This window comes from Paenibacillus sp. FSL R5-0378, assembly GCF_038009285.1.
Lineage (GTDB): Bacteria > Bacillota > Bacilli > Paenibacillales > Paenibacillaceae > Paenibacillus_AQ > Paenibacillus_AQ favisporus.
Genome location: NZ_JBBPAY010000001.1, coordinates 4451424 through 4509094, shown reverse-complemented (window position 1 = coordinate 4509094; position 57671 = coordinate 4451424). Strand labels below are relative to the sequence as shown.

The window sequence follows — 57671 nt, the reverse complement described above, 5'->3', positions numbered from 1 at the left end:
TGGAAGATAGGTCGTACTTGTGCACTTCAGGATGGTGAATCACCGCAATATACATGGTCGGCGCCCCGGGAAACACCGTCGGCTTCCGCCGGTCAATGATCTTCAGCACCTGATTGATTTCAAAACGTGGAACCAAGATGAGCGTTCCGGCATTATAAACTGCCTGATTAAGCAGCACCGTAAGCCCGAATACATGGAAAAAAGGCAGCGCAGCCAAGTATTTTTCCTGGCCGATCCGTGCCCGGTAAAACCACAGCTGTGATTGAATCGTATTGGCTACCAGGTTCATATGCGTCAGCATGACGCCTTTGGCGAACCCGGTCGTTCCTCCGGTATACTGGATGAGCGCCAGGTCCTGTTCAGCATCGATGTCTACCTTGACCGGGTCGCTGCTTGATTGTTTCATGAGGCGGGTAAAGGATACGATCCGATCGTCATAGGTGACGGAGACATGAGTTCCGTCTTTTTTGGCGGCAATAGGGTATAGGATGTTTTTCGGAAAAGGCAAATAGTCTTTGACCGACGTGACGATCAGCTTGCTGAGCGGCCTGTGGGTCATCGCCTGTTCCACGCGCTGCACCAGCGCATCCAACGTCACGATGATGCGGACGTCAGCGTCGGATAACTGATGCTGAATTTCCCGCGGCACGTACAGCGGGTTCGTCATGACTACCACGCCGCCCGCAAGGAGCGCACCGTAATACGCGATGACCTCCTGCGGGCAGTTAGGCAGCATGATGGCGATCCGGTCCCCTTTGCGGACACCCAGCCGGAGCAGGGCGTTCGCAAACCGGTTTACCGAAACCAGCAGGGATCGGAATGTCATTTTCTTCCCCATGAAATCCAGAGCAATATGCTCTGGATATCGGGAAGCGGAATCCACAAGAAATTGCGCAACGTTCTGCTTGGGATACTCGTAACTGTGCGGGACCTCACTAGGATACTGATTTAACCAAGGTTTACTCGACATCCAGGCCACCCCATCTCACGAATTGTTACAGCACGTATTTTTCCGCGGCAATGACCTTTTCAGCGATTTCACGCTTCAATCCAAGCGTATTGACAGGCGACTTTCTCGTCAGCTTTTTCAGAACGGACAGCTGCGTCCGGAGCGTGTCGCCCGATTCCATCGCAGCGAGCACTTCCTTCGCCCACGTTTCGATTTTATTGAATTCGTCATGAACGAATACGGTCGTCATCAGGATCGGCAGGCGAGCCTTGTCTTCGCCGGAGCGGTCGATGATTTTTTGCGTACGCAGCAGCGCACTTTCCATCGCATAGACGGAAATCATCATATCGGACAGATGGCTCAGAATCTCCTGTTCGTCCTCGAGCTTCAATTGATATTTCTGTACGGCCTGGGCGCCGGCCATCAGGAAAATTTTCTTTGCCATCTTGATCAGATGGGCTTCCTGATCAAGCGTTACCTCGAAGGTTTGCGGAGGAATCGGCTCCAGAAGCTCGGCCTGCAGCGCCACGGCCTTTTGCATCAGCGGCAGCTGGCCCTTCATGGCCCGTTTCACCAAAGTGCCCGGAATGAGCAGACGGTTGATTTCGTTTGTGCCTTCGAATATGCGGTTGATCCGCGAATCCCGATAATTCCGCTCCACCCGGTACTCTTGAATAAAGCCGTATCCGCCATGGATTTGCACGCCTTCGTCGACGACGAAATCCAGCGTTTCGGAACCGAACACCTTGTTAATCGAGCATTCGAGCTGATATTCGGCAATGGCTTTGGCCGATTGATAGCCCACTTCCGGACTGGTGTGATCCACTTCGGCAAGGCCAACATCGAACAGACCTGCCGTGCGGTAAACCATGCTCTCGAGCGCGTACGTTTTCGTATTCATATCCGCCAGCTTCTTGCCGATCAGCGGGAAGGTGGAGATTTTCCGGCCAAACTGCGCGCGCTCGTTCGCGTACTTGGCAGCCAGTTCAATCGTATCCTTGGAGGCGCCTACACAACCGGCGGCCAGCTTGAAGCGTCCGATGTTCAGGATGTTGAAGGCGATCAAATGCCCCTTGCCTACTTCCCATAACAGATTCTCTACAGGCACTTTCACATCCTCCAGGATTAGCGGACAGGTGGACGATCCTTTTATTCCCATTTTTTTCTCTTCCGGTCCAATGCTGACGCCTTCCATCGTGCGCTCCACGATAAAAGTGCTGAAGTCCTTGCCGTCCACTTTGGCGTACACGATGAATAGGTCAGCGAAACCGGCATTCGTGATAAACTGCTTGCTGCCGTTCAATACATAATATTCACCGTCCTCGGATAAGGTGGCTGTCGTTTTCGCCCCCAGCGCATCTGAACCGGAGGAAGGCTCCGTTAAGCAGTAGGCGGCGATCTTCTCGCCGGTTGCCAGAGCAGGCAGGTATTTCTGCTTTTGCTCCTCAGTGCCGAAATAGACGATCGGCAGCGTGCCGATGCCGACATGGGCCCCGATCGACAAAGCGAATGCGGATGCCTTGGTCAGCCGCTCGCTGATCAGCGTCGAACTGACCTTATCCAGACCAAGCCCGCCATAGGCCTCCGGCACGTCGGCGCCGAGCAGTCCGAGTTCCCCGGCTTTACGCATCTTCTCCACCGTAAGCTCATAATTCAGTTTTTCAATCGCTTCGTCATGGGGCACCACTTCACCGGCTACAAAATCCTCCGTCGTCTCGGCGATCATTCGGTGTTCTTCCGTAAAATCTTCCGGGGTCACAATGCTGTGAAAGTCCGTGTCTTCAATGATATAACTGCCGCCGATCACCTTATTCATCGTTGTGCTCATCGTTCCCGTCTCCTTTGCGATATGAATTTTTAAGTTAAAAACCAAATCACTGTAGAACGTTTTCAGCTTACGGATGAACCTCAAACACGCCCGCGGCACCCATGCCGCCGCCGATGCACATGGACACCACACCGTAACCGCCGCCGCGCCGCTTCAGCTCGCTGATCAGGGTCGTCGTCAGCTTCGTGCCTGTGCAGCCCAGCGGATGCCCAAGCGCAATCGCGCCGCCGTTGACGTTCACTTTCTCCTCATCGATGCCAAGCTCCCGGATAATGTGGACGCACTGGGAGGCGAACGCCTCGTTGATTTCGAATAAATCCACGTCTTCCAGCGTAATTCCGGCCATCTGCAGCGCCTTCGGAATCGCCTTGACCGGACCGACGCCCATAATTTCGGGCTCGACGCCGCTGAGCGCGAAGGAACGGAACGTGGCAAGCGGCTGCAAGCCAAGCGCCTCGGCTTTTTCCCGGCTCATGACAACGACCGCCGCAGCCCCGTCGCTGACCTGGGACGCATTCCCCGCCGTGACTGATCCGTTCAGCTTGAACGCCGGTTTCAGCTTGCCCAGCACCTCCACTGTCGTGTCGCTCCGCACGCCTTCGTCCACCCGGAATTCGAAGGTTTTCGTCTGCACTTTGCCTTTCTCATCCACGCTTTTCAGTTCGGCCTGAACCGGCACGATTTCGTCCTGGAACTTGCCTTCCGCAAGCGCCTGCGCCGCCCTGGCGTGCGATCTCGCAGCGAACCGGTCCTGATCTTCCCGGCTGATGCCGAACCGATCGGCTACCTCTTCCGCCGTATGTCCCATGGCGATGTAGACCTCCGGCATCTGCTCAACAATCTTCGGATTCGGCGACATCTTGAAACCGGTCATCGGCACATGACTCATGCTCTCCACGCCCCCGGCGATCAGGATATCGGCATGCCCCAGCATGACTCGTTCCGCCGCGAAGGCGATTGACTGAAGGCCGGAGGAGCAAAACCGGTTGATCGTCAGCGCCGGCACCGTTACCGGGAATCCGGCGTACAGCGACATGATCCGGGCGAAATTAAGCCCCTGCTCGCCTTCCGGCATGGCGCAGCCGATGATGATGTCCTCCACGTCTTCTTTTTTAAGGCCCGGCGCGCGTTCAACGACGGCTTCCAGCACCGTTTTCCCGAGATCGTCGGCCCGTGTCTGTGCCAGGCTGCCTTTCTTGGCACGGCCGACTGCGGTACGCGCCATCGATACAATGACTGCTTCTTTCATGGAATATCCCCTCCCGTGGATGTTAGTTGCGGAGCGCCTTACCTTTGGTTAACATGTGGTGCATGCGCTGCTGCGTCTTCGTTTCGCCGCACAGGCTCAAGAAAGCCTCGCGCTCGAGGTCCAGCATATACTCCTCACTGACAAGGGTCCCTGCCGGGACATCACCGCCGGCGAGTACATGGGCCAGTTTTCGGGCGATCAGGTAATCGTGGTCGCTGATATAACCGCTTTGTTTCATGCCAAGCGCACCAAGCTGAAGCACGGCCTTACCCTCCGCCCCGACGACCCGGATCTTCTCCTGCGGGATCGGCTCATAGCCGCTGCGATCCAGACCGAGAACTGCCTGCTTCGCCTGATAAATCTGAACATCCTGACTCACCGCAACACGGTCGCTTGGCCGCAGGTACCCGAGACGCTTGGCATCGTGGCCGCTCGTCGATACCGTCGCCGTCCCCACGGTTTGGAAAATGTGGTTGATGTGCGGCTGCAGATCCGCATCCGGAAGACCGGCCGTTTGGCTTGCCCGCAGCGCCAGTTCCTTGCACCCTCCACCGGCGGGAATCAGGCCGACGCCGACTTCGACAAGACCGTAATACGTCTCCGGCGCTGCGATGACCAGGTCGGCCGGCATGCAGGATTCGACCCCGCCGCCGAGGCACATGCGGTGCGGCGCGGCCACGACCGGCTTTTCAAACCGCTTCAGCGCGTACATTGTGTACTGGAATTTCCGGATGATTTCGTTGATTTCGTCCCATTCTTCGTCCTGTGCTTCCATGAGGAGCAGCATAATGTTGGCTCCCACACAGAAATTGCGTGCCTGGTTCGCAATCACGAGTCCTCTGAAATTGCTGCGCACCTCGTCAATGCTCTGCGTAATCATGGAGAGAATGTCCTCGCCGATCGCATTGTTGGGCGAATGAAATTCCAGGCAGGCGACGCCGTCTCCAATGTCGATCAGGCTGGCGCCGCTGTTTCCTTTCACCACCTTGTTTTGCTCTTTCAGGCTGCGCAGATTGATGACTTCTTCCGGCTGTTCTACCTCACGGTATGCGCCAGACGCCACATGAATCGAATACAGCCGGCCCTCCTCCTGCTTGTAAAAGGACTTGTGTCCCGCAGCGACCCACTCTTTAACCCAGGCGGGAACGGTCAAGCCTTCGGCTTCCATCCGCTCCACGGACCGGGCCAAGCCGATGGCGTCCCAGGTCTCAAACGGCCCGAGTTCCCAGGAGAAGCCCCATTTCATCGCATCGTCGATTTCCTTGACCGAATCGGCGATCTCGCCCACCTTTTCGGCCGAATAGACAAGCACCTGCTTGAGAATGTTCCAGGCCAGTTCCGAGTAGCGGTCCTTCGTCCCGAGGAGCGCCTTTGTTTTCGCTCCGGCTCCCTTGGCCATTTTCGCGGCCTCCAACGATGCCGATTTGGGCTTCATCTGCGGCACGTATTCCAGCGTTTTCAGGTCAAGGGATAAAATCTCGCTCCCGGCCGGCGTTTTCTTCTTCAAATAGAAGCCCTGCCCGCTCTTCTCCCCGAGCCAGCCGCGTGCCACCATGCCCGTCAGCACGTCCGGCGAAGTGAAAACCGCTTGTTCGCGCTCATTCTCGACGTTCATCCGGACGTTATCCGCGACATGAACGAACGTGTCGAGCCCCACCAGATCCAGCGTGCGGAAGGTAGCGCTCTTCGGGCGCCCCATCGCCGGTCCGGTCACCGCATCGACCTCTTCCACCGTGAAGCCCTTCTCCACCATTTCCTGCAGAGTCACAAGCAGGCCGTAAGTACCGATCCGGTTCGCAATAAAGTTAGGCGTATCCTTGGCGATGACGACGCCCTTGCCGAGCACCCTTTCGCAAAAATCCTTCATACGCGCCACGAGCTCCGGCTCCGTGTCCCGTCCGGGAATAATTTCAAGCAGCTTCATGTAACGGGGCGGATTAAAGAAATGTGTGCCCAGGAAGTGTTTTCTGAACGCTTCGCCGCATTCGGCCGCCATCTCGTTGATCGAGATGCCCGACGTGTTCGAGCTGACCACCGTACCGGGTTTCCAATGCTCCTCTACACGTTTCAGGAGCTGCTGCTTCACTTCCAGATTCTCGACCACCACTTCGATGACCCAGTCGACGCCTGAAATTTGCGGCAGATGATCTTCGAGGTTACCCGGCGTAATGCGGGAAGCAAACGCAGGATCATACAGCGGAGCCGGCTTGATCTTGCTGAGCTTCTCAATGGCTGAAGTTGCAAGACGACTGCGTACCGCCGGATGTTCCAGCGTCAACCCCTTCTTCGTCTCTTCCTCTGTCAGCTGAGTCGGAATGACGTCCAGCAGTAAGCACGGGATCCCGACATTGGCCAGATGTGCAGCAATGCCGGAACCCATAATTCCTGAGCCGATGACGGCTGCCTTGCGAATGGATTTGTTCATTGTGTGCTTGCCTCCATTTCAAATCCTTTATTGTGAGCAGCGGAATCCCCGAACACGGACAGCTCCAAAATTTCGGCGATATCCTTTGCCTTCACACGCTCTTCCACTTCCTTCATCTTCGTCCCGTCCTCCATCATGGTCAGGCAGTAAGGACAGGCGCTGCTGATGATGCTTGGATTCACTTCCAGCGCCTGCTCTGTGCGGGCAAGGTTCACCCGTTTGCCGGACGTCTCCTCCATCCACATCATGCCGCCCCCGGCGCCGCAGCACATCGCATTTTCCCGCGTGCGCTTCATTTCAACGAGCTCCACGCCGGGAATGGCCCGGAGGACGCTGCGCGGTTGGTCATACACGTTGTTATAGCGTCCCAGATAACACGAGTCGTGATAAGTGATCCGCTCCTTCACTTCATACTGGGGTTTCAGCTTCCCTTCGCGGAGGAGCTGATCCAGCAGCTCGGAGTGATGAAGGACCTCCACCCCTTCGAGCCCGAATTCGGGGTATTCGTTTTTGAACGTGTTGAAGGTGTGCGGACAGGCGGTCACGATTTTCTGGACGCCGTATTTTTCGAAAAGCGCAATGTTCTCCATGCACAGCTGCTGAAACAGCATCTCGTTGCCCATCCGGCGGGGCGTATCCCCCGAATTTTTCTCCTCGTTGCCGAGAATGGCGAAATTGACGCCGGATTCGTTCAAGAGGCGGGCAAACGCCTTGGAGATTTTGCGGCTGCGCAGATCGTATGAGCCCATCGATCCGACGAAGAACAAATATTCAAACTGCGGATTGTCCTTGACGGTCGGCACCCGGATGCCTTCCACCTCGCCGGTCCAATTGGCCCGATCGTTGCGGTTCAATCCCCAGGGATTGCTTTGCCGTTCGATATTTTGCAGGGCTCGCTGCCCCTCTGCCGGCATGCTTCCCTCCATCAGCACGAGATGGCGGCGCAAATCGATGATTTTATCGACATGCTCGTTGCCGACCGGGCACTGATCCTCGCAGTTGCGGCAGGTGGTGCAGGACCAGATCTCCTCCTCGGTCATGACGTCGCCGATCAAGTTCATGTCCTGCGGACTTGTGTCCTGATGGGTCCAGGTGGCCTTCTGCCATGCCAGCGTCGGGCGAATATCCGTCACGCCGTCCGCTGATGACCAATCGGGATGGGTTTCGGACACGGCTGCATCCAATGCATGCGCTCCACTCCCGGCAAAAGCATATTCGGGAACATACGGCGACTTACCCGTAACGGCTGTACCCTTTTCCGTCAAGTGATCGCGTAGTTTAGTAATAAGATGCATCGGCGATAGTACCTTGCCGGTATTGGAAGCCGGGCAGACGTTCGTGCAGCGGCCGCATTCCACACAAGCGTAGAAGTCGATCATCTGTTTTTGCGTAAAATCTTCGATCCTGCCGACGCCGAACGACTCGGCTTCTTCATCTTCAAGGTCAAGCTTGCTCAGCTTGCCGACAGGCTCGGAGCGGCCCAGCCAAATATTGACCGGTGCGGTCATGAGGTGAAAATGCTTCGATTGAGGAACATAGACGAGAAAAGATAGCAGAATAAGCAAATGGGCCCACCAAAAGATGTAGAACAATACGGATGCCGCCGTTCCGGACATGCCGGTGAAAATGGCCGCAATCGCTGAGGATATAGGTGCGTAAGCGGATGGCTCGAGGTCGAGCCGGATTCTTTCGAAGGTAAGCGACAGCAGCACAGACAGCATCAGGGAGAAGATAAAGAACACGACAATGCTCGGCTTCCACCCTTTCTTGAGGCGCGCAAGCTTCTCGCCATACCGGCGGTAAGCGGCATATCCCATCGCTACAAGGACCAGAAACACCGTGATCTCCTGAAGCAGACCGAATACGTCGTACGCGGGAAGCGGTAGGTGACCGCCGTCTGTCAGTCCTTTAATAATGAGATCCAGCGCGCCGAACTGAAGGATGATGAAGCCGTAAAAGATCACCACGTGCATAATGCCGCTCTTCCGGTCCTTCAGCAGCTTTTTCTGGCCGAACACCTGTCCCAGGAACTCGCCCCATCTGCCTTCACGCTGCTTCCGGAAATCCACCGGCTTGCCGAGCTTCACGTACAGCAGTCTGTGATACACCGCTTGGCAGAACAAATAAATACCGTACCCGGTCACAGCGAGAAACAGCAGTAAATTGACGATAGGCCACACCATTTGTCATCCGTCCTTTCTTCGTATTCACCTAAGTTTGGTGACGGGTTACATTTCGTAAGCGGTTACAAAGCTTGTTTAAAAATAAAATCTTACTTTGAAAACATTGACAACTGGCACTGTTTCCCATAAGATTAAGAAAAATGAATGAGGATTCATTCAGTTATTTGAATTCTAACACCGGGGTGGCCTGATGACAAGTAGAAAATTGGAAAAATATGAGTTGATTTTGGATGCAGCCTTAAAAGTAATCGCGGAGAACGGCTATCACGGCTCCCAGATTTCGAGGATCGCCAAGGAGGCAGGCGTCGCGGACGGTACGATTTATTTATATTTTAAAAACAAGGAAGATATCCTTATTTCTCTGTTTCAAGCCCGTCTCGGCAATCTGGTCTCCATGTTCAACAGCAGCGTTAAGGAAACGAATACCGCTGATGAAGCCCTCCGCAAAGTTTGCGAAATTCACTTTACCGAGCTCGAAAACAACATCAATCTGGCTTATGTGACACAGATCGAGCTGCGTCAGAGCTCGCTAGAGCTGCGCAAAGCCATCGGGCTTGTCGTCAAGCCCTACATTCAGCTGATCGAGCATATCATTGAACAGGGGATTGCCGAGAAATCGTTTCGCGCAGACCTCGATGTCAAACTGACACGCCTGCTGATTTTTGGGGCGATGGATGAAGTGGTCACCTCCTGGCTTATCTCCGGCCGAAAGTATTCCCTTTCCGCTCAGGTGGATAAGACAGTTGAGTTTTTCTTAAAAGGTTTAAAATAACGCGTTTGAGAGAGGAGCTTGTCCGCATGAATATCTACGTTATGCTGAAGCAAACCTTCGACACGGAGGAACGAATCGTCATTTCGAATGGACAGATTTCCGACGACGGGGTCAAGTACGTCATCAATCCGTACGACGAATATGCGGTAGAAGAAGCGTTGTTGCAGCGGGATGCGCACGGCGGTACCGTAACCGTCGTCTCAGTGGGACCGGAGCGCACGGCCGAGGCGCTGAGAACGGCACTGGCCATGGGCGCCGATGAAGCCGTACTTATTGACGGCGACAGTATTCCCGGCGACGAGTTCAGCATCGCCACAGCACTGGCGGCCTATTTCGGCCAGCAGTCCGTAGACCTCATTCTCGGCGGCAACTTCTCTGTAGATTCCGGCGGGGGTCAGGTCGCTGTAAGAGTAGCCCACCTGCTGGGCCTGCCTCACACTTCCTCGATCACGAAGCTGGACATTGCCGGCGGAAAAGCATCCGTGCAGCGGGACGCCGAAGGCGATACCGAATCGCTGGAGGTCGCACTTCCTGCGGTATTCACCGCGCAGCAGGGGCTTAACGAGCCGCGGTATCCGTCGCTGCCCGGCATTATGAAGGCGAAGAAGAAGCCGTTCCAGCGTCTCGGGCTTGGCGATCTTGGCCTGAGCGAAGCGGATGTGGCCGCCAAGACGAACCGCCTCTCCCTCGCCCTGCCGCCTGAACGCAAGGCCGGGCAAATCCTGAAGGGAGACCTTGCCCAGCAGGCCGCGGATCTGGTCCAGCTGCTGCGTACCGAAGCCAAGCTGATTTGAAGAAATTCATAAAAGGAGGAATCCCGAATGAGTAAAACGTTTGTGGTCGTAGCCGAGGTCCGCGGTGGCAGCCTGCGTCAGGTATCGTTGGAAGCGCTTCAGGCGGCCTCCATTGCCAAAAATGAAGGAGACGCCGTCGCTGCCGTGTTAATCGGGTCGCAAATTACGACCCTCGCAGCAGATCTGGCGGGCTATGTGGATGGCCGGGTCTACGCCGTGGATCATCCCGAGCTGGAAATCTACAACGCTGAGGCTTATTTTGATGCCGTGCAAAGCGTGTTTGAACAGGTGACGCCTGACGTGGTCATCCTTGGCCATACGGCACTGGGCCGGGATCTTGCGCCGAAAATCGCTGCCCATTTGGGTGCCGGACAAATTTCAGACGTGACGGCGATCGAGCAGAACGGCGGCGAAGCGGTCTACACCCGCCCGATCTACGCAGGTAAAGCATTCGAGCAAAAGTCGTTCACCGGCGGCCCACAGGTCGTGACGATCCGCCCGAACAATCTGTCCCCAGCACCAAGCGTATCTTCGCCTGGGGAGATCATCGAGATCGATTACGCCCCTTCCGGCTCCCTCCGCTCGATCGTAAAGGACATCGTCCGCAAGACGTCGGGCAAGGTCGACCTGACCGAAGCGAAAATTATCGTTTCGGGCGGCCGCGGCGTCAAGAGTGCCGAAGGGTTCAAGCCGCTCGAAGAGCTGGCGGATGTGCTGAACGGCGCGGTGGGCGCTTCCCGGGCGGCGTGCGATGCAGGCTACTGCGACTATTCGATGCAGATTGGCCAGACCGGCAAGGTCGTGACGCCGGAGATCTATATCGCCTGCGGCATCAGCGGCGCGATCCAGCATTTGGCGGGGATGAGCCAGTCGCGGGTTATCATCGCGATCAATAAGGATCCCGAAGCGCCGATTTTCAAAGTGGCGGATTACAGTATCGTCGGGGACCTGTTCGAGGTCGTGCCGCTCCTCACCCGCGAGTTTCGCAAGGTGCTGGTTTAACGGCTCGTTGGACATGATGAAGCCCCATATTTAAAAAAACAAAAGCATTCGTCAGCCGGTCCACCACCGGCCTGACGAATGCTTTTTCCTTGTCTTGTCGTGTATGAAGCGGTGTTCAAAGGAACAACGCGGCAGCTCAGACGTTTGCCGAAGCTAAAGCTTCTTTAATCTTCCGGTTCACCCATTCGCGCTTGGCGATCAGCCATTCCTCTTCACGCGGGTAGCGGCTGAACGTGATCGGCTCGGGCAAATCTTCCTCCAACGCCTTCAGCACATTCTCCCTGCCGATTTTCGATTCGAGCAGCTGGAGTGCACGCAAATCCTGCAGCGCTTCGTTCATGACCTCAAGCCGGATCGATTCGACCGGCACGCCGCCAGGTCCCGGATACACGATAAACGGATCGCCTGACGGAAAAGCTTTGCCGGCATCGGTCGTCTCGTATGGGTCAATCTCGCCTTTGGAGTATTGCGAATAATAGAAGTTATAACCCCAATGTAAAAATCCGGCGGCGTCAAATTTGTACAGCTGGTAACCCAGAATCCGGTTGCGGGCCGAAGGGAAGCACATGAAGCGGTTAGCCACCTCTTTATATTGGGAACAGCAATAGTACGTCCAGAGTGGCTGGACGTTATGCTCCAGAAACGGCTCGATATGGTTACTGGCCGGAATAGGCGTTTTCACCAAACCATTTTCGAAGAAATCATAGTCCGACAGGGCGTCGATGATCGGGAATCCTTGCAGCAGACCGCCCAGCAGCTTGCTCGCATAGCCATAAGACTCCAGGTGATCCGCCCCGGGCTCATCGGAAATGTGGAAATAGCTTCGTTCCGACAGGTTATTGGCATGAATCCATTCCGTTAGCGCCGGAACAAACTGCTCCAGGAACAAACGATACGTTTCACCGGTGGCATCGGTCTCCCATCCGAAAATCTTCTGTAGATTTCCGTCTACGGATGCCATAATCTTCGGTGCATGCTTCGCGCCCCATTGCGTGAACAAATGGGAAAATTCAAAATAGCGGATGCCCTTCTCATCGCACAGCTCAACCCATCTTGCGAGCCGGTCAAAGCCGAACGCGTATTGGTCTTCTCCCGTGACGGTCACATCCACAAGCTGTACCGTCGGCCGCTCCCCGCCGACCTCGGTGTCCAGCGGCGGCGTAAAGACGGGCGTCAGAATCATGTTCATGCCATGCTTCACGGCCGTATCCATATATTGACCGATCACCTGCCAGTGCTCTTCGCTGAATACGTCCAGCTTGTAATAGGTCGCCAGGCAGTCGGTATGGAACCATTCGGTATGTATCAGTTTCTGGGGAGGCAGATCCTCAGGAATCAGTTCCAGCTGAAAAGTCTCCACTCCGGCAACTTCCCCATCCCCGGATGCAAAACGGACGGTGATCGGATAGCTGCCCGCCGGCGTCTGACCATTCGGCTGAAGCGTAATCCACACACTTTGCCACTCTCCCGGTACGGCCGGAATCGTTTGTTCTTCATCCAGCGGGTACAGTGGATCCGGAAATAGTCCCGGCTCTGCACGCAGGACATGTTCATCGTGATCCGGATATACAGGAAGTCCGGACGGCACGAGGCCAACGCGGCGTACCGTTACCGGCAGTGCGGCCGGAGCATCTACGATGACCCTGAGATCATTCACCGGGCCTTCCGTCCGGTAAGCGGCTTGAAAAGCATACGTTTCGTTGCTGAGCATCGACCCGCCGGTCACGGGATGTTCGGTTCCCTGTCCATCCGGAAATACTTTGGATAACGAGCTGAGAAGCCTGGTCTGAAATACTTGATTCTGATTCATTGAGCCAATGATCCCTCGCTTTCAAACGGTATGCTGTATCTTTCGCTGTCCGTCCCCGGCATCCTCTTTAAAAAATCCAAAAATAAATATTTTTTTAATCTGCAAACACTTCCCCATCTTCCGGAATGATTACCCTGCTGCTGTATCCCGACTTTTCTATCACATCTCTCAGGTCATCCCTTGTTACAAAGCAGTGATTGATCGCTTCCATGTGAACGGCAGCCACCTGCGTATCCGGTTGATGACGCAGAAGAGCAAGCACGTCATTCTCATCCATAATGATCGGATCCCCCGTCACGAAGCGGGCACCGCCGGCATTAACGATCGTCAGATCCGGCTGGTAGGCATCAAACGCCTCTTCAACATCACGGCACCATATCGTATCGCCTGCAATGTAGACCGTCGGCTCGCCTTCGGCTTGAAGGACAAAGCCGCACACGGGCCCCATTTGTTTCCCGATTTCTCCCGTTCCGTGCTGACCTCCGGTTCGGGTCAAGGTGATTCCCTGAAATGTAACGCTTCTTTCGACCGGCGTCGTGCGGGCAAATCCGGCTGCCCGGATCTCGCCTTCGTCCTCCGGCTGGCAGAATACCGCCGTCTCCTTGCTGATTTGCTTTTGGGCAGGCTCATCCCAGTGATCAGGATGCCGGTGGGTGACCAGCAGCGCATCCGGCTGCACGAGCTTATCCACCTCCACTGGCAGGGGTACCCGCGGGTTGCGCAGTTCGTTGGCGGTATTGATTACCGGCGGGTTGGCCTCCTTCTCGCTGAACATCGGATCGACGAGAAGAGTTACACCGGCATATTCAATAAACAATGTGGCATTGCGGATCAATTGAATTTTCATTTCCATTCACTCCCGGTTTGGTTTATGATTCTGTTATTCACGATATCAGTATAAAACAGGAAAACGTGTTCTTTACATAGCCTGGCGAAACGATATTGGCAGCTATATTTTCACGGTGAAAGGAGTGAAGGGCAAGATGAGCAAACAAGATATCGATGAGATCGACCTTAAAATATTGCAGCTGCTGGTGGAAAATTCTCTCCAGTCCAACAAGGAGATCGGAGAAAAGGTACATCTCACCGGTCAGGCGGTGGGTGCCCGCATCCGGAAGCTCCAGGATCTGGAGGTGATCGAGGGTTATACGCTGCGGTGCAATCCGGGCAAGCTCGGACTCCAGGTCAGTGCTTTTATTACGGTCTTTATGAAATCCGCGGATACGCATGCTTCGTTCCAGCATTACATCCAGCGTACCCAGTCCATCGTGGAGGCACACCGGATCAGCGGTGAAGGCTGCTATCTCCTTCGGGTGCAGGTGCCAACTCCTATGGACCTCAATGACCTTCTGGGCGAGATGGTTCAGTTCGGCAATTATAAGGTCAATTTGTCCATCGGCCAGCTAAAATAGCCTATCAAAAAAAGAGCTCCCCATTCCTGTTCGAGATGGAATAAGAGCTCTTTTTTTGCAGAGTTTATAACCTTTTTTAATTGGCTTGTTACTGGACGACCGGAATCGTCATCTCGAGATCTTTATGATAAGTTTTAAGCGGTTCCCCCTTACTGTCGGAAACGATGGTCCAATCCTTTTTCACAGTCAATGTATAAGGCTTGATCGTAATGGAGGTCGGTGTTTTGTCAAACGGCTTGTAAGCCTCATCTTCATGATATTCAGTACCCGGGCTGCTGTTGAAGTATCCGATCATGTTCTGCTTCACCGGATTTCCATCCTGATCCACGATGTCGTAATACATTTTGCTCGGGCTTAAATCTCCTGTTTGCTCTGATGTCACAGGAACGCTGCCTTTGCTGTCCAGTACGAGTCGTGTCGTTATCGGCGTCAGATCCACCTGCTTGACCGTATAGCTGAAACCGCCGCTGCTTTGCGTTTGGTCCGGATGAAGGACGACGGCTCCTTTCGCCAGGTTTTTGACAGGAACGACGAATTCAAACGGTTCCTGTATGCCGGTGACGTTCAGTTTTACGGACATATCAAACGCTTCGGGCAGGTTTAGTTCGGTCAATCCTTTCGTCAATTCATACATGGCCATGTTTCGAATCAAATGGCCATCTTCCGTTTTGCCTACAGCGTCCGTGAACATACCGAAAAATTTGCTGTGACCTTGGATGTTGACTTCCGGCATGTAGATATACCCTTTTTTCTGCTGTTCCAATGGAACGGTTTGGATCAGGTTCCCCTTCTCATCCTTCGCCCCTGCCGGTGGATAAGGGGAGAGCATCGTATCGTCGTCCACGCCCTGACGTTCAATAGCGAACGCAAGCCGGGTTCCATCAAACATCACCTCTTTAATGCTGAGCGTCACCCCGTCTCTCGTTACACTCAAGTTCGGTGCAGTTGTCAGTCCTGTAGTGCTGGCCTTCTGCAAAGTGCTGTCCGAATTGTATTGGAACACACTGCCGATCCACGGCACGTTTTTTAAGGCATCCGCCATAACTGGGGATACGAAGCCACTTCCCATTACCACGCCTCCAAGCATAGCTGCAGCTGTTACGCTAATCGCCGTCTTTTTCTTCCAGGTTCCTCTTCCGATACGTTCGCTTCTGCTGGATCTACTCATCTCATTCAGCCTCTCCATAATTTGATTGGCGTAGCTTTCTTGCGGCATTTCCTTTTGCTTAACCGTTCTCCGCAAATGCGCCATCAGCTCTTCTTCAGTTAGATCTGACCATTCGTTCATGGGTTACCCCTCCTTTGATCTTCTTTTGCAGAATCAGTTTTTTCCGGACGCGTTCGAACTTTTTACGCAGGGTTGCCGGTTTGCAGTCCATAATCTGTCCGATCTCTTCGAAGCTGTACTGCTCCACTGCCCGCAGAAGCACGAGATGCCTTTCTTCAGGCTTCAAACTCATCAGCAGCTCTTCCACCTCTGGTACGCTGTCCTTTTGGTGCTGATTCTCCAACTGCCGAATCTCTTTCTGGAGAGATAACGTCTTCTTTTGCCGGCTCTTCTTTCTGGCCATATCCATGCAATGGTAGTAAGCAACTTTATATAACCATGAGGAGAAGGAAACCTGGTGCTCATATTTATGGATGGATTGATACACCTTGATGAAAATTTCCTGCAGCGCATCCTCCGCTTCCTCACGGTTCTTCAAAATGTAATAACAATACGTATAAATCTGACGCTCAAACGTACGGATGATGTCGGCAAATGCCTGCTTATCTCCTTGTTTGACGCTTTCTACGACGCTCTCGATAGGTTGTGTCGACTCTTCCCCGGGGTTGAGGTATTTCATGGCATCACCTCCCTTGTTGTCCCATCCTCACCCTGTATAACGTTTGGGATGCTGCCGAATGTGACATCGGTCCGAAATAAAAACGTCCCTTATCGGAAAACATGCTTTCCGTAAGGGACGCGAGAAGGATTTGGATCTTTGACGTACTCCTTAGAACATTCCCCCCAATTAGACGCATCAGGAGCGAAAAAGGTTATGAAGCTTGAACATTTACCAATCACAGTAACTCAAAGTTAAGATCCGGTGAATGAGCAGCGGTTACCGGATCTATTGGTTGCTCCAAATAACCCAATTCCAGAACGGCGACGATCCGCTCCTCTTGGTGAACACCAAAACGATGGGCGGATGCTCGATCATAAATCCAGTCGTTCATCGTCATTCGGACGTGGAGATTGCTCTCCTGCACGAGCAGGTGAAGGTTTTGCACGAGGCAGCATGCGGCCGCGAAATCTTCTTCCCTTTTATGAAGATCGCGCTCTTCTTTAATCACCAGGATCAAATAAGCCGGCGCCTCCTCCTGTAATCCGGCCATGATGTCTGTGCTGCCTGACCCGATAAATATAAAACGCCACGGCTCCCGCAGTCCGTCGTTCGGAGCCCATACGGCCCCATTTAACAGATCCAGGACATGAATTTCAGGAACTGGCCGATTGCTGTAGTTTAACGTATGTCCTGTATTTGTGATACCGGTGATGTTCATGGGTTCGCCTCCTTATCCCGATATGATCGTCCATTTCTTTTCTGCGCGTGTCCTGGCTCTCGCTTTCGGTATTTTGTCAAAATAGCCGAGGTGTAATATTCCCACCAGTTTCTCCGTTGGTTTCATCTGGAAAAGGTGGAATAACTCCCGGCTCTACATCATCGGCTCCGTGTCCCATAGGGTGCCAAGCTGCCGCTGCCAGGCAAGCAGCTGGAAGTTTTGCATGATCCCGCAAACTGCAGCGTAATTCATGTCATTTGTCCTTCTGTCCTCATTCGTGCTGGCAATAACAGCCAAATGACCGGGTATTTCCGTTACTCTTTTTCGGAAAAAATCCCGAATTTTTTCCGGCAGCCATTTGACCAGTTTGTTCTTCACCAAGGGCTCAAGCATGCAGGCAGCAAGACGTTCCCTGGATTCCGCCGTTCCTGCATATACGTACCGGTAACTTGAAGCCTCGCCGGAAGGATAAGGATATAAGCCCTGCGCTTCGCGGAGCAGCTCCCGCACAAGTTCCTGATCCACCTCGGGGGAGGATTTAAACCTGCGGATGCTTCTGCGCTCTTGGATGATTTTCGCCCATTCCATGATTCGACCCCTCCTGTTCATTCAGACTTGAAAACCGCCTATGATGTGATTCTCCACTCCTGACCAACGCATTACAGCCTCGCGAATCACTCGTCGGTTCCAAGTACTGCATCCCGGCTCGTTGTTATGAGTTGATTAAAACCATATGTTTCATTCGAAACAATAAATGTACGTGAAAGGAATGCTCATCGTTCTGCTTTTAGGCTATTCATGGAAAGATGATCATTTCAGAATCGATCGTTCCTTTTAAAGAGATAAATGTATGTTTCGGATAAAAAAATAATTTGATTGTAACAGTTAAAATGCTTCCGATACTCTCAATTATTTATTCATATGAAACAATATTATTGTATAGATTTATCCGGCCTCTGTCAATTCCGTTTCATGCCTGTATCGGTCATCCAGCTTGGGTACGTTGACGTAAGTCGTTTAAAGGCTCTGTTCGACGCGGTTCACACTTACCATGATGTTAGTACCTGTACTAAAAGTGCGTACTTACAGCGTGGCGGGGTATTTTTTATACTCAATACGAAGTCATTATCGAGCAAAGGAGGATCAATCCGATGAAAACCTTAGTGATCGTATCGCATCCAAGCATTGAAACGTCTGTCATTAATAAACGGTGGGTCCAAGAGCTCCATAAATACCCGGAAAAATACACGGTCCATGACTTGTACAAAGCTTATCCTGACCAATCCATTGATGTGGAAAAAGAGCAGCGTTTGGTGGAAACGCATGACCATTTGATGCTGCAGTTTCCAATCCAGTGGTTCAACTGTCCGCCTCTCCTGAAACAATGGCTGGACGAAGTGCTGGCATACGGCTGGGCTTATGGTTCGAACGGTGGCGACAAGCTAAAGAACCGCAAAGTCGCTCTTGGCGTCTCTGCAGGGATCAAAAAAGCGGATTACAGCGAAACAGGCAGGTACCGTTATACACTGGAGCAAATATTGGTTCCGTTTGAAACGACCTTCCGGTACTGCAATGCGGATTATCGTTCGGTTTTTGCATTCTACGGTACGGAGAGCGAGCCAGGTGAAAATGTGCCGGGCGCGGAAGCCGATCAGCCTGTGGACGAACTGGAACAAAGCGCGCGGAACTATTTGAAATTTATCGACTCCCTCTAAACCGGCAAATGGATGTGGCCATTAAAAAAGAAGTATCTCCCTGTACGGGAAATACTTCTTCTAATGAGCCGAATTACGGGATGCCTATCGCTGAACAGCCTCAAATCCAGGAACAAAGTTTTCCTCCCCCCACTCGCACATCAGATTCAGCACAGGGATGAGGGAAAGACCCCGTTCGGACAACGAATATTCGACCTTGGGGGGAACCTGAGGAAATTCCTTGCGTAAGACCAGACCGTCCGCCTCCATCTCTTTTAACATGACGCTAAGTGTTTTAAAGGAAATGGTTCCGATACTCCGCTGGAGTTCATTAAAACGCATCACTTGATGTTCGGACAACCAATACATGATGATCATTTTGTATTTGCCGCCGATTAAGGACAGTGTATATCCAAATCCGGTGTCTTTGAGCTTAACGCCGCCCGGAACACAGGTTTCCCGCACAGGAGCACCTTCCTTTCGCCAAGACGATCTGTCTCCATTATATAGGCTAAGTTCTTCAGCGTAAAAGGATATGCAGGGAATAACGGCGGCTTGCCCGGTAAACGATGCTTACCCATCAAAAGGTGTTGCCTATATATTTCTGCCGTATGCCTCAATCTGCGTCAGGGCCGGAAACGGCGTCTCATCGCCTTTGATCAAGCGCTTGAGCACCAGCCATTGGACCGTGCGGGGAGAGATGTCAAAGTATTGGATGCTGCGGATTTTTGCAGGATGGAGCTGCTCCTCTGACCCGTCGGAAAAAGCAACCGTGACTTCTTTCCACCAGCTGTCATGCGGAAAATCGCCGCGCAATACAAGGCCCAGCCGGTCAAGCTGCACCTTACGACCGAAATCCAGTGTCAGCTCGGCATCCGGCTGCTGGTTAATTCCCCAGGATTGATACGGGTAAGAACCGTGGCTGTAATTGGCATAGACGCCGTCGATGGCGTTGCGGGCAAAGAAGGTCGGGTCATTTCGGGTTTCGACATTCGCATGAGCATGCGGGAAAGCGCCAGAGTCGTGCTTCTGGTCATGAGGGTTTAAGGCCAGATTACGGTACTGGCTGATCTCATTCTCCGTCGCATACCGGGCAGTAACATAATGCTTCGATCCGGCAAAAGCGTTCTCGGGATACGCTCGTTTGTACGCCAGCGGAATCTCGTATTCCCATGTGGTTCCCTTGACATAAATGAAAGACGGATTGAGCGTCTCATCCATCTGAACCACGATATACGAATCCGGCTGTTCCATCGTGACTCTAAACTTGTCGCCCTCGGCGTACTCCACACGCTGGCAGGCCAGATGCGTAAACCCTTCTTCTTCCCGTTCTATCAAATGGACATGCATCGTTTGCGAATCGCTGTACTCCTCCGTCCTCACTTCATCTTGACGATTCAATAACTCGAGCTTGATTGTCGGCATCATCGTTCTCTCCCCATTTCAGAGTATCAAATGAACTTGATTGGATTGATATAAACTAATAAGAACATTATATAACGGTTCATATGAACGCTAAAGAGATTTTTTAAGATTATAGAATTTATAAATTTCAGCGAAGCTGAACCATTCTATAATCGCAAGAAAAACTTCAGCTAAACGCGGTCTGTCTTGTTTGAAGGTACGTCGATAGACGTTTTTCTTATCATCACCTGGTGATCCTTCAGCTTGATTTGGACAAGAAAATAATTGTAAAAGGTACGACAGACCCTGAATCGGCCTAAAATCCGGTCCCCCGTTTATTTGTGCCAAAAGCACCCTAATTCACAGCGTTTTTTGTTATACTAAAATTGCATTAAATCTATATTTAATGCAATTTATCTTTAAATCGATCAGGTGGGTGCCAAGCTGATGAAATATACGGAAGTTTTTGAGCAATATGAACGCGAAACGAAGCTGTTTGTTTCCTATATGAAGGATCGTGAATATTCACAAGAAACGCAGAATGCTTATTTTCATGATCTCAAGCATTTTTTGACGTCGCTGGACGGCAAAGCCGTTTCGGAAGTTTCAGAGATTGATGTGATGTATTTCCTGACCCGTGTGCGTGAGAGCGGCGCCGGCGCCCGGTACCGCAACCGGTGCCAGTCGGCCATCCGCCTCTTTTATAAAGTCATGATTCGATTCAAGTTAACGGACCATAATCCGGCGATGAATATTGAAAAAGCAAAGGTCGAGAAGAAAAAACAACCTGTGTATCTTCAAAAGCAGTTTCTCGATGCATGCCTGGGACTGGTTGAAGGAAGATATATGATTCGGGACGTTTCGATCGTCGCCCTGATGGCCTATGCGGGACTTCGTGTCAGTGAGATCGTGAAGTTAAACATTTCGGACTTCGATCAGGAAGGGAACAACATCGGTGTGCTCGGAAAAGGCGGGAAATGGCGCTACATCCCCCTCCCTGCCGAAATGACCAACTTACTGCAAACATGTCTGAGCGAGCGGATCCCTCCCCGGAATACCAAGGAAACGGCCTTTTTTATTTCCCAATTCCGGCGCCGTATCAGCAAACGAATGGTACAGAGTATCGCGGAAAAAACCTTTCAAGCCCTGTTCGAAAAGTATCCGCATTTATCGGGAAGAACGCTGTCCGCCCATAAGCTGAGACACTCTTTCGCTACGGATTTGCTGCACAACGGAGCCGACCTGCGGACGGTTCAAGAGCTGCTTGGCCATGAGGATATTTCCACGACCCAGATCTACACCCACGTATTGGATGAGGCCAAAGAGCGTGCGATGAATAATATCCGACCGGCCATTCCAGGGGAGTTGTTGAATGGGCAAGCTTAAACGGGCGGCAGAATTTATTTGGGGAACGCAAAAAGCTCCCGAATGACCGACCTGAGATGTGCAGGTCTTTTCATTGGGAGTATGAAGAACATAAGCTAATCTTGAGCCGATGGGGTCATCCGATGCTAATCGTTCAGCTTGGCCCCGCCCAGCAGCTGCCTCTGCATCCACTGGTTCGAGACGAGCGCATCCCCGTCCGCCTTTAGCCGATGATACAGCCGAGAGCGAAGTTCTTGCAGGATGCCGACATGCTCCGCTTCGCTGACGACATTATTCAGCTCGCCGGGATCAGATTGCAGCTGATACAATTCGTCGATATCCGTTGGATTCCAGATGTATTTCCACTGCCTGGTCCGGATCATACGCTGCGTATACAGGCCGAACTGCTGACCGTTGTATGTGGATACAACCGCGTCCCGCCACGGCTCAGTCAGTCCCTTTCCGGCAAGAAGCGGAAGCAGTGATCTCCCCTGCAAATGGCCGGGGTTACATAACTCAAGTCCCAGGATGGACAGAAACGTCGGAGGCAGATCCAGAAAATTATACACGAAATCATCGCAGGTTTGCCCGGGATGCCGAACGCCGGACCAGCGAATGATGAGCGGCACCCGAACGACGTCGTCATATAAAATATAGTGCTTATCCATCATGCCATGCGAGCCGCACATGTCACCGTGGTCTGCGGTAAAGATGACTATGGTATTCTCTGCGGCCCCCGTGCGTTCCAGCACATCCAGTACCTTGCCGATGGCATCGTCAAGCTGACTGATCAATCCGTAGTACCGGGCAACAATGGGCGCCCAGTCATCCCATGTAAAATGCTCCACGCCCCAGCTGAGCTGCTGCTGCCGCTGGATGTACGGCTTGCCCGCCAGTGTATCCCTGAATCCTTCCCATTCCGGCACGCCTGCAGGGTCGTACATGTCGGCAAACGGCGCGGACGGCCTGCACGGCAGGTGCGGTTCTGAGAAATGCAGCGCCATGTGCCAAGGCTTCCCGCTGGATTGAAGGCGTTCTAGTTCCCCGGCTGCACGGTCTGCAAACCAATGCGTCTTTGCGTCCTCCAGCGGAATGGGATTACTCTCGCCGAAGTATCCGTTTGTAAAATGCACGTCCGGGTACTTTTTCTTGGCATATTCGTCGTACTCCGCTTCACCGAGATACGAATGATATCCGTAGGCCGTCGCATCGTAATCGGGATTCACACCCCATTTCCCCATGAAGGCACAGGAATACCCGTTCTCTGCAAGCGTCCTCGCCCAGGTGTAGGCGTCAGGAGGCAGCGCCGCAACAGGAAGCGCCCCGCTGTAGTTCCACAAGGCGCCAAACGTTTCCGGCCGGCTGCCATGAAGCAGGGACTGCCGCGCCGGGCAGCAGACCGGCAGGGCGGAGTACGCATGCGAGAACGCCGCGCCGCCTGCAGCGAGCCGGTCCAAATTCGGCGTGCGGACCGGATGCCTACCACTGTAGCCCACGCAGTCGTACCGAAGCTGGTCCGCGGTGATCAGCAGTACATTGGGACGCTGATTACGCATGTGCACCGCTCCTGAACTCGCTCGGTGAGCAGCCGGCATGCCGCACGAAGAGCCTGCTGAAGAACGACGGATCGTCATAGCCGACGCTGGCGGCCACGGCAATCACCTTCTCGTCCGATTCGGCCAGCATCCGCTTGGCCCGTTCAATCCGGATTTCATGGAGGACGTCGAATACGCTCTTGTGGAATTCTTCCCTCATGATGCGGTTAAGCTGGCGGGTACTGACGTTAAATAAACCGGAAAGGGATTGGAGCGTAATTTTTTTATCGAAGCTGCGCTCCAAATAACCGTAGATCCGGCGGGCTGTCATCACCCGGTCCAGCTGGCGCGGCGAAGCATAGCTTTTACGGCTGTGCATAAGCGCGTAATATCGAGAGAGGAGCACCAGCAGCTCCACCAGCTGAAGCTTGATCACCGTCGTATGCCCCAGGACACGCGCTCCGATTTCCCGGATCATGCTGTCAAGCAGCGTAAGGACGGAAGCCGCTTCCTGTCCGAGCAGGTTTAAATGATGATTGAAGCGGACGTCATGCTTCAGGAAAGGATGCACATAGAAGTAATCCATCGAAGTGGTAATCTCCAGCTCCCTGAGCAGGGCGTCCGAAATGAAGGACGGCATGAACAGACAGTTGATGATTTCCATCTTCTCTCCTTGTTCCACGTCATAGGCATGTATCTCGCCCGGGTTGATAATGAACACGTCCCCTGCCCGGATGTCATAACGCGTTCCTTGAAAGATATGACTCCCTTTTCCCTTCACAACGTAGACGAGCTCGACGAATTCATGCCCATGCTCGGCAAGCGATCCCTGCTCGGTCCGTGTGATCCAGAACGGAAATTCTTCCTTCATGTAGCCCCGGCTATTGAGAATTTCCTGCACACAGCAGCACCTCCTTCTGACCGTTAGCCATTAATGGCAGGACGAAGCTGCCTGATCAAACCGCTCCCGCCGCGGATCCCGCTGCCATTCGTCCCAGCTCATGCCGGAAGCGGACAGAATTTGCTCGATCCGTCTCCGGAACGGCAGCCCTGCCTCGACGAGCTGCCGGATCATCGGATCCTCGCGGCCGCCGAGCTTGCTGCTGACCCATTCGCCGATTTCCTGTTCGAATTGATCGGCGAGCTCCGGAAGCTGATCCGCCAGATTGTCTTTTTCGGCGGGGTCGGCGATCAGATCATACAGTTCCCTTGGCGGACGGGTGAACGGCCCCGAATCGTACGTTCGGATGAACTTGTACCTCGATGTCCGAATGGCTCTGGCTGCCTGCCAGGCGCATTCGCTCAAAAATATTTTCTCCGCCGTTCCTTCGGCTCCTCCTCGAATCGCCGGCCATAAACTTTTGCCGTCCAACCCGATAGGATCAGTTAGCGGAGCAAGGTTAATATGTGAAGGGTGCTCTTGACGGATCGACTCCAGAACGGTCGGCAGCAGATCTACCTGCTGAACCAGCCCATGCACTCTCTTTCCGGATGGAATTCTGCCCGGCCATCGCATGATGAGTGGGACATGGACGGTCGGTTCGTACAATCCGCAGTGGTCCCAGTATATATCGTGCTCCGTCAGGCTTTCCCCATGATCCCCGAATAGAATCAGCAGGGTATCCTCGGCAATTCCCAGTTTCTCCAGATGGTCGTCCAGCTCCTTCAACCGGTCGTCTAAATACCGGATTTCTGCGTCGTAGAGCGCATCATAATAAGCACTGTCCGTTACCGGTCCGACCAAATCGTAGTGGTGGTGTTTAAAAAACGGATATGCCGGGTGATTATACGCCCGCTCCATGCTGCGGTTGGCCGGATCATAGGGATCACGGCCGCTGTCGTAAAATTCGGGAATATAGTCTGCCGGCGGCAAATAAGGCGTGTGAGCATCCCAGTAATGGAGGAACAGAAAAAAATTCTCCTCCCGATGCGCCTCAATCCACGGGAATGCCAGCTCGTTGACCGTCACGCCGTCGATCCAGCGGTTGCCGCCGACGCTGTTCGTATAATAGCGGTAACCTCTGGCGAACCATTCCTTCAATTGATACAAATTGTCTACCGCCGAGGTCGTGAATCCGGCGCTTCGCAGCATTGTCGGCAGCCATGGCACCGACTTCGGCAGGTGAGCAAGCTCGGAACCATGCGATACAACGCCTGTTGTGAGTCCGATTTTGCCCGTGAAGATCCCGGTATGCGCCACTTCCGTCGGAATATCCGCGGCATACGCCCGTTCGAAGAGAACGCCCTGGGCGGCGATCCGGTCCATATGCGGACTTGTCGGCTTGGTGTAACCATACCCGGTTAACCGGGAAGCGCGAAGCGTATCCAGCGAAATCAAAATGATTTTCATCCGTCTTAGTCCTCCTAAGGAGCTGCCTTTTTTAGCGGTGCCCTGCGATTCAGCCAGGATAAAATCTGATCGCTGTTGTGCTGAAGCGAATGGGATGATGTGCAAATCGTGATGTCGGGATCGGAAGGGATATCGTAAGGGTCGGATATTCCGGTGAAATGCTTCACCTCTCCCCGCCTTGCTTTGGCATACAGGCCCTTCACGTCACGCCGCTCGCATTCCTCCAAAGGACATTTAACATACACTTCGACGAAACCCGGAATTTCTTGCCTTGCGTAGTCTCTCATTTCAGCATATGGCGTGATGGCGGATACGAGCACATGGACCCCATTACGGGCAAGGAGCTTAGAGACGTAGGCGATTCTTTTAATGTTCTCAAACCGCTCCTCACGGCTGAACCCGAGGCCTTTGCAAATCGTTTCCCGCAGCTCGTCGCCGTCCAGCAGCTCTGCGCGGACTCCCCGCTGCAGCAGCTCATTCGCCACATAACGGGCCGTCGTCGTTTTGCCGGCGCCCGAAAGGCCGGTAAACCATAACACCGTTCCTTTCTCTTCCTGCCTTATATTCATCCTTAAGTACCTCCTGCTTATGGGCTGGTTGGCACCTCTACGGGTATTCCGCCGGACTGATGCGATCGGATAGCCGCTTCGATGACTTCCTGTGCGGCGAGCGCATCCGAGCCGGAAGCCTCAATGTCTTCCGGGGTAGCTCCTCTCTTGATCTGTTCGATAAAGCGGTTGATCCGGTGCTTGAACGTGTCGTCAAAACCCTGCATCCCGCCGAACAATGGATTGCGCAGCACCGTAAGTTCATCCGATTGATGCGGATAATACGTCATGCTCTCATAGACGTTGTCGATGACGATCCGGCCTGTGGTGCCGGCCGCTTCACAGAACTCGATCGGGTGGCGCATGGAGGCGTCGTAACTGCCGGTTAGATGACCGACTGCTCCTGAATCGAACTCCATGTTGACGGAAACGGTCGACCACGAATTCCGCCCCGGCGCTTTCGTCATGAATGCCTGCACCCGCTTCACGTCGCCGGCGAAGTAGCGCATGACGTCGATGGAATGCGGATGGAGCGCACGCATGTGCAGCCACTCCGTATCCTCCTGCCGGTTCGAAATGGTTAGCCGCATGTTCATATACAGCATGGAACCGAGCTTCCCTTGTTCGATGAGTTCCTTAGCCTTGTACGCGGCAGGCGTAAAGCGGTGATTCAGGTTGCAGGCGAGTCTTATGCCTTTTTCCCGGGCCAGGGCGACCATGCTGCGGGCCTCTTCGATCCGGTTCGATATTGGTTTCTCGACGAGCACGTCTTTTCCTGCTTCGATCGCGATAACGGCAGGCTCGAAATGATGGCTCCCTTTCTCAACCCCTGCCGTCGCCACGGCCACCATATCCACAGACTCTGCGGCGAGAAGTTCACGCAGATCTGTGTAGAAAGGAACGCCATGCTCGAGTCCCGCCGCTTCAGCGCGTTCCGCTATAAGGTCGCATACGGCGACAAGTTCCGTATCCGGGTGCTGCTTGTATGCCCGGCAGTGAATCTTGCCAATATGATTCACACCGACGACAGCAACCCTGATCATCGGGATTCCGCCTTTTCCTTCGCCTGCAGCGAACGCGCCTTTTTGATGGACCCGATGTGAAGGGAATCATACACTTCCTGGGACGAGGTGAATTTCTTGCCTGTTCCATGCCAATTCAGATTGGTATAGATCGGGTTGACTCTTTGGGTCTCATGCTCTCTCTTGGCGATGTGATCCTCCATCCGTTTCGTAAGCAACGCAACGACATCCGGCTCCTGCTCCGCGACATTATGATTTTCTTCGGGATCAAGAATGAGATTATACAGCTCCACCTCAGGCTTGAAATGGAAGTCCGGTTCAAGCGCCCGGATCAGCTTCCATTCCGGTGTGCGCCAGCCATGCTTGCGCATCCAGGTGCACTCGGTGATATAAAATTCGCTGATCCGGTTCCGCTCCTCACCTGCGATCGTCTTTCGCAGACTGCGACCGTCAAACTTCGTCTCCACCGGAATTTCCAGGAGATCCAGAACCGTAGGCATCACGTCCGAAATGACAGTGACGTCGGATACCCGCTTACCGGCCGGTACGCGGCCAGGAAACTTGATGATGAGCGGGACGACCAACGTGCAGTCGTACATCCCATGATGGTCGAAATAACAATCGTGCTCATACAGCGTCTCACCATGATCGGCGGTGATGATCACAAGCGTGTCATCCTCCAGGCCCATCGCGCTGAGCTTGGCAAAAATGGTTTGAATGCAGGCATCCATATAGGCAACAGCCCCGTCATACTGCGCGGTCACGTATTCCTGGTCGGTGACCCCTTCCGGAATCCAGGATTTCAAAAAATCGGCAAACGGTTTGAATGCGTAGACCGGTTCCATGGAGCGGTTGCCGGGATCTTTTTCGTCACTGCCGTAAAACATCCGTTCGTACGGCGCGGGCGGCAAATAGGGGGAATGCGGATCCATATGCCGCAAAAAGAGGAAAAACGGTTTGTTGTCTGCTGCCAAGCGTTCCAGCTCAGGTACGGCCACTTCGTTCAAATTTTGCGCTTTCGGCGTTCGTCCCGTTTCATCGGGCAGCCAAGCCTCGTAATCCAGATACGTACCGAATCCGCGCGAGGACGGATTGCCGGTAAAACCGATACAAGTCGTGTTATAACCATGATCGCCCAGCGTTTCAGCCAGAGTCTGCACATGATCGCCCAATGGTCCTTCATGGCGGAGTGCCACGACGTCCGTTCCGAACACGTCCATGCCGGTCAGCATAGACGCGTAGGCCGGAGTGGTCGGAATGCTGGGGCTGAAATGCTTCTCGAACAGGACGCCATCCTTTGCCACGCGGTCGATATATGGGGTCGTCAGCTTTTCGTAACCATACGAGCTCATATGATCACGCCGGAGGCTGTCGATGCCGAAAATAATGACGTTTGACTTACGCTTAGGCTCATTCTTACGCTTACGGTTGCTCATGTCGATTGAGTTCACTCCTTACCAAATATGGATTTACCGCGCACCCAAGTTCTTGAGGATCGCGTTCAAGTAGCCGTACGATTCAGCCGCAACGATGGATACCTGCGCCAGCGAATGCTTCGGTGAAGCGCCGATGACCTCTAACACGACCGGGCCGTCATACCCGCCGTCGACCATGGCTTTACAGTAGCCGTACAAATCAATGTCTCCTCTTCCGCACGCCTGCAGCTCGATCGGACCAGGGCCTTGGTCCTTCCCAAGGCAGTCACGGATATGGATGTGTTTTACTCGATTTAACACGGCTGGAAGCGCCTCCTCGGCTTGCTCGCCGGCGCGGTGAATATGGCTCGGGTCCATGTCAATGCCGAACGCCGGGGATGGGATAGCCTCCATGGCTCGCAGCGTTGTCGGCGTATTGTGGATCGCGTTGCCTACATGGGCTTTGACACACAGCGTTACGCCAAATGACGCTGCTTTCTCAGACATGCTGGCCAGCTTATCGATCGATGCGGCGAGGTCTTCCTCGACATTCATCTTGCCCCCTGGACCGACGTTCACGATCGGAATCTTCATCTCGGCGGCCGCCTCGAACGCGGGAAGCAGCCGCTGCTCATCGAGCGATGCCACTTCCGTCGAAAGAAGGGACAGGCCGTTCTCTTGTACGATTTCGAGCAGCTCGTTCTTCTGCTCCTTCCAGCGGCTAAGGTCCAGATGTTCGCACATCCCCTGGATGGCGGCAATCTCGACTCCGTCGTAACCGCAGAGCGCGATTTGCTTCGCCGCTTCCGCAAAGCTGAAATGCTTGAATAATACGGAATTGACCCCTAACTTGATCATCTCGGGTTTTCCTCCTTGTTCTTCGAATATTCGAATAATGGATATCATCCGGATTTCTTACTTCAAATACAGCGGATCTCCATGCAGCGGCGGCAGCGGATGCGGCCGAACGACTTCACCGCCGAGTTCGTAGGACTCCTGAACCGCATGAACGTATTCCAATACGGCCAGTGCATCGCGGCCGCTGGCGCGCAGCTGGTCCTGAGACACTTTGTTCTCTACATCCTCCAGGAAGGCGTGCAGCCGGTTGTTGAACGTCCGGTTAAAATCGTTTGTTCCAAAATCGGTGACGATCGGCTCCGGTTGAACGCTGATTGCAGCGATGCCCTTCTCCGCTTTCCAGAATGAAACCTTCTCGACGCAATTTTCGATGCAGAATGTTCCCTTGGATCCAGCCACCTCCAGGCTCCACCAGCCGCCGAGCCCATATACCGCATCGCCCCGCTGGCTAAGCAGGTACCCGACGCCGCCATTCGCAAACTTGACATGAATGCTGTTGATGGACACCATCACGTCTCCGGCGCTGCGGCGGAACCCCGGCCGGTCCGAGAACGTTTGGATGTGGGTGATGTCCCCGCAGAAATGCCGCATCACACTGAACGGATGGGTCAGGAACGCCCGCATGTGAAAATACGGATGCCCGCTGATTTTCGCGGAGCCGGCAGGCGCATAATTCGCTTCCCCGCCGTTGAAGCCCATCTTAGCGAGACAGTACACAAGCTCGCCGATATCTCCGCCGTCCACGTAAGCCTTCGCCTTCTCTGCAGGAGCGGTGAAATAGTGATTCAGGTTGCATCCGAGATACACCTTCTGCTTCTCCGCGAACGCAACGAGTTCGCGGCCTTCACGGACATCATTGCAGAGCGGCTTTTCGACGAGCACATGCTTGCCGTAACCGATCGCTTCCATCGCCGGTTCGAAATGCCAGCTTCCGTTATCAATCCCTCCGGTCGTAATGTCCACGACCTGCAAATCCGGCTCGTTCTCGATCATGTCCTTCAAGCTGTAATAGGCTTTGACGCCGTGTCTTTCCGCAGCGGCATCCGCGCGTTCCCGAACGACGTCACATACCGCTACAACATCCGCCAATTCGTCATCCTTATAACAATTGGCGTGGTTATTCCCGATTCCATTCATGCCGACGATTCCGATTTTGACCGCCATTTCCTCATCCCTTTCACCCGTTATAGATTCGCTGCTCCACAATTAGAAGATCTGTAACCGTTTTCTAATAACATCATAATCCCCGTGTTTTTCTGATTCATGGTCGATCGGGACAGAAACCGCACCGATCCGGACGATTTGTGATGCACATTTAGCCGGGTCATTCTTCTAGCCTTTGACCGCCCCTGCCGTCATCCCCGCCACGATTTTCTTGTTAAAGAAAATAAAGAGAATGAGCGGCGGGATCGAGATCAGCACGATGTCCGCAAACAGCAGGTTCCACGATGTCGTGAACCGGCTCATGAAATTGTACAGCGTCAGCTGGATCGTGGCGTTGTCCGCGCCGGGGAAAAAGTAAAGCGGATTGACAAAGTCGTTAAACACATTGATGGACGTCAGCACGATCACAGTCGAGGTCACCGGCTTCAATAGCGGAAAAATGATGCTCAAAAATAACCGGCCGCCGCCGCATCCGTCGATCAAAGCGCTCTCATCGACTTCACGGGGGAGCGTCGCCACAAACGCTTTGTACAGAATCGCCGCAAACGGAAAATGAAGCGCGACTTCGATAAGCGTGATTCCCGCCAGCGTCTTAAACAAGCCGATGGAATCGAGCACCCAGATCGTCGGCACGATGGCCGGCGGGATCATCAGCCCGGCGAGCACAAGAAAATTAATGAAGGAGGACGTCCTCCCTCCTTCCCTGCGCTGCAGCACGAAGCCAGCCATCGCCGCCACAATAATGAGGATGCTGATGGACAGGACGGTGAGCAGCGTGCTGTTGATGAATGCGCGGATCAGCATGTAATCCGAGGCGGTCAGGACGGCTTTATAATTGTCCAGGAAATGAAAGCTGGTCGGCCAAGCCATGCTCATATCAGCAGATTCCGCCTGATTCTTAAGCGAATTGATGATGACAAAGTAAAAGGGAATCCAAAAGATCAAGGTACTCAGAAGGAGTGCCACGATACCCACAGCGATTTTCCTCACCAATTTAGATAGCCTGCCGTCAGCGCGCTCACTCCTGCTACCGCGGATGCCCCTGATCATGTGATTGCTGCTTATACCTTTGCTCATAAGTTCACCTCGCTTTTCGTCAGGAACTTATAGAGCGGAAACGCCAGCACCGAGACGGCGATGAACAAGATCACGTTACCGGCCGTAGCGAGCCCATAGAAACCGGCCTGGTACTGCTTGTAAATAATGGAGGCGATCAGGTCGGTCGTAAAACCGGGTCCGCCCTTCGTCATCGCCCAAATCAAATCGAAGGAGCGCAGGCCGCCGATGAATGCAAGAATAATGACGGAGTTCATGGCCGGCCGGCTCAGCGGCAGCGTAATGTTCCAAAAAGCGGAATAGTTGTTCCCTCCGTCAATCTTCAAGGCTTCGTAATATTCCTGGGGAATCGCCGATATCCCTGCGATATAGATGACCGTAGCGACGCCGACGCCCTTCCAGACATCGACCATCGCAACGGACAATAACGCGATTTTTGTATTGCCCAGCCAATCCGGACCGGTGATGCCGAGAGAGGCCAGGACGGTGTTGAACATCCCGTGCGAAGGGTGCATCATCGTGGAAAATGCGATCCCCACAGCGATCGTACTTAACAAGGTCGGAAAGAAAATAACCGAACGCAAATAGTTTTTGAACAAAATCCTGGACGTAAGGAAGGCACCTAGCAGAAGACCAAGCACGACTTTTAACCCGCAGGTCACGACGGCATACACGAGCGTGTTCCGGAATCCGATGCTCAGCGACGTTTCGGAGAAAAACGTGGCATAGTTCTCAAAGCCGATATACGTCCATTTTGTTAAGGTCCATCTCGTCATGCTGAAGAAAAACGACAGGATGGTAGGGAGCAAATAAAAGACGAAGTAAATGATGCCGGCTGGCAGTAAAAAGAAATACGAATACGTTCTCATCTTGGTTTTGGTCATGAAGTTCTCCTTTCTCGGCGGTTACCAGCCAGGAAGGTTCAGCTGCTGCGCCTGTTTCTCCACGTCCTTGTCGTAGTCTTCGGCCCCTTTCTTGCCTGTGCTGATGCCGCTGCCGACAGCGACCGTAATGTTTTCGAGGTTCGGCCCTTTGACCGGGGAGACGAATTCTAGCGCTGGAGCAGTGTGCCCCTCGTCGAAATAATGCTGCATGTCTTTTACGGCACCGTAAGAATCGTCCGGCAGTGTGGCGCCTTTGATCACGTATGGTCCAGCCGCTTTCACCTTGGAAGCGAATACGGCCTGACCTTCCGGAGAGACAAAATAGTCCACCCATTTCTTAGCCGCGTCGGCATTTTTAGTGTCTTTGTTGATATACAGGCCGCTCGGCATCCATATGGTCAGCCCGTTTACGTCCGCGCTGTCGCTCGGCTGGGCGAAAAATCCGATGTCGTCGATCTGGTCCGGCGTATTGGCCATGATCGTGTCGAGTCCGCTGGACAGCATCGGGTAATGCACGCCTTCGCCGGTGGCCAGCATTTTCAGCGCCACGTCATAGGTCGTTGCCAGAAAATCCTTATTCATATAGCCCTTCTTGTACACTTCTTCGATCTTTTCGAAGCCGCGAAGAGCCGCAGGCGTGGTTGCATACTTGACCTTGTTGGCCGTGTAATCCGCCGCGAAATTCGGCACTTGCGCCTGAACGTTATAGAAGTCGGCCAGCACAAACAACTGTGAAGTCCAAGTATCCTTGTAGGAAGCGAGAACGGCGGTTTTGCCCGCTGCTTTGATCTTTTCGTTGTTGGCCATGAACTCATCCCATGTTTTCGGTACGGATAAGCCAAGGTCGGCGTAAACCTTTTTGTTGTAGAGAATGCCCCCTGCATTGGTGGATCCCACAGGAGCGCCGTATACTTTACCGTTGGATGTGACGACCGTCTTGAAGGAATCGAGCACATTCGCCATAAAAGGTTCGCTCGTAACATCCATGAAGTGCTCTTCCGGATTTAGCGCCAGAAAAAGCGATCCGGTGTTATATACGAGCAGATCATCCATATCGCCGGTGGCCAGGCGCGTCTTGACCAGATTGTCGCCTTCCCCGCCGTCCGGTTTAATATCGAATTCGATAGCGATATTCAGCTTTTTCTCGGCCTCTGCCGCTACGGCTTTCAGCGCCTCCAGGGTTGTACCTGTGTTGCCGACCATCAACGTCAGCGTCGTCTTTTTCGAAGTTGAACCGGCGGTTCCGGTATCGCCTTCGGCGGCATTGCCCCCTCCCCCGCAGCCTGCAAGCAGTGTCATCATCAACACGATACTGGTAACGAATGCAAGCGGTTTGCTCTTCGTCGTCTTCATGTTTATACAACCTCCCTAACTGATTCCTTCATTGGATCCTGCGGATTGCTCAAAGGTTGAATGCGTTTTCGATGGGAGAAACGATGCAGCATCAAGGGCCCGGGTTCCCTCGTAAATTAAGATTAGATGGATTACGGGTGGGTGAACACCTGTGCTTTTGCCCATTTTTAGGGGGTGAATTTTCTTTTTTGCATTTGAGCGTACGTTTTAGGGGGGGCGCCGACGATTCGTTTGAATACTTGGCTGAAATGCTTTGGATCCTCATAACCGACAAGTCTGCTGACATCCGTGATGCGGGCTCCCTCACTCAGCAGCGTTTTGGCTGCTTCGATCCGGTGCCTGATCAAATAGTCTGAGAAGGTGTACCCCGTCTGGGTTTTAAACAGGCGTGACAAATAACCGAGGCTTACGTGATGTTCCGCGGCAAACTGCTGAAGTGAAAGATCATGCTCATAATTCGAATGGATATGATTTAACAGAATGGGGACAAGATCCTTGGGTTTCTGATCTAAAGGTGTCTGCCCGCCGAACAGCCCGAATACTTTACGGGTGAGCCAGCCGGACAATTCATCATACGTAGTGAATTCGTGAAGTACATGCATGTCGTCATGGAGCGCTGCGATCCGGGTGTCCCGCTTGGTAGAAGCATGAAGGTTATATTTGAGCGAATAGAAAAGATCACTAATGAACAGCGTAAGCTGCTTCAAAGTCAGTTGATGATGCTTCAATTCATGAACTATGCTCTGAATCGTATCTTTCCCCTTTTGAATTTCTCCCTGTGCGATAAAATTTTGGAGCAGCCTGGCACGATCCCATATTTCGCCGATTTCAGCCTCTACAGTGCATGTGTCTGGCGTTACGTATGTGGACATCCCGAACTTCTTCTGCTCCTCGATCATTTTGTTCAGTGCCGTATAGCTGGAGTGCAGGGGCTCCCCCTTCATCTTGATGACGTAACCCATGTGCACTTGAATTCCGGAACGGATCAATTGTTGATAGAGCATTTGAAGGCAGGACGTACAATATGCAATAAGCTGTTCATCCTCTAAGGCTGCAAGCAGAACCTTCCGCTTCGCGCCAACGTCGATGCCGTAGAGGTCTTGTTCCCGCAGCCGCTTGAGAAATACCGATCGTACGCTGCCGAGCGCTGTATCCTTCCCGCCCTCTTCCGAAGCATGACCATCTATTTGCAGTAATGCTGCGAAATATAGGCTCCCGGTAACCGATGCCGTATACTCATTCTCCGGGGTCTCTGGAGACAAAAGCATCTGTGTGACGGCTGCATGCATACGTTCGGTTTTTCTTTTCGTATCGTTTGTAATTTGAAGAAGCGTTTGATCGATGGCCGCGTATAAAACCTCCTTGCGCACAGGCTTCAGCAAATAGTCGATGACTCCCATTTTCATTCCCTGCTGGGCATAGGTAAATTGGTCATGCACGCTCAGCACGATCGCTTTAAGGTCTGGGTGGACGCCGATTAACGCTTTGATCAATTCCAGCCCGTCCATCCCCGGCATCGTGATGTCGGTCACTAATAGGTCGGGCGTGTTCTCATAGGACGCGGCCAACGCTTCATCTCCGCTGCTAAATGCAAAAATGCGGTGCTGCGCTTCATAGATCCGGAACAATTCGACGAGCTCCGCAAGCGCCCAATGCTCATCCTCCACCAGAAATATATTCATCCGAAGCCTCCTCCTTATTCCAACTGTCGTGATGCCTAAACGGTAACGTAATCCGGATGATCGTCCCTCCACCCTGGCTGCTCTCCAGCTCCATCCCGTATTCAGCCCCATAGAACAACCGAATCCGTTCACGGATATTGCTGAGTCCGATGCCATACGGCTGGTCTTGAATGCGGCGGCTCGATTGTGCAGCATGCTGGAGTGCGCTCCGCAGCCCTTCCAGCTGCTCCTTGTCCATACCTTTGCCGTTATCAGACACCTCGATGACGAACGAGCTGCCGTTTTGCATCGCCCGAAGGTCAATCCTTCCGCCGGACTTCATGTTACCCAGTCCATGGATGATGGAGTTTTCGATCAGAGGCTGTATCGTTAATTTCAATACCGATGCATGGAGCAGATGCTCAGGGACGGACACGTGAAGCTCGAACCTGCTGCCGAAACGGTGATGCTGGATGTTCATGTAATTTTCGATATGGTTCAGTTCCTCTTGAAGGGGGACCGGGTGCTGCAAATTTTTCATGCTGTACTGGAACAGCTCTGCGAGCGATTCCGACATTTCGGCAACCTCCTCGATACCCCGGACACGGCTGATTGACTTCATGATGTTCAGGGTGTTGTACAAAAAATGAGGATTGATCTGCGCCTGCAGCGCCGATAACTGGGCATTTTTCTCCGCCAATTTGGATTCGTATACTTCGTTGATCAGGCGGGAAATGCTGTCCAGCATGTTGTTGTAAATCCGGCTCAGCCTGCTGATTTCGTGATTTCCTGTAACGGACATGTACTGGCTGAAATCGCCCTGCTCGACCCGCGTCATTTTCTTCATCAAGTTACGCAGCGGAATCGTGATCTGGTGAGACAAAAGATAAGACACGAAGGCGATCAGGACTGTGGCGAGCAGCCCGGCAAGAGCGAGAATATACTGCGACTTCTTCTGTTTGGACAGTAAAAAATCTTTCGGCGTAAGAATGACCGTATTCCATTTGGTATAATCCGAATGTTCGATCGTGTACAGGTAACGCTGCCCCATCCACGTCAGTTCCCCCGAGTGAGGCGATTTCTGAAATGCGGACTTGCCCAGTCCCGAATGGGTGTTTCCGGTCAGTTCGTCCTTGTCGTCGTAAACGATGTCTCCCTGGTCCGTCACAATGAGAACCCTCATGCTCCGTTCAAATTCGTTGGCATCGGACATGACGAGCATGTCGTTAATCACGTTCACATTGATGTTGATCTTCATATACGCGAGGGTGTCCCGATAAGGGATGCGGTTGATGTTCCGCACGAATGAAATGACCTTCTCCCGGCGGTCTCCTCCGGTATTTTCCTCACAGACAGGCAGTAAAATGAACTTGTTTGTCATGATTTCGGCTGTTCGGGGATACCAGATTTCATCTTCCAGATGAAAACTGACTTTTGGTCCGCTGGCTTTCGATACAAAATAAGCATTATGGTCCAATGTAAACAGGTAAATGCTCTGCAATTGGGATCTCGACTGTAAATGCGTGAACAGCCGATTGTTGATCGTGAGCTCGATTTCGTTCTGCTCCACAGGATCGTCGGAATGGTAATGATCGATCAGGCTGTTCTGGATGATGGAATCCCCGATGATCGACACGGATAATTTTTCAATGTCCTGAACATACAGCTCGAACGTCCTGCTGAACTGCCTCGTAATCGTATCCGATAGTGCGAACGTTTGGCTTTTGATATCGCTTACATTTTTGTAGTCAAACATCAGGCAGGTCAACGTCACGATAAACAGGGATACCGCCGAGAATGCGATAAACATTTTTGTTTTCAGCAAATAATCGTTCCACCGTTTGATAGGGCTCTCCTCCCTTTATCCATGCCGTGTTCTTGAGGAAATCCTTGTGGAAATCCTCCGGTTCAGATCGTTCTGATCAGATCACCACCTTCCTCCAAATACTTCCGGTTGTCTTTCTTTGGATGCCTATGCGCCGGATGATTGTCCTGTATTCGCTAATCGCCGTCTGGAACCCTTGTCACGCAAAAAAACGAATGCCAGGTGGCATCCGTTCCATATGGAAGCTGCGTGAATGGCAGCAAAAATGACTGCATCCGCCTTTGAATGTGAAGAGATGATCGTTATGATGCGCTTTTTTTATGGGTAAGGAATAGACCCGGGATGCAGATTACCGCAAGGACAACGGCGGATACCAAGAATCCTGTATGATAACCCTGTAATCCGTTCGCTATCGTTGGCTGCATTCCTTGGAGGGCCGCTGCGACGACAGTTGCGATAACCGCTGAACCAAAGCTTGAACCCAGGTTTTCAATCATATTGATCCCGACACCTGCTTGCGGAAGTTGTTTGCTGTCCAGTCCTGTATAAGCGTCACTCGTAAGCGGAAGCATAATTCCTCCAAAGCTGGTACCCCGGATGAACAAGACGATGGAAATCCAGATCATGCTTGTATGATCGGTGATAGAGATTAGCGGAATGGAACCAATAAGCGATATGACAAGGCTGACCAGAACTACGTATTTCGCGCCGATCCGATCAATCATTTTTCCGATCAGCGGCCGGGTAATGAGCATCCCGACACCTTGGGGAATTAACGCAAGCGCGGCCTCAATGGCGGTAAAATGCCGGAAGTTTTGGAAGAACAACGGCAGGATGATCATCGGACCCATGACGGCAATATTCGCCAAAAACAAGCCGATACTCGCAGCCGTGAAGCTCTTGTGTGTAAATAAATTCATTGGAAGCACGGTTTGATTTTTTCGAATCCGATTATAAGCGAAGTAAATGACGGCTAAGGCAAGACCCATGCCCACCCATAGGATAGTTTCACGATTGTTAAAGGATGCATGGTCCGCTGCTTTCGTAATGCCGTAAATCAGGGCCGCACTCATGAAGGACAAATCAATAATTCCAAAAATATCGAGTTTACTGTCTTTGTCAAACGGTTCAAAGTCGGGAATCTTTTTCATCATCAGAGGCGCAGCAATCAGAACAATAAACACGTTAATAAAGAATATCCAATGCCAAGAGGCGCCTTGAACGATAAAGCCCCCGATGACTGGCCCTAGAATTGGTCCAAAAATCATAGGCGTGCTGACGATGGCCATCACTTTCCCCACATTTTCAGGACCTGCTGTTTGAACCAACAGGGTGGACATGAGCGTCGTTATGATCCCCGCGCTGAATCCTTGAAGCAGACGAAAAAAGATGAAACTGGAAATATCCCAGCTTACGCCTACTAACACCGAAATGACACCAAAAGCGATGACTGCTCCGATAAAGATTTTCTTTCCGTTACATGTATTCATAAGCCATCCGGATACCGGAACCGCAATCGCAAGGGCTAAAACATACCCTGTAATGGACCACTGAACGATATCCAGCGTCGTATTGAAATCCTTGGTTAGCTGGTCGATGGCGATGTTCACCATCGTTGAGTCCAGCATTGGGGCAATGGCTCCGAGAGCAATCGCCCAGGCGGCAATTAACATTTCTTTGGGCAATCCTGGTTCCTTGGCTTTGACTTTTGCCATGTTCATCACCTCACAGAAGGTTGTTGTTTGTTTCCTTGTCAACAATAACGCAACTTTGTTTCCCTGTCAACAAAATAATCATAACAAAAAAGCAGCCATGCTCCATAGAGCCCGACTGCCTGCGGTTCTCTTATTCATTATTCGAATGGGTCCATCTTAATGAATACTAATACCCTGTTTCATAATTTCGGCATCCAAATGCCTGCTGTACGCTTGGATGAAGCGAAGCATAGCGTCAAATTGCTCCTCGGTTACCTGCTCAAACACGGCTTGATCCCGCTCTTGAAACTCTTGGTGCAGTTCCTCATGGATGTTATAAATGACCTTCCCTTGCTCCGTAAGCCTAAAATAGATTTCTTTTTTGTTATCCGGCTTCTGGTAGCTTTCGATCAGGCCTTTTTCCATAAGCTTCTTCGTTAGTTTACTTAGGGCACCTCTCGTCATATAAAGGGATTCCGCAAGTTTGGTTACGTTGGGATCGTCGTTTTTTCCGATGGCTTCGATGCAATGGACTTCAGAGGGCTTATACCCCTTAAGACTGTCTTCCATCTTGGATTTATTAAGCCAAGCCATCTTGTTAAATAAGTCCCTGAAATCCATCATGACCTGTTCTTGTTTATTCATGGTCTGCCCTCCCGCCCGTTGGTGCATGACCCTATTATATGGAGATTTTGTTTCTATTTCAACAATATCGGCGGCTAAGCAAGCATTTGGCTAACTATTTGATCAGGGAGGCTCTCAATTGAACGCCATATTCCAAATACCCTTTTAAACAAGTCAACATATAGACCCATCCTTCTTTATTATCCACTAATTGACGTATCCAGTTCTGCTCGTTTTCGTTAAACCCTTCTTCCGTCACCTCGACGATACTTTCGGAAATTCCCGATTCAGCAATCGTAATGGTAACTTCATGCCCTTCTCCATCGGCGCCCCATTGAAACACGATTTTTTGGTTTTCTTTGATTTCCATGATCTTGATATCGCCCCGGGCATCGTATTCGTCGTAACTTAATGTAATCGTTTTGCCTTGTTCCCATCTTTCAGAGCTTGAAGTAAACCAGAAATTCCCTATTTTAGCTGGATCAACAAAAGCTTCAAACACTTCACTGACCGGTTTGCCGATCTTCATTTTGGTAACGTTGTTCATGCGACCCATTTCCTTTCATTTTGGAGTTTGTCCACATCATTATAGCCTGATTTCTCATTTCATTCATAATACTCGGGATGTTGATGGCGCTCGCATCCGAACAAGTAACAGCCGGACCGCAAGGAAGTATCGTATTTCATGGGAGGAATATAGCCTGCTGAAATACGCTGGAGCAGCCCCTCATACGCCATCTGTTCCTCAGCCAGTTTCTGAATGTATTCGGCCTTTTCATCCTCCGTCCAATCGTCGTCAAAGGCCTCTTTGTCTGCGTCGCGGATGTCCTCAGCTTTTTGCTGAATGACTTCACTTAGGACTTCATGTGCGCGTGCGACCTTGTTAATTTTCAATAAAGCGTACACAAAGCGGCTGACCCAGTCGGGTGTCTTCCAGTATAACTTCCATCCTTTTTCAAACCATTCTACAGCCTGCTCAAAACTGCCCAGTTCAACATACAATTCTGCCATTTCAACCTGGCCGACAAATTCTTCGTCTTCTTCGGAAAAGGCGTCCAGTTTCCTTTTGGCCTCCTCCACTCTCCCAAGCTCGATCAAGCATTTAATGTGGCTGTACATCGCATAATCAGAGGGCTGAGCACTACGCTGAAAATAGTCGGCAGCGCTCTGAATATCTCCCAAATGATACCTCGCGATCGCCAGGTTATTGTACGCTTCCTCCGAAGGTTGAATCGCTAGGGACCGGGCCAGTATATCCGATGCCTCCGGCCACTTTTCCATGACAATATAAACCTCACCCAACAAATTATATGGAAAATAAGATGCCGGTTTTAAAGCGATGACCTCTTGGAGCAATGCCAAGGCTGCCTCGTGATCTTCCTCTTCATGCACATAGATCCACGCAAGATTGGTCAAAGACTGAACGTCCCGTGACTCTTCCACAGCTTGTTTGAAAAGCGCTAGCGCTTCGTCGTATTTATTTTGTTCAAGGCACGCGATGGCCCTTTGATTCGTGTTCAATGGGTATTTCTCCTTTGGTCTTAGGTGATAGTCATCATGCAGCAAATCGATCGCTACACAAAAATGTTATGCGCTATGTCCCTCTGTGACAAGCTAAAAAATGATTATAGATAGAATGAACCAAATATAGCCAACAAGGAAAAAAGCTCCCGCTGCCGGAAGCTTTAATCGCCAAGTCCATCCGCTAGCGCGGATGACTCATCATTGTTCAGTTGAAACCGCCGTTAACGCGAATCGTCTGTCCCGTAATCCACCGTGCTTTGTCACTGACCAGCAGCTCGACTGCATTCGCAATGTCGTCCACTTCTCCAAGTCGACCGAAGGCGTTCATGCGGCGAAAGGAATCGATCAGTTCCTCGGATTTTCCGTTCAAGAACAGATCCGTTGCTACCTGTCCAGGGGAAATGGTGTTAATCGTGATTCCTTTAGGACCGAATTCTTTGGCCAATTGTCGGGTGATCTGCTCTACGGCACCCTTGGTTGCCGCGTATATGCTGTAACCCGGGAGCATGGCTCCTGCAATCGAAGTTGAAAAATTGATGATCGTCCCGCCTTGCGCCATATGCAAGTTCGCTTGTTGACAAGCGAAGTACGTTCCTTTCACGTTGATTTCGAAATGCCGGTCAAACATGTCTTCCGTCACTTCCGCGATTGGTGCCAGTCCCATGATTCCGGCATTGTTGACCAGAATGTCCAGGCGTCCAAACCGCTCCAGCGTCTCCGTGAACAGCGCTTCGACTTCATTCAAACGGCCTACATTGGCGCGGATGGCAGCCGCTTCGCCGCCGGCCTGCTCAATCGCCTGTACCACCTCAACCGCTTTTGCCTCATTGGAGGAGTAATTCACGACGACCTTCGCGCCGGCATCTGCCAATTGTAACGCAATTTGTCTCCCGATCCCTCTCGATGCTCCAGTAACGATGGCAACTTTTCCATTCAAACTCATATCCGTTTCTCTCCTTTAGAATGTATTGGCCGTGCCGTTTCTCCCGTGCCCGACCTTATGTACTCATTATAGGAAAAGGGGGTTGGGCATCGTTAGAACATACCTATTCAATTCTTGCCTAATTCTCTTCGAAGAAAGAATGGAGCTCAATGTATCTCATCATTTCGGATATGCCGTTCATTTGGTTTTTCAACTGCTCATTCAGCTTTTGCAGTGCCACTTTGAAAGAGCGTTCAATCGCAGCGAGATCAGATGTCTCTAAAGCGGCGAGCAGCTGCTTCATATTTTCGATAAAATAGACGGTTTTCCTAAGACTGCTCAGTACGATGATCTTTTTTAATTCCCCTGACGTAAAGACCCGATACCCGTTTTCCGGGTTCCTTTTGGAGCGAATAAGCCCCTCCTTTTCCCAATGGCGGATGGCGGAGGGGTTTACACCAGCAATCGCGGCCACTTCCCCGATTTTCATTTCTTCCGTTACATGTACATTTCTGTACTTGGTGAAATCGGTTTTCTGGATCAGGCCCATGATTTCTTCCACGCGTTGTTTCTCTACTTGAATATGGTATTGATGGAGATTGATTGTCCATAGTGCCTGTTCGACGTGCCCTTTTTTTAGCAAACTCATGACATCGTAACTGACCGGTATTTCGAATCCTTTGATTAAGGCGCGTAAAGCAATGAAAGCTTGTACATGCAGCGGCGTGTAATATCTTCGATTACTGGCTGTGCGAGGCACATCCGGCACCAAATCGAGTTCTTCATATCTCCGCAAGGTGGTGGTGCTGACATGAAGTCTCGTGGCCATCTGCTTCGGCGTGTAGTTTTTGTCCATGGACGGTCCCTTTCCTTAATGTAAAACCTTAAACTATAGTAACCATATTATAAGAATTACGGGCCGGACCTACAAGGAAAGTTGGGATATCAGCATACATACGGTATCTGTCGCAACTTGTTTCAAGCCTTGCAGTGCAGAACCATATATTTTACCCCGATGTACGATATAATTAGGGATATGTCTATAAGAGGTGAACCTACATGAGCAAGAACGACTCAACACTGCCCAAGTACCAGTTAGTGAAGGATTATGTGCTTTTGCAAATAGAAAATAAAGAGCTTGGCACCCATGACCGAATTCCGAGCGAATCCGAGTTCTCCAAACTGCTTGACGTCAGCTCGATTACGGTGCGAAAGGCGCTGGCGGAGCTGGTCAATGAAGGGGTCATTTACCGCATTCGGGGAAAAGGGAGCTTTGTCGCCGATCCGGCCGTTTCTGTACATAAAACATCCAGTTACGTCACTTTTATGATTTCCGGCAACGAAATGTATGACGCTTCGTATATGCAGATCATTAAAGGGATTCAGTCGTTCATAAACCAGCAGGACTGCAGGCTCATCATTGAATTTGTGGAAAACGACGTCGATCAGGAGCGTGAGGTCATTCAAAAGCTGATCCAATCCGAGAACCGGGGACTGCTTATTTATTCCGCGCATCCGGAGTTGGCCAAGGGATATCTGAACGAGATTCGCCGACAGTCGATTCCCTTTGTCATGCTCGATCGTATTCCTGCAGGTTATCCCGTCAATTGCATTACGTGCAACAACCACGACGGCGCCTACGAAGCCGTGGAGTATTTGATTGCCCAAGGTCATCGGAAAATCGGATTTGCGGCCTATGATTTTCATTTGAGCACCGAGGTTGACCGGTTCAACGGGTACCGGAATGCCATGACACACGCCTCCCTTGCCCCGGCTGACGAACTGTTATACCTGGAGCGGGATTTGGACTATACGAAGCTATGCAGACAAATTCAGCAGGGCGAGCTGACCGCTCTCTTCTGCGTGAACGACCGGCGGGCGCTCGAAATGATCGGACAGCTATCCCAGCGGGGAGTCAACATTCCCGAGCAAGTATCCATCATGGGCTTCGACGACATCGAAAGCGCCAAATACGCCAAAGTATCGCTGAGCACCGTCAAGCAGAATTTTGAGGAACTCGGCTACGAGGGGGCAAAGCTTCTGTTCGAGAACAGCAGCAGTGAAACGCTCAACAGTTACAAAAAGATCTTGCTGTCCACTCAGCTTGTCATACGCGAATCGGTCAAAAAGCTATAGTCTTGCCGCGGCCGGCTCCTAAAAAAACAACAACCCGAACGGCTAAAAGCAAGGGTTGTTGTTTTTTTGACTTTAAACTCTAGGATTCCATGGAAGACCGTTTGTCTGTATTTCCTCGTTGTCTACTCCAGATACTATAGCCATAGCGAATGGGTTTTTCCAGGTACGTCCAGGATATCGCTGCGATGACCAGAACAGCAGTCATTTGCACGGCTGTATGAAGGAAAGACCGTTCCTCTCCTGTAAATGTAAGCAAGAGTATCGGGTAATGCCACAGATATATTCCATAGGAACGAATACCCAACCAGCGAAGCGGCTTCCAGCTTAGGCAGTGCCCGATCCATGTAGAGGGCTGAACGGCCGCGGCGATGACCGCTGCTGTGGCCGTACTTTGCAGTACCATGCCGCCTTGGTACAGGAAGGGTTCGTATTGGCTTGTCCCGCAGATCATCCAAATTAGAACAGCAAGTCCAACAAATCCCGTAAAATCCATTGCGATTGTCGAAAGCCCAGTTCTCCCCTTTCCCTCCTTGCCCAAATTACCAGCGGGCCGGCACAGAGCAAGTCCGGCTCCCATCAACAGGGAGAACGCACGCGTGTCGGTTCCATAATACACCCTGCTCGTATCCAGCAGCCCTGGTACGTAGAGGAAGTACATGGCTAAGGCTGAAGCCAAAGCACCTATAAGAATTATCGCGAACAATAGTTTGCGATTGGTAACGAAGCGGAGTCCCAGCATGAGTATTACCGGCCAGACCAGATAAAACTGTTCTTCAACGGCTAAAGACCAGAAATGCATGAGCGGCGAAGCTGTACTGAACCGCGAGAAGTAAGCTGTGTCGTTAACGATAAACCACCAATTGGTTACATACAGCAAGGACGCTGCAATATCGCCCCATAATTCGGCCAAACGCGTGGTTTGAAATAAGGCGAGCCAGACGATCACAACGAGCAGTACCGAGCACATGGCGGGAAGCAACCTCCGGGCGCGCCGGACCCAAAAGTCCCGCAAATCGATCCGCCCGGTTCCTTCCCACTGCCGGACGAGCAGATCCGTAATCAAATATCCGGAGAGCACGAAGAAGATGCCGACACCTAAAAAACCGCCGGGAAACCACCCCAAATTCAGATGGTAAGCAACGACTGCACATACAGCCAGCGCTCTGATCCCATCCAGACCGGGGATATAGTGAGCTTGTCCCGGATTACTCATGACTCGGGTGTGTTCAGATGGGCTTCCGCTTTTTGAAGAAACAGCGGATAAAACTCATCCTTGAAGTGAACGCCATCCTCGGTATGAAGATCCGCACCCGTCTGGAAAATGGATGACAAGTCGATATAGTCAACTTTTTCATGGGCGGCCATCTGTTTCAGCGAACGGTTGTAGTCCGGGATTTGTTTGTAGCGCGGTTCTTCTTTTAATACTTGGTCCGTCACCGGCGTAACCGATAGGACGTGGATGTTTACATTCGGTACGGCTTTACGAATCCCATCGATCAGCTTGGCATAATGGTTCATGGAATTGGCGATAGGATCGTCTACCGGCATAAGCAGGTCATTGGATCCAAGCATGATGAACACATGCGCCGGCTGCCTTGCGGCGATTTGATCCACGTCTTCAATGGCAAATTGAGCGGTTGCTCCCGCATTGGCGATGGTTTGACTTTTGTCCAACCATTTAGCGATCTTTTCCACAAACGAATCCCCGACGAACATACTGGATGCAAACGCCGACCGCGCAGCATTTGCTTCGGTGCTCGCTTGCTGATCATTCACCGCACCTGGTGTATCTGTCGATACCGTACTGCCATTTACTCCCGAGCTGCAAGCCGATATGGAACAAGCCATCGCCCCGGCAAGCAAAATAAACCCCATTTTTTTCTTCATGTTGAAGGACCTCCTTGATTTCTGTTCCTTGTGTTCGTAAGACAGCATAAAAGAACCAAATCAAGATCAGGTAAAGATGAAGTCAACAGGAGCTAAAGAATGGTTCTTCCAAGCTAGACAAAACAAAACGCCCGTCCTGCATCATACAGAACCGGCGTTTCCTTGCGAGGGAATGGTTACATTCATCAAGCCTTGTGGAGGTAAAAGTAAAACAGGACACCATCCTCCGTGTTCATGGCGCCATAACGGGAGCCGTGGAGCTCCAGAATATTTTTGCAAATGGCTAGCCCGAGTCCCGTTCCTCCATCCGACCGCTTCCGTGCAGCATCTCCCCGGTAAAAGCGGTCCCAGATTTTATCCAGCTGGTCTTCAGGGATTCTGGCACCTTTGTTCTCAACGCTGACTTTAACAGCCTCTCCTTCTTCTCTGGCCGAAATATGGATCGACTGGTTTTCCGGTGTATACCGAATGGCATTCGTCAGAAAATTGGCAAGCACCTGCTCGATCCGTTGACGGTTGCCCCATACTCTCGCTTGGTCGACTTGAATCATCAAATTCAAATGTTTATTCTCCATATCCTGCGTCAGCAGCCCGCACGCATCGTGAATGGCTTCATCAATGTCAAACGGATCTCCCTTCATTTGGTAGGTGCCGGATTCGAATTTAGCCAGCTCGAGCATATCCACGACCAGCAAATTCATGCGGTCCACTTCCTTCTCCAACGCTGCCATGTAGTAATCGTTCTTGTGCCGCGCTACGCCGTCCTTCACGGCGGAGAGGCAGCTTTTCATCACGCTGAGCGGGTTTTTTAGCTCATGGGATACGCTCGCGATAAACTCTTTGCGTGTGTTTTCCAGCTTCTTTTCTTTTTCGATGTCCTGTTTCAGCTGTTCAATACGGGAATGCAGGGCGTCAGACAGTGTGTTGATATTTTTGGCCAAATCGCCGATTTCGTCTCTGGACAAGACAGGAACCTTCTCGGAAAAATTCAGGTTGGCAATTTTTTCAGTAACCCGGTTGATCTGCAGTAAGGGACCGGCAATTTTCCTTGAGTAATAGTAGGACGCAAACAGAATCAGCACGATGGCCAAACCAAGGACATAACCGTAATAAGCCTTGACCATATTCAGCGCATCGTCTACAGGCTGCAGGGATACCATAGCGAACAGATATCCCTCTCCGCCCACCGAATCCTTCACCCGCAGGACGACCTGCTTATAGGGAATATCGTTCCGGTGTTCGTCGGTAATCTGCAAGGATGGTTCGTCCGCTATACCAGGGTTCAACAGGAGCTCGGCCTGATAAGCCCGCGCCCGCTCCATAAAGAAAGATTGGGGAGCAAGATACGACAGAGATGTGAAACTATCCTGCGGTACATGAACGGCTTGGACGGTCCCAATGATCATCGTTACCAGTGAAGTTTCCGCTGTGCCGGAATACTTCTCATGAAGATACTGATTCACCTGCTCCTCAAGCTGCCGGTTTTCCCAAAAGGGCTGCCCTTTGACCCCTTCCAGCTGTGCCGGTGTTAAAGCGCCTAGCGTGCCGGGAGGGAAAATTCCGGTTTTTCCGATGATGTAAGGAATAAGCGCGGAATCCTTGACGACACCGTAAATACTGATTCGCATTCCCGGAGATAATTGGGGAGTTTTCCCGCCAAGGATCTCCTCCTGGTTGACTAGATGGTAGAGGGGTATCCGGATTTCTTTGTTCGAGAGCTCCGGGTGCTCTTGGGAAGAGTCCAGTTTGACTTCCATCGCAAAATCGTTCGCTTGATGCATGTTCCCGTATCGATCGAGCGGGGTGATCCATACATGGTACTGGTCGTAGAACTTCTGCTCCAGCTGCAGTATGGCTTTTTCACTACCCGGCGTTTGCTCGTATTCATTGGCGAAATGCCGGATGGATTTAACCGTTTCCTTTACCTTCTGGTTCGCGTAAAACTGTTTAAAAAATACCGTCTGTCCTATGACGACCGCACCCAAAATCAGCATGCACAGCGCGGCCGTAAGCAAAAATAACTTAAAAACGATCCTCGTCCTCATGCCGGATCCTCGAATTTGTAGCCGATCCGAAGAATGGTTGTGATCAAACTTGACTTATCGCCGAGCTTGATGCGCAAATTGCGGATATGGGTATTCAAAGTCCGGTCGTCCCCCGCATCTTCATACCCCCATATTTTGGCGATGAATTGTTCCCTGGTGATGACCATTCCCGGGTTTTTCATCAGCAGGACTAAAATTTCATATTCCGTAAAAGTCAAGTGAAGTGCTCTGCCGTCAACGGCGGCGGATCTTGAAGTGAGATTCAGGCTAATGCCGCCAAGCGACAAGCTCTGATGGACAGCGTTGACCGGTTGCCGACGACGGCTGTCGAGCAGACGCTTCGCTCTAGCCATCAAAATAGGCGGGCTGTAGGGCTTGGTTACGTAATCATCGGCACCCAGTTCAAATCCGAGCAGTGTATCCTCTTCATCCGACCGGGCCGTCAGCATGATGATCGGAACATTTGACGTTTTGCGGATCCGCCGGCATACCGACCATCCATCCAACTCAGGCAGCATGATATCCAGAATAATTAGCGCAGGATCGTTCGTTTGAAATAGATGCAGGGCTTCTTCCCCATCAGCAGCCTCCAGCACTTCATACCCCTCATTCGCAAAATAATCTTTGGCAATTTCCCTTAAAATGGCTTCGTCTTCGGCAATTAATATCGTTTCTTGCATGGAATCTCTCCCGGCTTTCGCATTTCTTAGTTCATAAAATCTTATTGTAAACGAAGCCCATAAAACAAGACAACCTTCCTAGAAAGGTTGTCTTGTTTTATTTGCCGCCTGATACTGTAAACCAACGACTCCGTTGGAATAGGTTTTAGTTTGCGTCAACTGCAGCGACTGCCGCTGTCCGGCCTGTGCGAATAAATGCTCGCCTTGGGATGCGACGACCGGATGAACCAGCAGCCATAATTTGTCGTAAAGCCCGTGCTCGATAAACGTTTGCCACGTCTTCACGCCGCTTTCCACTGAAATTCGCTGCACGGCTTTCTTTCGGGCTTGGAGTTCTTCATTAAGGGAGTGCTCGTCTTTCACCAGCAATAATTCCGAGTTTCTCCAGGATAATTCCACATCGGCGTGCGATACCACCAGTTTAGGAATGTCGTTCATCTTTTTGGCAATGGCCTGCTCCAATGCATCGGATGAGTTCTCCGCCTGCTGCCAGTATTCGGCTAATGAGGCGTACGAGTTTCTGCCGACGATGATCGTGTCGATCGTCTGATAATAGTCCAGATAATCTTCGAGAATTTCCCTGCTAAGCGTCATCCACAGATGCTCATCCGACACAATGCCATCCAGCGAGACCTGCATGGTAAGAATGATTTCACCCATATCAATAACAACCTCCCATAAAAGCGTTGTAATTAAATGCATTATATCAGTGATCCCGGGAGCATGTTTCTCACCGATTGCTCATTCTCCAACTCGGTCAATTGAAGACAGTTGAAGGTGTTGGATGTCAGTATTTTTACTGAAGAAAAACTGTTTCTCAAGATCGTCCAACCGGGGAGTAGGTATACCCGCATTACGCTTCCAATCGCCGAACGCTTCGAAGAAGGCGGCGATTTCCTCGAAAGATCCGTCCACCAATCGGGCTACCGGCACGCTGTGGTAAATTTTCAGCGCCAGGCTGGCCGTCCGTTTATGGTTGCGGAAAAATGCTGCTTGACCGGCAGGCGTAATCGTATATCCCAAGGCTTCAAGCACCCCGAAACCTTCATCAATCGCCGCAATGATCTGCGTACGTATTTCTTTATCCTTGGCTATTTCTTGCAGCCTTCCGCCTTTGGCAAACAAGGCAGCATTCATCGCCAAAATTGGAACGATGTGGCTCTTTAACCAAGCGTCCATATCCTTATGAAACACCAGCTTGTATTTGGTACTTTCGAACGCTTTTTCCAGCAATGACCGAAAAGAAACCGGCACGTCAATCCCGCCCAGTACCATTTGCCCGCCTGCGCGGATACAGACGATGCGTCCATTTTCCCTCCGCCCCGCGCTAATCTGAAAACCAAAGGCGACCTGTTTATCGGTCCGGCTCATTTGCTGCAGTTCATGCTGCATCCTGCGAGAATCCGCATTATTTCCTACCAGAACGATATGACGGCTCTGATTCGCAGCCAGTACAGGCAGCACGGATGGAAAATCCGGATAGGTCATGACGACAAAGATGAGATCGAAGCTCTCCTCTGCGTCCAAAGAACGAATAACCCGGGTCCGGTCGACCGTCGTTTTGCGCTGAAAATAGTGGCGGATGACGAGGCCGCTCTGCTCCAGTTCCTCCGCCCGCTTGCCTCTGGCCAATACAGTCACATCATGGCCTCCGCGCACCAGTACGTGCGCCAAGTAGCTGCCTAAAACGCCTGCCCCGTAAACCAATATGTTCATAAATACTCCTCCGCTCCATTATTTTTAACAAATATTGATTTATCAACAAATGTTGATTAGACTTAGCATATCAATGCGATAAGACGGCATCAATCGGTAATGTTCTTGCTTTTGTCGATAAATCAACAAACACATATTGAGTGTTCAAAAAAAGGAGAAACGATGGATAGACGGATTGCAAAAACGCGGGAAGCGATACTCAAAGCCTTCGTCGAATTATTGGAGGAGAAAAAAATCGAGCATATTACGATCAACGAAATTGCGGATCGGGCTAATGTAAACCGGGGGACCATTTATTTGCATTATGCCGACAAATACGACTTGCTGGATCAGTGTATCGACAGCTACTTGAAGCAATTGTACGAGACCTGCATGCCTGGAAAAGACACAACCTTGTTTGCGTCCGATGGCCCGCTGCTTGAAACGTTTGAATATTTGGAACGGCATGCACACATCTACGAAACGTTGTTGACAAGAAAAGGAACCCACGCGTTCAGAGGCCAAATGATGACTTTCATCATCAGGGGTGTCGAGGAGCAGGTCCAAACTTATGGCCTTCCGCAAGGAGCGAATCGGGAGATCACGGTACAATTTGTGGCGGCTGCAATCACGGGGCTGGTGGAATGGTGGATCGTAAATTCGATGCCGTATCCGCCAGAAGTGATGGTTAAACAATTGGTGATGCTGCTGGAACAGCATCTGCCGACGGTATCCTGATGCAAACCAGACACGCATACAAGCAGCAAAAAAGCCGCCTGATTGGCGGCTCTTCGTGTGTACCTCCTATAAGGACGCTGTCTGATTTTTTCCCCTCCATCATTACACAGCCATGGATTCGAGTATCAACTTGGAGAATGCAACGAAAGCTTTGCTGGAATAACGATCTTTGCGGCGGATAAGACAGGTCTGCGTATATCTGTACTGTTCCGGAATCGGAAATGCCCCAAACGCCGAGTAGTCCCCTGCTAAGACGGAGGCCGGCAGCAGCGTGGCAGCAAGTCCGGAGCGTACGCACCCGATCAGCGTCTCCAGCGAGCTGAATTCGATGATATTATCGAAAGAAACTCCCTCGCTTCGCAGCCAATCCTCCAATGCCCGCCTGAATGGACAACCTGCCGGCGACACGGCCCATCTCGTCTGTGACAAATCCGGGAACCCGCGCATATGTGACGGGGTTACCAAAGTTAACTCTTCGCGCTGGATATGTTCAGATACCAGGTGCGGAGAAGCAAATTCGCCGGTCACGAACGCTCCATCCAATTGATGGTCCAGCACTTTAGTCAGAAGATCCGGTGACGTCCCGGACCAAATGGACAGCGAAACATCGGGATACCGGCGTTGAAATTCTGCCAGGGTATCCATGAAATCCAGACAAGTTACGCTGTCCACCACGCCGATCGCAAGCGGTCCGCTGGGAAATTCCGTTTCTTTAACGACTTGCACCGCTTCTTCCGACAAATTCAGAATACTCTTCGCGTATTCACTGAAGGTCACTCCTTTATCGGTCAACGTTACTCCTTTAGGATGTCTGTAAAATAAGGGAAGACCGAGCTCTTCTTCCAACTTGCGAATCCTTGCCGTCACATTCGATTGTACATAGCCCAATCGTTCGGCAGCCCGGGAAATGTTCCCTTCTTCTGCGATGGCCAGAAACACCTTCAGATCCGATAGCTCCATTTACGACCAACCCTCATTTCGGTATCAATAATAATGATGCTTGTATGATTTTCAATCATTATACGCCAAATCGATCCTGCCTTACAATGAAATAGCCGAGGGATTACAAACACGAATAACGGCAAAAAATCATGGGGAGGAATGAACAAACATGAGTGATATAACGGTTATTGGGGCGGGTCCTATGGGTTCAGCGTTAGCCCGGACCTTACTGCGCAGCGGCAAGAAGGTGACGGTCTGGAACCGGACAAGCGAGAAGGCAGAGGCTCTCGTTCAGGAAGGAGCGGTTTTTGAGCCCAATGCCGCATTTGCTGTGAATGCCAGCCCAATCATTATCGTATGCGTGGCAACCTATGAGATATCGCGGAGCATCTTGGGATCAGAGGATGTCGCCGCTAGAATGGCCGGTAAGTTAGTGGTGGAGCTCAGCACGGGGACTCCTCAAGATGCAAGGAACAGCGAGGCGTGGGCACATGAACAGGGTGCCGATTATCTGGACGGTGCCATTATGGCAACACCTCCTCAGATAGGAATGCCTGATACACCTATATTCCTGTCAGGCTCGGAAAGCGCATATCGGCGAAGTGAGCCGGTTCTTAGAGTATTGGCTGGAAACCTTATATATCTGGGCGAATCGGTTGGATCCGCCTCTGCATGGGATTTGGCTGCCCTTTCCACGTTATTCGGATCGATGTTCGGCTTCTTTCACGGCGCGCGCATTCTTGAATCCGAAGGTCACCGGGTCGATACGTTCGGTTCTATGATAGCCGACATCTCCCCTGTTTTCGGGCAAATGATCAAGCATGAAGGAGAACTGATTCAGTCGGAGACTTATGATCAGCCCCAAAGCTCGGTCAAAACCTGCATGTCAACGGCAGAGTTATGGGTGAAGCAGGCAAGCGAAGCACGGATCAATCCGGATTTCCCCAATTTCGCCAAGGGATTATACGAAAAGGCGATACAAGCCGGATACGAAAACGAAGAGCTTGCTGCGGTCATTAAAGTTCTCCGGACGGACAATGAATGAGGCAAACGGAAACCCTCGAGTGCAAATGAAATTTTATTTACATCGACACCTAAGTCATATTGTCTGCAGAAATTCGGCGTGATAGAATATGTACACTTACAATCGGTAAAAAGGGGAATCGACAGGATATGCTCCTCACTGGTCGTTCTGAAGTGCAGGCTTAATCGCATACGAAAGCAGGAAATCTCCATCTTTGACGTTCTGTCAATCCGCAGAGCTTTGATTCGATGCGCCTTTTTCCTGCTTCCCACTTCAGAACATCAGCACAACAAGCAGCACTTTGGTCGGAGGCAGGCGCTCTTTCGCGCTCCTCAGTTCCGAAGTTACAAGCTTCCGTGGATCTGTAGTTCCATGGGAGCTTTTTTGCTGCCATAAAAGGAGAATAGCCATGTACCCTTCTAAAGCCTTACCTTACGTTTTTTTCGGTTTGCAGGGTTTTTCCATGTTGGGAAGCCGCATGACCTCCATTGCGATCGGGCTCAAATTATACCATGAAACGGGTCAATCGACCCCCTTGCTGCTGCTGGCACTTTTCAATGAGCTTCCCCTCTTGTTCTTGGGCGGCTGGATCGGCATCGCTGCTGACCGCTGGAAGCGCAAAACGGCCATTATTGCCGGAGATACAGGCCAGGCGGTCTGTACGCTGCTGCTCGTGATATGCCTGATGAACATCCATTCCACGCTGTGGCCGGTCTATGTTATTGCTGCCGTGCAGGGATTGTTTGTAGCGCTGCAGAGCACGGCAACCTCCGCCATGATCCCGCTTATGGTGAGGGATGAAGAGCTGGATCGCATAAATGCCATGAAAGAGCTGCTCTTTCCGCTTGCAGGGGTGATCGCCCCTTCGTTGACTGGTTTACTCTACGAACCGTATGGAATTAGCATCATCTTGGCGGCGGATCTGTTCACCTTCCTGATAGGAACCGGCGTGGTCGCTTTTCTCCCGCTGCCTGAAATGAAGCACGAAGAAAGACCGCTGGAGAAAATTCGCATATGGAACGATGCCATTCAAGGTTTCCGATTTTTGTGGAAAAACAAACCGCTGCTCTATCTGCTTCTGTATTTTGGATGGTGGAATTTTATTCTGAACGGGCCGCTTGAGCTGGCTATCCCTTTTTTCCTGCAGCGCACAGGGAGCAGCGATGCTTTGACCTTGCTGTTGGGAGCAATGAATGCCGGTGCTTTGGCCGGTGCGGCTGCCGCTGTATGGTGGGGACATTTTCGGTATAAAATCAGGTTCATCTTCAGCGGCTCAATCCTCACCTCCTTGATGTTTGTCCTGCTCGGAACGAGCACTCATGTCATCGTGCTGGGAGCCGCCGTATTTTTGCTTATGCTTCCACTCGCGATGACAGGGGCTTTGTTTTACTCCATTTTGCAGCGTAAAACGCCCCTTTCCCTTCAAGGACGAGTATTTGCCGCATATGGCCAGTTATGTGCCCTCATGGCGCCCATGTCCTTCCTTATTACGGGACCGATGGCCGATCAATGGCTCGAAAGGTTCCTCCTTGGGACGAAGCTGTCCCCTTGGCTTACCTGGATCATCGGTTCAGAAAATGCGACCTCGATTGGGCTCATCTTCGTCGTAAGTGGTCTTCTGCTGCTCCTCGGGGCGATGTGGACGCTATCTTCCCGCCAGGTTCGCCGTTTAGATTCAGACATCGACCTATAGGATAGAAAATTTAACGCCGCCGGTATATTACCGGCGGCGTTAAGGTTTTAATCGGATTCGATTAATCAAATTATAACTCCTATTGTGACTTGCCGTACTTTGTTTTATCACTGATCCATGGTTGAACCTTCGGCCAAGAAGTAAACGTGGTAGCTCTCGTTGTGGACATCTGCCAGCGGAATAAATGTTACATCGTCCTTTATATAGCGGAATTGGAGCCCTTGCGGTCCGGTTTCCTTGACGAATTGATTGTCCAGATCTCCTTCCTGAAGCGGAAGCCGCAGGTACTCTTTCGAGTCCGATACCGCAGCCAAAATATAAGGCCCGTAAGCAAGCGATACGCATTCTTTCCGGTCAGGAGCCGATTCCAGACGAATCCGGCAGTCGAGCCTCAAATAAATCACATCACCGTCCTTCCAATCCCGATCCAGGGACCAATAACCGTCTGGCCCCAGCATGTAATCGACCTGGCGGCCGTTGATCGCCACGACGCCGCCTTCCGGGCTCCAGTAAGGTCGGCGGATTTTCAAAATAAACCTACCATCACCCTGTATCCGCAGTGTAATCTGCCCCGGTTCATGCTTCTGCGCAGAAAGTGCTATGGTTATCCCCTGCTCCGCCCAATCCAAGGTGGAAGACACAAAGAGATTGACGAACAGCGACTGCTCATCGTAAAAATAGATCGCTTCAGGATACTTAAAATGATTTTCCAAGCCGGTGCCATGGCAGCAAGTGTTGCTTGTCGAATCGAATGACTTTCTGCCTCCTGGCTCTAGCGGCATGAAGTACGTGCTTCCTCCCGTTGGTTTGCTGTCGCCCGAAGCCAGGATATGATTAAACATCGTCCGTTCGTAATAATCCATATATTTCGCCGCAGGTTCATAGCCGAACAATTCCTTCGTCAGCTTTAACATATTATAGGAAGCGCAGGTTTCAGCGGTTTTATCGCTGAGGTATTCCCCGATCTTGCCCGCCTGCCGAAACATTTCGCCTTCACCCGTTCCTCCGATCGAATAGATGTGGGCATTCGTCACCGCATGCCAAAAGAAATGCGCGATCTCATAATATTTCTTCTCGCCGGTAGCCCGGAATATGTTCAGGGCACCGATAACCTGTGGTATATGCTGATTGGCGTGAAGCCCACCGAGCGCATCGATGCGCTCCAGCATCGGAACGAACAGCCGGTCATTGTCAAACCATTTAGCCGCCGCCAGATGGCTTGGTTTACGCGTCAATTGGTACAGCTCCGCAAGCGAATCGTTCATGCCGCCGAACTCGCCGGCGATGTACATGCTCCACATCGTTTTCAGCACGTGGTTGGGCAGCCTGCCTAATCGGTGATATACCCAGTCGCCGAGACGGCCGGCGATCCCGAGTGCGGTGTCGCTGTCAAGAAGACGATGAACGTCAAGCAATCCGGCGAGGATTTTATGCAGCGTATAATAAGGCGCCCAAATTTCCGGATATCTCGTAAATGATTCCAAGCGGTCAAATTGCTCCTCGGAGTAACCGCTCAGAAATCCCTCATGATAACCGGGTTTTGCAGAAAAAGCCTGCTGGCATTCCTCTAACGAGCCGATCATATATTCCGCCTTTTTTTTGATGTCTCTATCCCCTGTTGCCGCGTAGCAGAGTGCCAGGGCGGACAGGTAATGCCCTGTCGTATGTCCTCTGAGCAAACAATCCGGCGAATCCCAGCCGAGCATTTCCGGGGCATCCTTCGTATCCAATCCGGCAGCAGCCCGGAAATTATACAGCATCTGATCGTCATTGACGGATTTCAGAAATGCCAAGCTTCGGTTTTGTGCAGCCTGAAAGGCTGTTTCGCCGCCAAGCCGGACTGCACCTGGAGAAAAGCTTAGTACAGTCGGAAGCGGATCCATCTTTTCCTGTTCAATTTTGGCTTGAACCAAAATTTCCGCAGTGACCGGAATTTCCGTATCCTTGAGAAAGCCTCGTGCGGCTGCAGGTCCGGTTTCTTGAAACACGCGTTCTTCCCCGCCTACCCAATTCACAGCATGGGTTATGACCTCGTGCTCTTCGGTTTCAACCACCGCGACGGAAGGCAAATATACCACCTCACCGAGTTCAGCCCTCAGGGATATGGGATAAATCCGGGACACTTTGATGTTATTTTCTTCTTCCAAAATGGTCACATGATACACTTGTTCCTTTACGGTTTCTCCATGGCGGAACGTCGCAATAAGCGGAACGGTCCGTGTGCCGAGACCGTATTTTGGACGGGCCACCTTGCCGTCATCCTTGATGAACCGGCTGTCTCCCGACTGCCAGGAGATCTCCGATCCGTACTTTCCTTCCCTGGGCAGGTTGATGTCGAATTCGACTGTGCCGAGATTACCCAGATACAGGGCTTCCATGTCTTTTAAGACGATCATTTCGTCATCGTGATTGGAACTCATGTCATCCCTCCTTCTTTATCCCGTGCTTCTCCCTCTGAAACCTGCCCCACTTCCGGTAAAATTGATCCCTGGCCTCCTGGATGCCCGGCCGGAATTGAATGAGCGCGGAGGCGCGCACGCGTCGCACATCCTGCACGGCTTCCAGTACTTCGCGCTCATGATGTTGACCGGGAAGGCCAGTGTCACCGCAAATCGTGGCGGCCGCAAGGCGCCCTTGAGCCATGGCCACCAGCGCGCTCTCGATTCCGGTAATATTTCCGGCTACGTACAGCCCTTCCACCGGAGTCCGCATTTGCTCATCGTGAACCGGTACGTGGCCCCCCAGCTCTTCCGCATACACAAACGGACAGCCGGCTACCGACGCCAATTCGGCCAAAGGGTATAACCCTCCGGCAATCGCCACAAAATCAACAAGCTCCTCCCGCTGGCTTCCCGGAATAACGGCGCCTTCTCCGTTGACATCCGCAAGGGTGACCGATTGAACCTGGCTGCGCCCGTTAATGGATACGGCAACGGTTCGCAAACGTAAGGGGATTTCCCAA

Annotated in this window: 51 protein-coding genes (2 of these 51 cut by a window edge); 10 read left to right on the top strand and 41 right to left on the bottom strand. The window is 51.8% G+C overall.

Translation table 11 applies throughout. From position 1 onward, the window contains the following. The 5 genes from MKY74_RS20875 to MKY74_RS20855 form a co-directional block, all read right to left on the bottom strand. Positions 1 to 970: the 5' portion of a long-chain-fatty-acid--CoA ligase gene (locus MKY74_RS20875; RefSeq protein WP_076165401.1), read on the bottom strand. It extends 725 nt beyond the left edge of the window; 970 of the gene's 1695 nt are visible here — the first part of the coding sequence; the start codon lies at positions 968 to 970; its stop codon lies off the left edge, out of view. A 25-nt stretch (positions 971 to 995) separates the two neighbouring features. After that, positions 996 to 2777, bottom strand: a complete 1782-nt coding sequence (locus MKY74_RS20870) for an acyl-CoA dehydrogenase family protein (protein WP_076165404.1) — start codon at positions 2775 to 2777, stop codon at positions 996 to 998. Between the two features lie 67 nt (positions 2778 to 2844). Further along, a complete protein-coding gene (locus tag MKY74_RS20865) occupies positions 2845 to 4026 on the bottom strand; it encodes an acetyl-CoA C-acetyltransferase (RefSeq protein ID WP_076165407.1) in 1182 nt (393 codons plus the stop codon). Positions 4027 to 4048: 22 nt separating this feature from the next. Continuing rightward, positions 4049 to 6451, bottom strand: a complete 2403-nt coding sequence (locus tag MKY74_RS20860; RefSeq protein ID WP_076165409.1) for a 3-hydroxyacyl-CoA dehydrogenase/enoyl-CoA hydratase family protein — start codon at positions 6449 to 6451, stop codon at positions 4049 to 4051. Then, positions 6448 to 8634 (bottom strand): (Fe-S)-binding protein, encoded by a 2187-nt coding sequence (locus tag MKY74_RS20855; protein WP_076165410.1) that lies wholly within the window; start codon positions 8632 to 8634, stop codon positions 6448 to 6450. The genes MKY74_RS20860 and MKY74_RS20855 overlap by 4 nt, the downstream gene beginning before the upstream one ends. Positions 8635 to 8824: 190 nt before the next feature. Here MKY74_RS20855 and MKY74_RS20850 point away from each other — a divergent pair, with 190 nt between their 5' ends. The 3 genes from MKY74_RS20850 to MKY74_RS20840 are packed head-to-tail and all read left to right on the top strand — an operon-like array spanning position 8825 to position 11202. Beyond that, positions 8825 to 9406 (top strand): TetR/AcrR family transcriptional regulator, encoded by a 582-nt coding sequence (locus MKY74_RS20850; protein WP_076165412.1) that lies wholly within the window; start codon positions 8825 to 8827, stop codon positions 9404 to 9406. 26 nt (positions 9407 to 9432) lie between these two features. Beyond that, entirely contained in the window at positions 9433 to 10200 is a 768-nt protein-coding gene (locus MKY74_RS20845; protein WP_076165414.1) for an electron transfer flavoprotein subunit beta/FixA family protein, read from the top strand. Positions 10201 to 10227: 27 nt separating this feature from the next. After that, complete coding sequence (locus MKY74_RS20840) at positions 10228 to 11202, top strand: electron transfer flavoprotein subunit alpha/FixB family protein (protein ID WP_076165418.1); 975 nt, start codon at positions 10228 to 10230, stop codon at positions 11200 to 11202. Positions 11203 to 11338: 136 nt separating this feature from the next. On the opposite strand, the gene MKY74_RS20835 is transcribed toward MKY74_RS20840, so the two are convergent. Then, on the bottom strand, positions 11339 to 13012 hold the full coding sequence (locus MKY74_RS20835) for a DUF4091 domain-containing protein (RefSeq protein ID WP_076165421.1): 1674 nt from the start codon (positions 13010 to 13012) through the stop codon (positions 11339 to 11341). A 94-nt stretch (positions 13013 to 13106) separates the two neighbouring features. Then, a complete protein-coding gene (locus tag MKY74_RS20830) occupies positions 13107 to 13859 on the bottom strand; it encodes an MBL fold metallo-hydrolase (protein ID WP_076165423.1) in 753 nt (250 codons plus the stop codon). Positions 13860 to 13995: 136 nt separating this feature from the next. On the opposite strand from MKY74_RS20830, the gene MKY74_RS20825 reads away from it, so the two are divergent. Continuing rightward, a complete protein-coding gene (locus MKY74_RS20825) occupies positions 13996 to 14424 on the top strand; it encodes an Lrp/AsnC family transcriptional regulator (RefSeq protein ID WP_076165425.1) in 429 nt (142 codons plus the stop codon). Between the two features lie 88 nt (positions 14425 to 14512). On the opposite strand, the gene MKY74_RS20820 is transcribed toward MKY74_RS20825, so the two are convergent. The 4 genes from MKY74_RS20820 to MKY74_RS20805 all read right to left on the bottom strand — a co-directional run bounded on the left by MKY74_RS20820 (position 14513) and on the right by MKY74_RS20805 (position 17559). Continuing rightward, the gene (locus MKY74_RS20820) at positions 14513 to 15712 is read right to left on the bottom strand and encodes a DUF4179 domain-containing protein (protein ID WP_076165428.1); all 1200 of its coding nucleotides are present in this window, start codon (positions 15710 to 15712) and stop codon (positions 14513 to 14515) included. After that, positions 15687 to 16271 carry an RNA polymerase sigma factor gene (locus MKY74_RS20815; RefSeq protein WP_076165431.1) on the bottom strand — a complete coding sequence of 195 codons (585 nt, stop codon included), beginning with the start codon at positions 16269 to 16271 and terminating at the stop codon, positions 15687 to 15689. The genes MKY74_RS20820 and MKY74_RS20815 overlap by 26 nt, the downstream gene beginning before the upstream one ends. Positions 16272 to 16488: 217 nt before the next feature. Then, complete coding sequence (locus tag MKY74_RS20810; protein WP_076165433.1) at positions 16489 to 16971, bottom strand: hypothetical protein; 483 nt, start codon at positions 16969 to 16971, stop codon at positions 16489 to 16491. Positions 16972 to 17124: 153 nt separating this feature from the next. Next, entirely contained in the window at positions 17125 to 17559 is a 435-nt protein-coding gene (locus MKY74_RS20805; protein ID WP_244169145.1) for a nitroreductase family protein, read from the bottom strand. 563 nt (positions 17560 to 18122) lie between these two features. Between MKY74_RS20805 and MKY74_RS20800 the strand changes: the two genes are divergently transcribed. Next, entirely contained in the window at positions 18123 to 18686 is a 564-nt protein-coding gene (locus MKY74_RS20800) for an NAD(P)H-dependent oxidoreductase (protein WP_076165436.1), read from the top strand. Positions 18687 to 18770: 84 nt separating this feature from the next. Here MKY74_RS20800 and MKY74_RS20795 read toward each other — a convergent pair whose 3' ends face one another. Both MKY74_RS20795 and MKY74_RS20790 read right to left on the bottom strand, forming a co-directional pair. Next, positions 18771 to 19130 (bottom strand): winged helix-turn-helix transcriptional regulator, encoded by a 360-nt coding sequence (locus MKY74_RS20795; protein WP_076165438.1) that lies wholly within the window; start codon positions 19128 to 19130, stop codon positions 18771 to 18773. A gap of 129 nt (positions 19131 to 19259) precedes the next feature. Further along, on the bottom strand, positions 19260 to 20093 hold the full coding sequence (locus MKY74_RS20790; protein WP_244169146.1) for a discoidin domain-containing protein: 834 nt from the start codon (positions 20091 to 20093) through the stop codon (positions 19260 to 19262). Positions 20094 to 20516: 423 nt separating this feature from the next. Here MKY74_RS20790 and MKY74_RS20785 point away from each other — a divergent pair, with 423 nt between their 5' ends. Further along, on the top strand, positions 20517 to 21455 hold the full coding sequence (locus MKY74_RS20785) for a tyrosine-type recombinase/integrase (RefSeq protein WP_076165443.1): 939 nt from the start codon (positions 20517 to 20519) through the stop codon (positions 21453 to 21455). A gap of 125 nt (positions 21456 to 21580) precedes the next feature. On the opposite strand, the gene MKY74_RS20780 is transcribed toward MKY74_RS20785, so the two are convergent. From MKY74_RS20780 to MKY74_RS20690, 19 genes are all read right to left on the bottom strand, one after another. Then, on the bottom strand, positions 21581 to 22990 hold the full coding sequence (locus MKY74_RS20780; RefSeq protein WP_076165446.1) for a sulfatase-like hydrolase/transferase: 1410 nt from the start codon (positions 22988 to 22990) through the stop codon (positions 21581 to 21583). Beyond that, complete coding sequence (locus tag MKY74_RS20775) at positions 22983 to 23870, bottom strand: AraC family transcriptional regulator (protein WP_076165449.1); 888 nt, start codon at positions 23868 to 23870, stop codon at positions 22983 to 22985. Before MKY74_RS20775 ends, MKY74_RS20780 begins: the two co-directional genes overlap by 8 nt. A gap of 30 nt (positions 23871 to 23900) precedes the next feature. Next, complete coding sequence (locus MKY74_RS20770) at positions 23901 to 25319, bottom strand: sulfatase family protein (RefSeq protein WP_076165452.1); 1419 nt, start codon at positions 25317 to 25319, stop codon at positions 23901 to 23903. 14 nt (positions 25320 to 25333) lie between these two features. Continuing rightward, positions 25334 to 25888 carry an adenylyl-sulfate kinase gene (gene cysC / locus MKY74_RS20765; RefSeq protein WP_076165454.1) on the bottom strand — a complete coding sequence of 185 codons (555 nt, stop codon included), beginning with the start codon at positions 25886 to 25888 and terminating at the stop codon, positions 25334 to 25336. Between the two features lie 17 nt (positions 25889 to 25905). Beyond that, positions 25906 to 26910 (bottom strand): Gfo/Idh/MocA family protein, encoded by a 1005-nt coding sequence (locus MKY74_RS20760; RefSeq protein WP_076165457.1) that lies wholly within the window; start codon positions 26908 to 26910, stop codon positions 25906 to 25908. Next, positions 26907 to 28325 (bottom strand): sulfatase family protein, encoded by a 1419-nt coding sequence (locus tag MKY74_RS20755; RefSeq protein WP_076165459.1) that lies wholly within the window; start codon positions 28323 to 28325, stop codon positions 26907 to 26909. Before MKY74_RS20755 ends, MKY74_RS20760 begins: the two co-directional genes overlap by 4 nt. Before the next feature lie 33 nt (positions 28326 to 28358). After that, positions 28359 to 29162: a sugar phosphate isomerase/epimerase family protein gene (locus MKY74_RS20750; RefSeq protein ID WP_076165461.1), complete on the bottom strand. Its 804-nt coding sequence runs from the start codon at positions 29160 to 29162 to the stop codon at positions 28359 to 28361. Positions 29163 to 29219: 57 nt separating this feature from the next. Continuing rightward, complete coding sequence (locus tag MKY74_RS20745) at positions 29220 to 30326, bottom strand: Gfo/Idh/MocA family protein (RefSeq protein ID WP_076165463.1); 1107 nt, start codon at positions 30324 to 30326, stop codon at positions 29220 to 29222. 168 nt (positions 30327 to 30494) lie between these two features. Continuing rightward, entirely contained in the window at positions 30495 to 31202 is a 708-nt protein-coding gene (locus MKY74_RS20740; protein ID WP_341012834.1) for a carbohydrate ABC transporter permease, read from the bottom strand. Between the two features lie 197 nt (positions 31203 to 31399). Then, complete coding sequence (locus tag MKY74_RS20735) at positions 31400 to 32266, bottom strand: carbohydrate ABC transporter permease (RefSeq protein ID WP_076165466.1); 867 nt, start codon at positions 32264 to 32266, stop codon at positions 31400 to 31402. 21 nt (positions 32267 to 32287) lie between these two features. Then, positions 32288 to 33619: an ABC transporter substrate-binding protein gene (locus tag MKY74_RS20730; RefSeq protein ID WP_076165468.1), complete on the bottom strand. Its 1332-nt coding sequence runs from the start codon at positions 33617 to 33619 to the stop codon at positions 32288 to 32290. A 167-nt stretch (positions 33620 to 33786) separates the two neighbouring features. Beyond that, on the bottom strand, positions 33787 to 35301 hold the full coding sequence (locus tag MKY74_RS20725) for a response regulator transcription factor (protein WP_076165470.1): 1515 nt from the start codon (positions 35299 to 35301) through the stop codon (positions 33787 to 33789). After that, positions 35276 to 37105 (bottom strand): cache domain-containing sensor histidine kinase, encoded by a 1830-nt coding sequence (locus tag MKY74_RS20720; RefSeq protein WP_076165472.1) that lies wholly within the window; start codon positions 37103 to 37105, stop codon positions 35276 to 35278. Before MKY74_RS20720 ends, MKY74_RS20725 begins: the two co-directional genes overlap by 26 nt. A 302-nt stretch (positions 37106 to 37407) precedes the next feature. Further along, positions 37408 to 38820, bottom strand: coding sequence for an MDR family MFS transporter (locus MKY74_RS20715; RefSeq protein ID WP_076165474.1), 1413 nt, complete (start codon positions 38818 to 38820; stop codon positions 37408 to 37410). 156 nt (positions 38821 to 38976) lie between these two features. Next, positions 38977 to 39444, bottom strand: coding sequence for a MarR family transcriptional regulator (locus MKY74_RS20710; protein WP_076165476.1), 468 nt, complete (start codon positions 39442 to 39444; stop codon positions 38977 to 38979). A gap of 94 nt (positions 39445 to 39538) precedes the next feature. Next, entirely contained in the window at positions 39539 to 39970 is a 432-nt protein-coding gene (locus MKY74_RS20705) for an SRPBCC family protein (RefSeq protein ID WP_076165478.1), read from the bottom strand. 59 nt (positions 39971 to 40029) lie between these two features. Beyond that, a complete protein-coding gene (locus MKY74_RS20700; RefSeq protein WP_076165480.1) occupies positions 40030 to 40944 on the bottom strand; it encodes a tetratricopeptide repeat protein in 915 nt (304 codons plus the stop codon). Positions 40945 to 41152: 208 nt separating this feature from the next. Then, the gene (locus MKY74_RS20695) at positions 41153 to 41890 is read right to left on the bottom strand and encodes an SDR family oxidoreductase (RefSeq protein WP_076165482.1); all 738 of its coding nucleotides are present in this window, start codon (positions 41888 to 41890) and stop codon (positions 41153 to 41155) included. Between the two features lie 118 nt (positions 41891 to 42008). Next, the gene (locus MKY74_RS20690; RefSeq protein WP_076165484.1) at positions 42009 to 42725 is read right to left on the bottom strand and encodes a MerR family DNA-binding transcriptional regulator; all 717 of its coding nucleotides are present in this window, start codon (positions 42723 to 42725) and stop codon (positions 42009 to 42011) included. Between the two features lie 203 nt (positions 42726 to 42928). Here MKY74_RS20690 and MKY74_RS20685 point away from each other — a divergent pair, with 203 nt between their 5' ends. Then, complete coding sequence (locus MKY74_RS20685; RefSeq protein WP_076165486.1) at positions 42929 to 44005, top strand: GntR family transcriptional regulator; 1077 nt, start codon at positions 42929 to 42931, stop codon at positions 44003 to 44005. Positions 44006 to 44084: 79 nt separating this feature from the next. On the opposite strand, the gene MKY74_RS20680 is transcribed toward MKY74_RS20685, so the two are convergent. The 6 genes from MKY74_RS20680 to MKY74_RS20655 form a co-directional block, all read right to left on the bottom strand. Then, a complete protein-coding gene (locus MKY74_RS20680; RefSeq protein WP_076165489.1) occupies positions 44085 to 45218 on the bottom strand; it encodes an acyltransferase family protein in 1134 nt (377 codons plus the stop codon). Next, complete coding sequence (locus MKY74_RS20675; protein ID WP_076165491.1) at positions 45215 to 45892, bottom strand: GDSL-type esterase/lipase family protein; 678 nt, start codon at positions 45890 to 45892, stop codon at positions 45215 to 45217. The genes MKY74_RS20680 and MKY74_RS20675 overlap by 4 nt, the downstream gene beginning before the upstream one ends. Before the next feature lie 185 nt (positions 45893 to 46077). After that, positions 46078 to 47937, bottom strand: a complete 1860-nt coding sequence (locus MKY74_RS20670; RefSeq protein ID WP_076165493.1) for a sensor histidine kinase — start codon at positions 47935 to 47937, stop codon at positions 46078 to 46080. Beyond that, entirely contained in the window at positions 47934 to 48617 is a 684-nt protein-coding gene (locus MKY74_RS20665; protein WP_076165495.1) for a response regulator transcription factor, read from the bottom strand. Before MKY74_RS20665 ends, MKY74_RS20670 begins: the two co-directional genes overlap by 4 nt. A 78-nt stretch (positions 48618 to 48695) precedes the next feature. Continuing rightward, on the bottom strand, positions 48696 to 49277 hold the full coding sequence (locus MKY74_RS20660) for a dihydrofolate reductase family protein (RefSeq protein ID WP_076165497.1): 582 nt from the start codon (positions 49275 to 49277) through the stop codon (positions 48696 to 48698). Positions 49278 to 49358: 81 nt separating this feature from the next. Further along, positions 49359 to 50333, bottom strand: a complete 975-nt coding sequence (locus MKY74_RS20655) for a ketopantoate reductase family protein (RefSeq protein WP_076165499.1) — start codon at positions 50331 to 50333, stop codon at positions 49359 to 49361. Between the two features lie 162 nt (positions 50334 to 50495). On the opposite strand from MKY74_RS20655, the gene MKY74_RS20650 reads away from it, so the two are divergent. Beyond that, positions 50496 to 51050 carry a TetR/AcrR family transcriptional regulator gene (locus MKY74_RS20650; protein WP_076165501.1) on the top strand — a complete coding sequence of 185 codons (555 nt, stop codon included), beginning with the start codon at positions 50496 to 50498 and terminating at the stop codon, positions 51048 to 51050. 102 nt (positions 51051 to 51152) lie between these two features. Here MKY74_RS20650 and MKY74_RS20645 read toward each other — a convergent pair whose 3' ends face one another. Continuing rightward, on the bottom strand, positions 51153 to 52010 hold the full coding sequence (locus tag MKY74_RS20645; protein WP_076165503.1) for a LysR family transcriptional regulator: 858 nt from the start codon (positions 52008 to 52010) through the stop codon (positions 51153 to 51155). 151 nt (positions 52011 to 52161) lie between these two features. Here MKY74_RS20645 and MKY74_RS20640 point away from each other — a divergent pair, with 151 nt between their 5' ends. Beyond that, the gene (locus MKY74_RS20640) at positions 52162 to 53037 is read left to right on the top strand and encodes an NAD(P)-dependent oxidoreductase (protein ID WP_076165504.1); all 876 of its coding nucleotides are present in this window, start codon (positions 52162 to 52164) and stop codon (positions 53035 to 53037) included. Between the two features lie 388 nt (positions 53038 to 53425). Next, a complete protein-coding gene (locus MKY74_RS20635; protein WP_076165506.1) occupies positions 53426 to 54709 on the top strand; it encodes an MFS transporter in 1284 nt (427 codons plus the stop codon). Positions 54710 to 54816: 107 nt separating this feature from the next. On the opposite strand, the gene MKY74_RS20630 is transcribed toward MKY74_RS20635, so the two are convergent. Together MKY74_RS20630 and MKY74_RS20625 are read right to left on the bottom strand one after the other, a co-directional pair. After that, positions 54817 to 57129 (bottom strand): beta-L-arabinofuranosidase domain-containing protein, encoded by a 2313-nt coding sequence (locus MKY74_RS20630; protein WP_076165507.1) that lies wholly within the window; start codon positions 57127 to 57129, stop codon positions 54817 to 54819. A gap of 1 nt (position 57130) precedes the next feature. Next, a protein-coding gene (locus tag MKY74_RS20625; protein ID WP_076165510.1) for an NAD(P)/FAD-dependent oxidoreductase crosses the window boundary here: on the bottom strand, positions 57131 to 57671 show its final stretch. The gene runs 707 nt beyond the window's last position; 541 of the gene's 1248 nt are visible here — the last part of the coding sequence; its start codon lies off the right edge, out of view; the stop codon is at positions 57131 to 57133.

Coding starts and splice junctions, on each gene's coding strand:
- MKY74_RS20870 (WP_076165404.1), bottom strand. CDS start 2,777: ATGAGCACAACGATGAATAAGGTGATCGGCGGCAGTTATATCATTGAA.
- MKY74_RS20865 (WP_076165407.1), bottom strand. CDS start 4,026: ATGAAAGAAGCAGTCATTGTATCGATGGCGCGTACCGCAGTCGGCCGT.
- MKY74_RS20860 (WP_076165409.1), bottom strand. CDS start 6,451: ATGAACAAATCCATTCGCAAGGCAGCCGTCATCGGCTCAGGAATTATG.
- MKY74_RS20855 (WP_076165410.1), bottom strand. CDS start 8,634: ATGGTGTGGCCTATCGTCAATTTACTGCTGTTTCTCGCTGTGACCGGG.
- MKY74_RS20850 (WP_076165412.1), top strand. CDS start 8,825: ATGACAAGTAGAAAATTGGAAAAATATGAGTTGATTTTGGATGCAGCC.
- MKY74_RS20845 (WP_076165414.1), top strand. CDS start 9,433: ATGAATATCTACGTTATGCTGAAGCAAACCTTCGACACGGAGGAACGA.
- MKY74_RS20840 (WP_076165418.1), top strand. CDS start 10,228: ATGAGTAAAACGTTTGTGGTCGTAGCCGAGGTCCGCGGTGGCAGCCTG.
- MKY74_RS20835 (WP_076165421.1), bottom strand. CDS start 13,012: ATGAATCAGAATCAAGTATTTCAGACCAGGCTTCTCAGCTCGTTATCC.
- MKY74_RS20830 (WP_076165423.1), bottom strand. CDS start 13,859: ATGAAAATTCAATTGATCCGCAATGCCACATTGTTTATTGAATATGCC.
- MKY74_RS20825 (WP_076165425.1), top strand. CDS start 13,996: ATGAGCAAACAAGATATCGATGAGATCGACCTTAAAATATTGCAGCTG.
- MKY74_RS20820 (WP_076165428.1), bottom strand. CDS start 15,712: ATGAACGAATGGTCAGATCTAACTGAAGAAGAGCTGATGGCGCATTTG.
- MKY74_RS20815 (WP_076165431.1), bottom strand. CDS start 16,271: ATGAAATACCTCAACCCCGGGGAAGAGTCGACACAACCTATCGAGAGC.
- MKY74_RS20810 (WP_076165433.1), bottom strand. CDS start 16,971: ATGAACATCACCGGTATCACAAATACAGGACATACGTTAAACTACAGC.
- MKY74_RS20805 (WP_244169145.1), bottom strand. CDS start 17,559: ATGGAATGGGCGAAAATCATCCAAGAGCGCAGAAGCATCCGCAGGTTT.
- MKY74_RS20800 (WP_076165436.1), top strand. CDS start 18,123: ATGAAAACCTTAGTGATCGTATCGCATCCAAGCATTGAAACGTCTGTC.
- MKY74_RS20790 (WP_244169146.1), bottom strand. CDS start 20,093: ATGATGCCGACAATCAAGCTCGAGTTATTGAATCGTCAAGATGAAGTG.
- MKY74_RS20785 (WP_076165443.1), top strand. CDS start 20,517: ATGAAATATACGGAAGTTTTTGAGCAATATGAACGCGAAACGAAGCTG.
- MKY74_RS20780 (WP_076165446.1), bottom strand. CDS start 22,990: ATGCGTAATCAGCGTCCCAATGTACTGCTGATCACCGCGGACCAGCTT.
- MKY74_RS20770 (WP_076165452.1), bottom strand. CDS start 25,319: ATGAAAATCATTTTGATTTCGCTGGATACGCTTCGCGCTTCCCGGTTA.
- cysC (WP_076165454.1), bottom strand. CDS start 25,888: ATGAATATAAGGCAGGAAGAGAAAGGAACGGTGTTATGGTTTACCGGC.
- MKY74_RS20760 (WP_076165457.1), bottom strand. CDS start 26,910: ATGATCAGGGTTGCTGTCGTCGGTGTGAATCATATTGGCAAGATTCAC.
- MKY74_RS20755 (WP_076165459.1), bottom strand. CDS start 28,325: ATGAGCAACCGTAAGCGTAAGAATGAGCCTAAGCGTAAGTCAAACGTC.
- MKY74_RS20750 (WP_076165461.1), bottom strand. CDS start 29,162: ATGATCAAGTTAGGGGTCAATTCCGTATTATTCAAGCATTTCAGCTTT.
- MKY74_RS20745 (WP_076165463.1), bottom strand. CDS start 30,326: ATGGCGGTCAAAATCGGAATCGTCGGCATGAATGGAATCGGGAATAAC.
- MKY74_RS20740 (WP_341012834.1), bottom strand. CDS start 31,202: ATGAGCATGGCTTGGCCGACCAGCTTTCATTTCCTGGACAATTATAAA.
- MKY74_RS20735 (WP_076165466.1), bottom strand. CDS start 32,266: ATGACCAAAACCAAGATGAGAACGTATTCGTATTTCTTTTTACTGCCA.
- MKY74_RS20730 (WP_076165468.1), bottom strand. CDS start 33,619: ATGAAGACGACGAAGAGCAAACCGCTTGCATTCGTTACCAGTATCGTG.
- MKY74_RS20725 (WP_076165470.1), bottom strand. CDS start 35,301: ATGAATATATTTCTGGTGGAGGATGAGCATTGGGCGCTTGCGGAGCTC.
- MKY74_RS20715 (WP_076165474.1), bottom strand. CDS start 38,820: ATGGCAAAAGTCAAAGCCAAGGAACCAGGATTGCCCAAAGAAATGTTA.
- MKY74_RS20710 (WP_076165476.1), bottom strand. CDS start 39,444: ATGAATAAACAAGAACAGGTCATGATGGATTTCAGGGACTTATTTAAC.
- MKY74_RS20705 (WP_076165478.1), bottom strand. CDS start 39,970: ATGAACAACGTTACCAAAATGAAGATCGGCAAACCGGTCAGTGAAGTG.
- MKY74_RS20695 (WP_076165482.1), bottom strand. CDS start 41,890: ATGAGTTTGAATGGAAAAGTTGCCATCGTTACTGGAGCATCGAGAGGG.
- MKY74_RS20690 (WP_076165484.1), bottom strand. CDS start 42,725: ATGGACAAAAACTACACGCCGAAGCAGATGGCCACGAGACTTCATGTC.
- MKY74_RS20685 (WP_076165486.1), top strand. CDS start 42,929: ATGAGCAAGAACGACTCAACACTGCCCAAGTACCAGTTAGTGAAGGAT.
- MKY74_RS20680 (WP_076165489.1), bottom strand. CDS start 45,218: ATGAGTAATCCGGGACAAGCTCACTATATCCCCGGTCTGGATGGGATC.
- MKY74_RS20675 (WP_076165491.1), bottom strand. CDS start 45,892: ATGAAGAAAAAAATGGGGTTTATTTTGCTTGCCGGGGCGATGGCTTGT.
- MKY74_RS20670 (WP_076165493.1), bottom strand. CDS start 47,937: ATGAGGACGAGGATCGTTTTTAAGTTATTTTTGCTTACGGCCGCGCTG.
- MKY74_RS20665 (WP_076165495.1), bottom strand. CDS start 48,617: ATGCAAGAAACGATATTAATTGCCGAAGACGAAGCCATTTTAAGGGAA.
- MKY74_RS20660 (WP_076165497.1), bottom strand. CDS start 49,277: ATGGGTGAAATCATTCTTACCATGCAGGTCTCGCTGGATGGCATTGTG.
- MKY74_RS20655 (WP_076165499.1), bottom strand. CDS start 50,333: ATGAACATATTGGTTTACGGGGCAGGCGTTTTAGGCAGCTACTTGGCG.
- MKY74_RS20650 (WP_076165501.1), top strand. CDS start 50,496: ATGGATAGACGGATTGCAAAAACGCGGGAAGCGATACTCAAAGCCTTC.
- MKY74_RS20645 (WP_076165503.1), bottom strand. CDS start 52,010: ATGGAGCTATCGGATCTGAAGGTGTTTCTGGCCATCGCAGAAGAAGGG.
- MKY74_RS20640 (WP_076165504.1), top strand. CDS start 52,162: ATGAGTGATATAACGGTTATTGGGGCGGGTCCTATGGGTTCAGCGTTA.
- MKY74_RS20635 (WP_076165506.1), top strand. CDS start 53,426: ATGTACCCTTCTAAAGCCTTACCTTACGTTTTTTTCGGTTTGCAGGGT.
- MKY74_RS20630 (WP_076165507.1), bottom strand. CDS start 57,129: ATGAGTTCCAATCACGATGACGAAATGATCGTCTTAAAAGACATGGAA.